The sequence below is a fragment of the Pelagimonas sp. genome, from assembly GCF_050633425.1.
Lineage (GTDB): Bacteria > Pseudomonadota > Alphaproteobacteria > Rhodobacterales > Rhodobacteraceae > Pelagimonas.
This window is the reverse complement of sequence record NZ_JBOEGM010000013.1, coordinates 114,222-170,156: the sequence shown is the minus strand read 5'-3', so window position 1 is coordinate 170,156 and position 55,935 is coordinate 114,222. Positions and strand designations below refer to the sequence as shown.

Annotated in this window: 57 protein-coding genes (2 of these 57 running past the window's edge); 22 read left to right on the top strand and 35 right to left on the bottom strand. The window is 55.0% G+C overall.

What is annotated here, in order from left to right; all coding sequences use genetic code 11:
* Both ACRBB0_RS11960 and ACRBB0_RS11955 read right to left on the bottom strand, forming a co-directional pair.
* Positions 1–340, bottom strand: partial view of a hypothetical protein gene (locus ACRBB0_RS11960; protein ID WP_431374665.1) — the beginning only. Its footprint begins 377 nt before the window's first position; only the first 340 of its 717 coding nucleotides appear in the window; it begins with the start codon at positions 338–340; its stop codon lies beyond the left edge, outside the window.
* A 3-nt stretch (positions 341–343) separates the two neighbouring features.
* Complete coding sequence (locus ACRBB0_RS11955) at positions 344–1,378, bottom strand: zinc-dependent alcohol dehydrogenase family protein (protein WP_431374664.1); 1,035 nt, start codon at positions 1,376–1,378, stop codon at positions 344–346.
* Between the two features lie 140 nt (positions 1,379–1,518).
* Here ACRBB0_RS11955 and ACRBB0_RS11950 point away from each other — a divergent pair, with 140 nt between their 5' ends.
* A complete protein-coding gene (locus ACRBB0_RS11950; RefSeq protein ID WP_431374663.1) occupies positions 1,519–2,001 on the top strand; it encodes an Lrp/AsnC family transcriptional regulator in 483 nt (160 codons plus the stop codon).
* Between the two features lie 137 nt (positions 2,002–2,138).
* On the opposite strand, the gene ACRBB0_RS11945 is transcribed toward ACRBB0_RS11950, so the two are convergent.
* Both ACRBB0_RS11945 and ACRBB0_RS11940 read right to left on the bottom strand, forming a co-directional pair.
* Positions 2,139–3,080 carry a 2-hydroxyacid dehydrogenase gene (locus ACRBB0_RS11945; RefSeq protein ID WP_431374662.1) on the bottom strand — a complete coding sequence of 314 codons (942 nt, stop codon included), beginning with the start codon at positions 3,078–3,080 and terminating at the stop codon, positions 2,139–2,141.
* Positions 3,081–3,089: 9 nt separating this feature from the next.
* Complete coding sequence (locus ACRBB0_RS11940) at positions 3,090–4,259, bottom strand: pyridoxal phosphate-dependent aminotransferase (RefSeq protein WP_431374661.1); 1,170 nt, start codon at positions 4,257–4,259, stop codon at positions 3,090–3,092.
* Between the two features lie 174 nt (positions 4,260–4,433).
* Between ACRBB0_RS11940 and ACRBB0_RS11935 the strand changes: the two genes are divergently transcribed.
* Entirely contained in the window at positions 4,434–5,726 is a 1,293-nt protein-coding gene (locus ACRBB0_RS11935) for a flavin-dependent oxidoreductase (RefSeq protein WP_431374660.1), read from the top strand.
* Here the strand turns inward: ACRBB0_RS11935 and ACRBB0_RS11930 are convergent.
* Positions 5,718–7,043, bottom strand: a complete 1,326-nt coding sequence (locus ACRBB0_RS11930; RefSeq protein ID WP_431374659.1) for an aspartate aminotransferase family protein — start codon at positions 7,041–7,043, stop codon at positions 5,718–5,720. The two genes, ACRBB0_RS11935 and ACRBB0_RS11930, sit on opposite strands and share 9 nt — an antisense overlap.
* Positions 7,044–7,238: 195 nt before the next feature.
* On the opposite strand from ACRBB0_RS11930, the gene ACRBB0_RS11925 reads away from it, so the two are divergent.
* The 5 genes from ACRBB0_RS11925 to ACRBB0_RS11905 all read left to right on the top strand — a co-directional run bounded on the left by ACRBB0_RS11925 (position 7,239) and on the right by ACRBB0_RS11905 (position 13,170).
* A complete protein-coding gene (locus ACRBB0_RS11925; protein ID WP_431374658.1) occupies positions 7,239–8,099 on the top strand; it encodes a MurR/RpiR family transcriptional regulator in 861 nt (286 codons plus the stop codon).
* 49 nt (positions 8,100–8,148) lie between these two features.
* On the top strand, positions 8,149–9,111 hold the full coding sequence (locus tag ACRBB0_RS11920; RefSeq protein WP_431374813.1) for a TAXI family TRAP transporter solute-binding subunit: 963 nt from the start codon (positions 8,149–8,151) through the stop codon (positions 9,109–9,111).
* 196 nt (positions 9,112–9,307) lie between these two features.
* Positions 9,308–11,938, top strand: coding sequence for a TRAP transporter permease (locus ACRBB0_RS11915; RefSeq protein ID WP_431374657.1), 2,631 nt, complete (start codon positions 9,308–9,310; stop codon positions 11,936–11,938).
* A gap of 13 nt (positions 11,939–11,951) precedes the next feature.
* On the top strand, positions 11,952–12,377 hold the full coding sequence (locus tag ACRBB0_RS11910; RefSeq protein WP_431374656.1) for a universal stress protein: 426 nt from the start codon (positions 11,952–11,954) through the stop codon (positions 12,375–12,377).
* Between the two features lie 103 nt (positions 12,378–12,480).
* Positions 12,481–13,170 carry a fumarylacetoacetate hydrolase family protein gene (locus ACRBB0_RS11905; protein WP_431374655.1) on the top strand — a complete coding sequence of 230 codons (690 nt, stop codon included), beginning with the start codon at positions 12,481–12,483 and terminating at the stop codon, positions 13,168–13,170.
* 324 nt (positions 13,171–13,494) lie between these two features.
* Here ACRBB0_RS11905 and ACRBB0_RS11900 read toward each other — a convergent pair whose 3' ends face one another.
* The 11 genes from ACRBB0_RS11900 to ACRBB0_RS11850 all read right to left on the bottom strand — a co-directional run bounded on the left by ACRBB0_RS11900 (position 13,495) and on the right by ACRBB0_RS11850 (position 22,940).
* Positions 13,495–14,745, bottom strand: coding sequence for an NAD(P)/FAD-dependent oxidoreductase (locus tag ACRBB0_RS11900; protein WP_431374654.1), 1,251 nt, complete (start codon positions 14,743–14,745; stop codon positions 13,495–13,497).
* 71 nt (positions 14,746–14,816) lie between these two features.
* Positions 14,817–15,806 (bottom strand): ABC transporter substrate-binding protein, encoded by a 990-nt coding sequence (locus ACRBB0_RS11895; RefSeq protein ID WP_431374653.1) that lies wholly within the window; start codon positions 15,804–15,806, stop codon positions 14,817–14,819.
* A gap of 43 nt (positions 15,807–15,849) precedes the next feature.
* Positions 15,850–16,392, bottom strand: coding sequence for a DUF1993 family protein (locus ACRBB0_RS11890; protein ID WP_431374652.1), 543 nt, complete (start codon positions 16,390–16,392; stop codon positions 15,850–15,852).
* The gene (locus ACRBB0_RS11885; RefSeq protein WP_431374651.1) at positions 16,389–17,231 is read right to left on the bottom strand and encodes an ABC transporter permease; all 843 of its coding nucleotides are present in this window, start codon (positions 17,229–17,231) and stop codon (positions 16,389–16,391) included. Before ACRBB0_RS11885 ends, ACRBB0_RS11890 begins: the two co-directional genes overlap by 4 nt.
* A complete protein-coding gene (locus tag ACRBB0_RS11880) occupies positions 17,228–18,091 on the bottom strand; it encodes an ABC transporter permease (RefSeq protein WP_431374650.1) in 864 nt (287 codons plus the stop codon). Before ACRBB0_RS11880 ends, ACRBB0_RS11885 begins: the two co-directional genes overlap by 4 nt.
* A complete protein-coding gene (locus ACRBB0_RS11875; RefSeq protein WP_431374649.1) occupies positions 18,088–18,423 on the bottom strand; it encodes a hypothetical protein in 336 nt (111 codons plus the stop codon). Before ACRBB0_RS11875 ends, ACRBB0_RS11880 begins: the two co-directional genes overlap by 4 nt.
* A 78-nt stretch (positions 18,424–18,501) precedes the next feature.
* Complete coding sequence (locus ACRBB0_RS11870; RefSeq protein WP_431374648.1) at positions 18,502–19,323, bottom strand: ABC transporter ATP-binding protein; 822 nt, start codon at positions 19,321–19,323, stop codon at positions 18,502–18,504.
* 28 nt (positions 19,324–19,351) lie between these two features.
* Positions 19,352–19,771 (bottom strand): hypothetical protein, encoded by a 420-nt coding sequence (locus ACRBB0_RS11865; RefSeq protein ID WP_431374647.1) that lies wholly within the window; start codon positions 19,769–19,771, stop codon positions 19,352–19,354.
* A gap of 1 nt (position 19,772) precedes the next feature.
* Entirely contained in the window at positions 19,773–21,236 is a 1,464-nt protein-coding gene (hydA, locus tag ACRBB0_RS11860; protein ID WP_431374646.1) for a dihydropyrimidinase, read from the bottom strand.
* Entirely contained in the window at positions 21,233–21,424 is a 192-nt protein-coding gene (locus ACRBB0_RS11855; protein ID WP_431374645.1) for a hypothetical protein, read from the bottom strand. The genes hydA and ACRBB0_RS11855 overlap by 4 nt, the downstream gene beginning before the upstream one ends.
* A gap of 268 nt (positions 21,425–21,692) precedes the next feature.
* Positions 21,693–22,940 carry a Zn-dependent hydrolase gene (locus ACRBB0_RS11850; RefSeq protein ID WP_431374644.1) on the bottom strand — a complete coding sequence of 416 codons (1,248 nt, stop codon included), beginning with the start codon at positions 22,938–22,940 and terminating at the stop codon, positions 21,693–21,695.
* Positions 22,941–23,098: 158 nt separating this feature from the next.
* Here ACRBB0_RS11850 and ACRBB0_RS11845 point away from each other — a divergent pair, with 158 nt between their 5' ends.
* Both ACRBB0_RS11845 and ACRBB0_RS11840 read left to right on the top strand, forming a co-directional pair.
* Positions 23,099–23,746 (top strand): TetR family transcriptional regulator C-terminal domain-containing protein, encoded by a 648-nt coding sequence (locus ACRBB0_RS11845; RefSeq protein WP_431374643.1) that lies wholly within the window; start codon positions 23,099–23,101, stop codon positions 23,744–23,746.
* Entirely contained in the window at positions 23,743–24,357 is a 615-nt protein-coding gene (locus tag ACRBB0_RS11840) for a TetR family transcriptional regulator C-terminal domain-containing protein (RefSeq protein ID WP_431374642.1), read from the top strand. Before ACRBB0_RS11845 ends, ACRBB0_RS11840 begins: the two co-directional genes overlap by 4 nt.
* Here the strand turns inward: ACRBB0_RS11840 and ACRBB0_RS11835 are convergent.
* The 5 genes from ACRBB0_RS11835 to ACRBB0_RS11815 all read right to left on the bottom strand — a co-directional run bounded on the left by ACRBB0_RS11835 (position 24,354) and on the right by ACRBB0_RS11815 (position 29,195).
* Positions 24,354–24,812, bottom strand: a complete 459-nt coding sequence (locus ACRBB0_RS11835) for a carboxymuconolactone decarboxylase family protein (RefSeq protein WP_431374641.1) — start codon at positions 24,810–24,812, stop codon at positions 24,354–24,356. The two genes, ACRBB0_RS11840 and ACRBB0_RS11835, sit on opposite strands and share 4 nt — an antisense overlap.
* Positions 24,813–24,839: 27 nt before the next feature.
* Positions 24,840–25,331, bottom strand: coding sequence for an Rrf2 family transcriptional regulator (locus ACRBB0_RS11830; protein ID WP_431374640.1), 492 nt, complete (start codon positions 25,329–25,331; stop codon positions 24,840–24,842).
* Between the two features lie 98 nt (positions 25,332–25,429).
* Positions 25,430–26,734: an NAD-dependent dihydropyrimidine dehydrogenase subunit PreA gene (gene preA, locus ACRBB0_RS11825; RefSeq protein ID WP_431374639.1), complete on the bottom strand. Its 1,305-nt coding sequence runs from the start codon at positions 26,732–26,734 to the stop codon at positions 25,430–25,432.
* Positions 26,734–28,074 carry an NAD(P)-dependent oxidoreductase gene (locus tag ACRBB0_RS11820; RefSeq protein WP_431374638.1) on the bottom strand — a complete coding sequence of 447 codons (1,341 nt, stop codon included), beginning with the start codon at positions 28,072–28,074 and terminating at the stop codon, positions 26,734–26,736. The genes preA and ACRBB0_RS11820 overlap by 1 nt, the downstream gene beginning before the upstream one ends.
* Positions 28,075–28,214: 140 nt before the next feature.
* Positions 28,215–29,195: a LacI family DNA-binding transcriptional regulator gene (locus ACRBB0_RS11815; protein WP_431374637.1), complete on the bottom strand. Its 981-nt coding sequence runs from the start codon at positions 29,193–29,195 to the stop codon at positions 28,215–28,217.
* Between the two features lie 119 nt (positions 29,196–29,314).
* Between ACRBB0_RS11815 and ltnD the strand changes: the two genes are divergently transcribed.
* The 5 genes from ltnD to ACRBB0_RS11790 are packed head-to-tail and all read left to right on the top strand — an operon-like array spanning position 29,315 to position 33,257.
* Complete coding sequence (gene ltnD, locus ACRBB0_RS11810; RefSeq protein ID WP_431374636.1) at positions 29,315–30,199, top strand: L-threonate dehydrogenase; 885 nt, start codon at positions 29,315–29,317, stop codon at positions 30,197–30,199.
* Position 30,200: 1 nt separating this feature from the next.
* Positions 30,201–30,578: a methylglyoxal synthase gene (locus ACRBB0_RS11805; protein WP_431374635.1), complete on the top strand. Its 378-nt coding sequence runs from the start codon at positions 30,201–30,203 to the stop codon at positions 30,576–30,578.
* Entirely contained in the window at positions 30,575–31,846 is a 1,272-nt protein-coding gene (gene otnK, locus ACRBB0_RS11800; protein ID WP_431374634.1) for a 3-oxo-tetronate kinase, read from the top strand. Before ACRBB0_RS11805 ends, otnK begins: the two co-directional genes overlap by 4 nt.
* Complete coding sequence (locus ACRBB0_RS11795; RefSeq protein ID WP_431374633.1) at positions 31,843–32,493, top strand: aldolase; 651 nt, start codon at positions 31,843–31,845, stop codon at positions 32,491–32,493. Before otnK ends, ACRBB0_RS11795 begins: the two co-directional genes overlap by 4 nt.
* The gene (locus ACRBB0_RS11790; RefSeq protein WP_431374632.1) at positions 32,490–33,257 is read left to right on the top strand and encodes a hydroxypyruvate isomerase family protein; all 768 of its coding nucleotides are present in this window, start codon (positions 32,490–32,492) and stop codon (positions 33,255–33,257) included. The genes ACRBB0_RS11795 and ACRBB0_RS11790 overlap by 4 nt, the downstream gene beginning before the upstream one ends.
* A 203-nt stretch (positions 33,258–33,460) precedes the next feature.
* Here the strand turns inward: ACRBB0_RS11790 and ACRBB0_RS11785 are convergent, their stop codons facing one another.
* From ACRBB0_RS11785 to ACRBB0_RS11770, 4 genes are all read right to left on the bottom strand, one after another.
* Positions 33,461–34,297 carry a PhzF family phenazine biosynthesis protein gene (locus ACRBB0_RS11785; RefSeq protein WP_431374631.1) on the bottom strand — a complete coding sequence of 279 codons (837 nt, stop codon included), beginning with the start codon at positions 34,295–34,297 and terminating at the stop codon, positions 33,461–33,463.
* A gap of 80 nt (positions 34,298–34,377) precedes the next feature.
* Positions 34,378–35,340, bottom strand: coding sequence for an alpha/beta fold hydrolase (locus ACRBB0_RS11780; RefSeq protein ID WP_431374630.1), 963 nt, complete (start codon positions 35,338–35,340; stop codon positions 34,378–34,380).
* Between the two features lie 29 nt (positions 35,341–35,369).
* Positions 35,370–35,990, bottom strand: coding sequence for a pyridoxamine 5'-phosphate oxidase family protein (locus ACRBB0_RS11775; RefSeq protein WP_431374629.1), 621 nt, complete (start codon positions 35,988–35,990; stop codon positions 35,370–35,372).
* An 11-nt stretch (positions 35,991–36,001) separates the two neighbouring features.
* On the bottom strand, positions 36,002–36,475 hold the full coding sequence (locus tag ACRBB0_RS11770) for a DUF1348 family protein (RefSeq protein ID WP_431374628.1): 474 nt from the start codon (positions 36,473–36,475) through the stop codon (positions 36,002–36,004).
* Positions 36,476–36,671: 196 nt separating this feature from the next.
* On the opposite strand from ACRBB0_RS11770, the gene ACRBB0_RS11765 reads away from it, so the two are divergent.
* Complete coding sequence (locus ACRBB0_RS11765) at positions 36,672–37,253, top strand: TetR/AcrR family transcriptional regulator (RefSeq protein WP_431374627.1); 582 nt, start codon at positions 36,672–36,674, stop codon at positions 37,251–37,253.
* 25 nt (positions 37,254–37,278) lie between these two features.
* Here ACRBB0_RS11765 and ACRBB0_RS11760 read toward each other — a convergent pair whose 3' ends face one another.
* Both ACRBB0_RS11760 and ACRBB0_RS11755 read right to left on the bottom strand, forming a co-directional pair.
* On the bottom strand, positions 37,279–39,324 hold the full coding sequence (locus tag ACRBB0_RS11760) for an FAD-dependent oxidoreductase (RefSeq protein ID WP_431374626.1): 2,046 nt from the start codon (positions 39,322–39,324) through the stop codon (positions 37,279–37,281).
* Between the two features lie 12 nt (positions 39,325–39,336).
* The gene (locus ACRBB0_RS11755) at positions 39,337–40,905 is read right to left on the bottom strand and encodes a trimethylamine methyltransferase family protein (protein ID WP_431374625.1); all 1,569 of its coding nucleotides are present in this window, start codon (positions 40,903–40,905) and stop codon (positions 39,337–39,339) included.
* A 106-nt stretch (positions 40,906–41,011) separates the two neighbouring features.
* Between ACRBB0_RS11755 and ACRBB0_RS11750 the strand changes: the two genes are divergently transcribed.
* Together ACRBB0_RS11750 and ACRBB0_RS11745 are read left to right on the top strand one after the other, a co-directional pair.
* Positions 41,012–41,629 (top strand): TetR/AcrR family transcriptional regulator, encoded by a 618-nt coding sequence (locus ACRBB0_RS11750; RefSeq protein ID WP_431374624.1) that lies wholly within the window; start codon positions 41,012–41,014, stop codon positions 41,627–41,629.
* A 103-nt stretch (positions 41,630–41,732) separates the two neighbouring features.
* Positions 41,733–42,410: a GntR family transcriptional regulator gene (locus ACRBB0_RS11745; RefSeq protein ID WP_431374623.1), complete on the top strand. Its 678-nt coding sequence runs from the start codon at positions 41,733–41,735 to the stop codon at positions 42,408–42,410.
* A 1-nt stretch (position 42,411) separates the two neighbouring features.
* Here the strand turns inward: ACRBB0_RS11745 and ACRBB0_RS11740 are convergent, their stop codons facing one another.
* From ACRBB0_RS11740 to ACRBB0_RS11730, 3 genes are all read right to left on the bottom strand, one after another.
* Positions 42,412–43,416 (bottom strand): SLAC1 anion channel family protein, encoded by a 1,005-nt coding sequence (locus tag ACRBB0_RS11740; RefSeq protein ID WP_431374622.1) that lies wholly within the window; start codon positions 43,414–43,416, stop codon positions 42,412–42,414.
* Between the two features lie 551 nt (positions 43,417–43,967).
* Positions 43,968–45,065: a redox-regulated ATPase YchF gene (gene ychF, locus ACRBB0_RS11735; RefSeq protein WP_431374621.1), complete on the bottom strand. Its 1,098-nt coding sequence runs from the start codon at positions 45,063–45,065 to the stop codon at positions 43,968–43,970.
* Between the two features lie 54 nt (positions 45,066–45,119).
* Complete coding sequence (locus ACRBB0_RS11730; protein WP_431374620.1) at positions 45,120–46,481, bottom strand: MATE family efflux transporter; 1,362 nt, start codon at positions 46,479–46,481, stop codon at positions 45,120–45,122.
* Positions 46,482–46,605: 124 nt separating this feature from the next.
* Between ACRBB0_RS11730 and ACRBB0_RS11725 the strand changes: the two genes are divergently transcribed.
* Positions 46,606–47,265, top strand: a complete 660-nt coding sequence (locus ACRBB0_RS11725) for a DUF2461 domain-containing protein (RefSeq protein ID WP_431374619.1) — start codon at positions 46,606–46,608, stop codon at positions 47,263–47,265.
* Position 47,266: 1 nt separating this feature from the next.
* Here the strand turns inward: ACRBB0_RS11725 and ppk2 are convergent, their stop codons facing one another.
* Complete coding sequence (gene ppk2 / locus ACRBB0_RS11720) at positions 47,267–48,283, bottom strand: polyphosphate kinase 2 (RefSeq protein ID WP_431374618.1); 1,017 nt, start codon at positions 48,281–48,283, stop codon at positions 47,267–47,269.
* Positions 48,284–48,465: 182 nt separating this feature from the next.
* Here ppk2 and trpA point away from each other — a divergent pair, with 182 nt between their 5' ends.
* A complete protein-coding gene (trpA, locus tag ACRBB0_RS11715) occupies positions 48,466–49,257 on the top strand; it encodes a tryptophan synthase subunit alpha (RefSeq protein ID WP_431374617.1) in 792 nt (263 codons plus the stop codon).
* Here the strand turns inward: trpA and ACRBB0_RS11710 are convergent.
* Complete coding sequence (locus ACRBB0_RS11710; RefSeq protein ID WP_431374616.1) at positions 49,245–50,594, bottom strand: ATP-binding protein; 1,350 nt, start codon at positions 50,592–50,594, stop codon at positions 49,245–49,247. The genes trpA and ACRBB0_RS11710 overlap by 13 nt on opposite strands.
* A gap of 2 nt (positions 50,595–50,596) precedes the next feature.
* Positions 50,597–51,142 (bottom strand): heme NO-binding domain-containing protein, encoded by a 546-nt coding sequence (locus tag ACRBB0_RS11705; protein WP_431374615.1) that lies wholly within the window; start codon positions 51,140–51,142, stop codon positions 50,597–50,599.
* 159 nt (positions 51,143–51,301) lie between these two features.
* On the opposite strand from ACRBB0_RS11705, the gene ACRBB0_RS11700 reads away from it, so the two are divergent.
* Entirely contained in the window at positions 51,302–52,465 is a 1,164-nt protein-coding gene (locus ACRBB0_RS11700) for an alpha-hydroxy acid oxidase (RefSeq protein ID WP_431374614.1), read from the top strand.
* A 67-nt stretch (positions 52,466–52,532) separates the two neighbouring features.
* On the opposite strand, the gene ACRBB0_RS11695 is transcribed toward ACRBB0_RS11700, so the two are convergent.
* Positions 52,533–53,675 (bottom strand): MFS transporter, encoded by a 1,143-nt coding sequence (locus ACRBB0_RS11695; RefSeq protein ID WP_431374613.1) that lies wholly within the window; start codon positions 53,673–53,675, stop codon positions 52,533–52,535.
* 103 nt (positions 53,676–53,778) lie between these two features.
* The gene (locus tag ACRBB0_RS11690) at positions 53,779–54,369 is read right to left on the bottom strand and encodes a hypothetical protein (RefSeq protein ID WP_431374612.1); all 591 of its coding nucleotides are present in this window, start codon (positions 54,367–54,369) and stop codon (positions 53,779–53,781) included.
* A 227-nt stretch (positions 54,370–54,596) separates the two neighbouring features.
* Here ACRBB0_RS11690 and ACRBB0_RS11685 point away from each other — a divergent pair, with 227 nt between their 5' ends.
* Together ACRBB0_RS11685 and ACRBB0_RS11680 are read left to right on the top strand one after the other, a co-directional pair.
* Positions 54,597–55,229 carry a 50S ribosomal protein L25/general stress protein Ctc gene (locus ACRBB0_RS11685; RefSeq protein ID WP_431374611.1) on the top strand — a complete coding sequence of 211 codons (633 nt, stop codon included), beginning with the start codon at positions 54,597–54,599 and terminating at the stop codon, positions 55,227–55,229.
* 460 nt (positions 55,230–55,689) lie between these two features.
* Positions 55,690–55,935 carry the beginning of a thiamine pyrophosphate-dependent dehydrogenase E1 component subunit alpha gene (locus tag ACRBB0_RS11680; protein WP_431374610.1) on the top strand. 741 nt of this gene lie beyond the right edge of the window, so only the first 246 of its 987 coding nucleotides appear in the window; it begins with the start codon at positions 55,690–55,692; the stop codon falls past the right edge of the window.

Below are 55,935 nucleotides of genomic sequence, written 5' to 3'. Positions count from 1 at the left end.
AATCCGGGTCGTCGATGTCGAAGCCCCCCTGCCCCACCGCGCATTGCGGTTCGGGTGTCCGGTCCGTCACAGAGCCCACCGGCGCAGCCCGCTCCAACAAGGCAGGCGTGGCCCCCAGAAGGCTATTCCTAAGGTCGATCTTCACGCTGTCGCTATTCTGCGGCTTTATCCCCTGCGCCATGGCATCTGCAACCGCATGTTTGGCGAGATCATCCAAGTCGTTCCAGCCAAAGCCTCGGGCATGCTGCGCGCCCGGCGCAGCATAAGGGGCGATAATCACCATATCGAGCGATGTCAGCGCAGGCGTTACCGGTGTGCAGGACCATACAATCTTGGACATGGCTCAGAAGCTTGTGATGACGGTTGCGCCGATGGACTGGAATTTATCCATATTCATCAATGCCTCGGGGGCCGCATCGAGGCTGATCTTGTCGCCGACCAACCGTGCGGGATCAAGCTTGCCGCTTTCCACCATATCAAGCATCGCGCCATAACGATGCGCCTGCATGCCATGCGAGCCGAGCAGTTCGATTTCCTGTCCGACAATTTTGGGCATGGGCACAGTGGGCGCGGCATGCTCGCCTAGCATGAGACCCACTTGGATATGCTTGCCACGCGGGCGCAGGCACAGGATTGAATTGGTCATCGTGATGGGGTGCCCCAAAGCATCAAGCGAAACATGCGCACCGCCTTTTGTGATGTCTTTGATCGCCTCGACCACGTCACCGGAGCCATCAATCACCGCCACCGCGCCGAGATCTTTTGCAAGCGCCAGCTTGGCCGGATCGAGATCCACCCCAATCACATTGGCCCCAGCAGCCGTGGCAATCATCACCGCCGACAGACCCACACCGCCGCAGCCATGCACCACCAGCCATTGGCCTGCGCTGACCTTGCCTTGGTCGATCACGGCCCGAAACGAGGTGGCAAAACGGCAGCCCAGACTGGCTGCGGTGGCGAAATCCATGCTCTCTGGAAGGGCGACGACGTTCAGATCAGCCTGATGGATCGGCACATATTCCGCGAAACTGCCCCAATGGGTGAAACCCGGCTGTTCCTGATGCAGGCAGACTTGCTGATGACCGGCGTGACATTCGCGGCACGCGCCGCAGCCACAGATGAACGGCACTGTCACCCGATCCCCGACGTTCCAGTTTTTGACGTCTTTGCCGACCGCCTCAACCACACCGGCCAGTTCGTGACCGGGGATATGCGGTAATTCGATGTCGCTGTCGTGCCCCATCCACCCATGCCAGTCACTGCGACAGACCCCTGTGGCTTCGACCTTCAGGACAACGCCATGCGCCTCGGGGGTAGGATCAGCAACCGTCCTCACTTTGGGGGCTTCTTGGAACGTCTCGAACAGGACAGCTTTCATGGTGGGGTCTTTCGGATTTGGTCTTGGTCAGGCCGGATTTTACCACATGACGTCGAAATATACTTGTTATTCCACCCGCTTTAGAAGCATTTTAGGGCAGAAAACACGCGTTTCAATCTCATACTGAGGGCATTCCACTCATGTCGGATATAGACACCGTCAACGCACAAATTCTTGAGCTTTTGCAAAGCGACGGGCGGATGACCAATACCAAGTTGGCCGAGCATCTGAATATGAGCGAAACCCCGTGCTGGCGGCGGCTCAAAAAACTCGAAGAGACCGGCATTATCGAGGGCTATCAAGCCAATATAAATAGGCGCAAGCTGGGGCTTGGGGTCATGGCCTTTGTGCAACTCAGCTGCTCGGAACATGATCAAGCCGCCACAGATGAATTCCAACGCATCATAGGCGAAACGCCCAATATCCTGGCCTGTCACAACACCACTGGCGCAGATGATTTCCTGCTTGTTGTTGTCGCCCGCGATCTGGATGACTACAGCGCCTTTGTCGACAGCACATTGAGGCGATTACCGGGAGTGACCAGCATTCGCTCGAACCTGTCACTTAAGGAGATGAAGGCGTCGAGCAAGCTACCGGTTCGTGTGTCATCGCAATCATCCTAGAGAGCAAGACTAAGCGCCTAGAACGTCCCGGCCTTGCGGTATCCGGGTCCGCAAAGTCGTTTTGTCGGGCCAATGAGACATCACAGCCCGACAAACCAACAGACATTCGGGTTCATTCACCCTCTTAATTTACCCTCTTAATTCACCGGCGTAAGCAGATCCTGCCCAGAGAGAAACGCGGCGATGTTATCGTGTTGAAGCACAGCCATCGCAGTGCGGGTTTCAACGGTGCCCGAGCCTTGGTGCGGCTGCAAAACCACGTTCTCCAGCGCGGCAAATCGGGGATCGATGTTGGGTTCGTTGAGGAACACATCCAGCCCGGCCCCGGCAATTGCCCCGCTTTCGAGTGCCTCCAAAAGCGCCGCTTCATCCACCGTCGTCCCGCGCGAGATATTGATCACCACGCCGCGGGGGCCAAGGGCGGCAATGGCTTCGGCCGAGACGTGTTTTTCAGTCTCTTTGCCGCCGACCAAAGCGATGACAAGGAAATCAACAGCCGTCGCCAAGGAGACAACATCAGAATGATAGGTCCAGCCCGGCGTCTGTTTTTCCGACCGTGAGCTGTAATGAATGTCCATTTTGAACGCCGCCAAACGATCGGCGATTTCGCGGCCGATGCGCCCCAACCCGACGATACCAACACTGGAGCCCGAGGCTTTGCGGTTCAACGGCAGCTCGCCCTCGGCAGCCCATAGACCAGAGCGCGCTCGCGCCTCGGCGACGATCATATTGCGCGACTGCGCCAAGAGCATCGCCACAGCCAAATCGGCCACGTCATCATTGAGCACATCCGGCGTGTTGGTGACTTTGATGCCGCGTTCCGAAGCGGCAGTCACATCAATCGCGTCATAGCCGACCCCGAAATTGGCAATCACACCAAGGCCCGGCAATTGATCCATGATGGCAGCCCCGAGCGGCAAATGGCCCTTAAAGGCCACCGCTTTGATCCCGGCGCGTGTGGCGGCATCTATTGCGGCCAGATCGTCGGCCTGAGCCGCCGATACAGTGTCAAATGCACCCGTCAGACGGGCGCGTTCTTGGGCAGTGAACCCTGCCCCCAGTAGCAAAACATTGGTCATAACGCCCCCTCAGAGCAATTTGGAAATGCGCGACAGCGCTTCGGTGATATTTTCGGCGGAATTGGCATAGGAAAAGCGCAGATAGCCTTCGCCCCATGCCCCAAACGAGGTGCCTGCGACAGTGGCGACGCCCGCCTCATCCAAGAACCTGTCTTGGGCCTCTTTGGCGGTGAGGCCCGTCCCTTCGATATTGGGAAAGGCATAAAACGCGCCACCAGCATCGGCGCAGCGCACACCGGGCAATGCGTTGAGACCTTCAACGATGATCTGACGCCGTTTGTCGAACTGGGCAACCATGTCACGCACAGCGTCTTGGGGGCCATTAAGCGCAGCAATTCCAGCAAATTGGGTGGCGGCATTCACGCAGGAATGATCGTTGATGCACAGCCGGGTGACATGATCAACACAGGCATCCGGCCAGACCGCATAGCCCAAACGCCAGCCGGTCATCGCATAGGTTTTGGACCAGCCATCCAGCATGATCAACCGATCCCGAATTTCGGGATATTGCAACAGGCTCACATGTTCGCGCCCGCCATAGAGCATGTTGGAATAGATCTCATCCGACATCAGCGCGACACCGGGATGAGCCGCCAGCCCTTTGACAAGTTTGTCTATTTCACTGCGAGGCGTGACACCTCCTGTGGGATTGGCTGGCGAATTGATGATGATCAGTCGGGTTTTTTCGGTGATCTGCCCAAGAACTTCGTCTGCGGAAAAAGCAAAACCGTTTTCCTCTTTGAGGGCGATTGGCACCGGAGTCGCGCCGGAATAGCGGATCACGCTTTCGTAGATCGGAAAGCCCGGATTGGGGTACATAATTTCTGCGCCCGGCTCGCCAAACATCATCACGGCAAAGAACATGGTCGGCTTGCCACCCGGCACCACAACAACATTGTCAGGGTTCACCTCAACGTTGTGGCGGCGATGCAGGTCCGCAGCGACCGCTTCGCGCAAGGCAGGCAATCCATTGGCGGGCGTGTAGCCATGATGGCCGTCGCGCAGTGCTTTGATACCGGCCTCGACAATGTGCTCTGGTGTTTGGAAATCCGGCTGACCGATGCCCAGGTTAATGATATCCTTACCCTGAGCTGCCAGTTGTTGCGCCCGCGCCAAGACCATAAAGGCCGATTCCGTTCCCAGCCGTGATAGGCTGCTGGCGAATTTCAGCTGTGTCATTCCACTCCCCCGTCTGTCTCGCGCGTCTCGGCGCTTTAGATTTGGTATACCATTCTGCTTTATGATCGCAATTGCGAAAAACAGGTTGCTCCCGGTCCGGTCGCTGCGGCCCGTCGCCCCTGACCACGGTGCCGACCATATCTGAGTGCCCCCCAAATCAGAGAGGAAACCGCGATGACATTGCCACGTGTGCTGATTGCCGGAGGCGGTATTGGTGGATTAGCGTTGGCCCTGGCGTTGAATGAAATCGGTGTTCCGTTCAAAGTCTTTGAAAACTCCCCCAGGCTGAGCCCTTTGGGTGTTGGGATCAATCTCCAACCAAATGCCGTGCGTGAGCTGGATGATATGGGGTTCGGCGACGCGCTTTTGTCTCAGGTGGGCCTGCATCTCAAAGAATGGGCTTTGGTGGGTTTGAATGGCAAAGACATCCATGTTGAACCACGCGGACTGGAGGCCGGATATGACTGGCCGCAATTTTCGGTTCATCGTGGCAAATTTCAAATCGCCCTTCTGAATGAGTTGATCGCACGCGCCGGTTCACATGTTGTGCGGCTTGGCTCTCGGGTCACGGGATACAAGCATAAATCCGATGGCACAGTCAGTGCCACCATTGAAACAAGCGATGGGTTCATCACCGAAGAGCACGGCACATTGTTGATCGGAGCAGACGGGATCCATTCGGCGGTTCGCGCCCAAATGCACCCCGACCAGCCACCGATCCATTGGGGCGGCGTTGTGATGTGGCGAGGGACAACCTTGGCCAAACCCATCCGTACTGGGGCATCCTTTGTTGGGCTTGGCACACATCGCCAACGTATGGTGATGTACCCTATTTCAGCTGCCGACCCAGACACCGGGTTGGCCGAGATAAACTGGATCGCCGAAACAACCACTGACACCGCGTCGGAACGAAAAAGAAACAGTTGGTTCCGATCTGTTGAGATCGACAGTTTCGCACATCACTTCAATCACTTCCGGTATGATTGGTTAGATGTCCCGGCCCTGATCCGCGGTGCAGGCGAAGCATTTGAGAACCCGATGATCGACCGGGACCGTGTTCCAACATGGGTGGACGGCCCGGTTGCTTTGCTCGGGGATGCGGCCCACCCTATGTATCCCACCGGTTCAAATGGGGCCAGTCAGGCCATTATTGATGCGCGCATTATAGCCCGGAAGTTTTTGGACATGGGGCTCAATCCCGGCGCTTTGAAGGCCTATGACGATGACCTGTGCGCACCGATCTCAGAGCTGGTCTTGCGCAATCGTGGCGCGGGCCCCTTTGGTCTTTTACAGATCGTAAACAGTCGCTGCCAAGGTGTTTTTGACGACATCGAAGAGGTGCTCCCAGCCGCTGAGCGGGATGCCTTTATGAAGCGTTACAAAGACGCCGCGGGGTATTCACGCGATAGGCTGAACGCCGCCCCCCGGCGCATTGCCAAGGGGGAGCGTTGGGATGCGTCACGATAGATTGGTTGCCTTTAGGGCCAGATCCAACTTGTCGACCAATTCGTCCAATTGCCCATCCGTGAGGATAAAGGGCGGGGCCAAAAGCACGTGATCACCGGTGCGCCCATCAACGGTGCCGCCCATAGGATAGCAAATGAGCCCATTGGCAAAAGCGGCCTTCTTGAGCTGGGCATTGACTTTGAGAGAGGGATCAAAGGTGGCTTTTGTACTGCGGTCCTGAACCAGTTCCAGCCCCAGAAACAAGCCGCGACCGCGAATGTCACCAATATGGGGATGCTGGCCAAAACGGTCTTTTAACCGTTCCATCAGCGCGGCCCCCAACGGTGCGACCTGCGACAGGACATCTTGGTCAATCAGCCGCTCCAGCACGGCACCGGCGGCGGCGCAGGCTGTGGGATGGCCAATATAGGTGTGGCCATGCTGGAAAAACCCACTTCCTTGCGCAATTGCATCATAAATTTTGCCTGAACAGAGCATCGCGCCAATGGGTTGATACCCGGCACCAAGCCCCTTGGCGACGGTACAGATATCGGGGCTGATGCCGTCTTGTTCACTGGCAAAGAGCGTGCCAGTTCGGCCCATACCGCACATGACTTCGTCGAGGATCAACAAAATACCTTCGCGGTCGCAAATGTCACGGATGCGTTTGTAATAGTTTCGCACAGGCGGCACGCCCCCCAGGGTCGCGCCAACCACCGGTTCGGCGACAAAGGCCATAATGGTGTCGGCCCCGTGTTTGGCAATCTCGGCTTCAAGTTCAGCAATGAGCCGGTCGCAATAATCCCCTTCGCTCTCGCCGTCGTGCTGGCCGCGATAGGCATAGCAGGCGGACACATGGCTAACGTCCATCAAAAGCGGTGAAAACGGTTCGCGTCGCCATGCATTGCCGCCAGTTGCCAATGCGCCAAGCGTGTTGCCGTGGTAACTTTGTCGCCGCGCGATGATGCGGCTGCGCTCTGGCTGGCCGATTTCAAGAAAATACTGCCGGGCCAGTTTGAGCGCGGCTTCGACGGCCTCAGACCCGCCCGACACAAAATACACCCGATCAAGCCCGCTTGGGGCATGACGGATCAATTTTTCGGCCAGTGCCTCGGCCGGGTCCGAGGTGAAAAAACCGGTATGGGCAAAGGCAACCTTGTCGAGCTGGGCACGAATCGCAGCTGTTACATGGGGGTCGGAATGGCCCAGACACGAAACAGCCGCCCCGCCAGATCCATCCAGATAGGCCTTGCCCTGTTTGTCAAAAAGATAGGGCCCATCGCCATGGGACACCAAGGGGGGCTGATTTTGAGTGTGTCGCGAAAAAACGTGGCTCATGCGGTAGTTACCTTATAGCGGCGGGGGGTGGCAGCCATTCGAGTGGTGCCAATAAACTGGATGGGCAAAGGCGAATACATCTTAGGATTGCGATCTGAAGACCTATCGGAAACGAACCGTGAAACAAATGTTTCACTTGTTGACTTGAGGTAAAACAAGTGGAAAGTTCATGTCAAGTGGGAGGGATTCGCGCTTTTGACGAGTCGTATTGAAGATCGTATCGGTGAGAATTACAGCGACCTGAGTGCCAAACTCAGGGACGCCGCTGATTATGTGGCCGCCAATCAACTCGCGGTGGCGACACGGTCTTTGCGCGCCGTATCCGGCGAAAGCGGAGTGTCCCCGGCGACCCTGTCGCGATTGGCTCGGACGCTTGGTTTTAGCGATTACGAAAGCCTGCGCGATCTGTGCCGCACTGCGATGGAAACCCGCAGCACCCCCTTTGCGGAACGCGCCGAGCTTTTGAAGCAAGACCCGCAAGCCAAAGCCACCATCCCAGACCGTCAATTCGCCGCTTGCATCGACAATATTTCGAAATTGGCGGAAACGGTGGATCGAAAACGGCTGCAAAGCGCCGTCGACACGCTGCAAGACGCGCGTCAGGTCATTTTGCTTGGGGCATTTGGATCGACGGGTATCGTCGAATACATGGCGTATTTGGCCGATTACTTTAATTCGAACTGGAAACTTGCCGGCCGCATGGGCGCATCTTTGGGCCCGACACTCAGCGATCTGGGACAGGGCGATGTACTGTTGGCAGTCACCAAATCGCCCTATGCGCGTCGAACGGTTCAAGCGGCTGAATTGGCCCAGGGTGCTGGGGCGCAAACGATCATTGTCACCGACAGCCATGCCTGCCCGGCGAATAAGTTCGCTGATTATTCTTTCATCATTCCTTCCGAGAGCCCGCAATTCTTTTCGTCCTATGCGGCGACACTCTCGTTGTTGGAAACCATGGTGGCTATGCTGGTGGCACAATCTGGCGACAAGGCCAGCCAAAAGATCAAGGATGTTGAACGAAGACATCAACAGCTTGGAGAATTTTGGGGGGCCTAACGCCCTCTGAATAATAAAAATACTCATCAATTAGGGAGCTTATAAAATGATGAACAAACTGAAACTGGCAGGGGCGGCTTTGGTCGCATCCGCAACTTTCACAACAGGCGCAGCCGCTCAGGAATTCATTTCCATCGGCACCGGCGGCGTGACTGGCGTTTACTATCCAACAGGTGGTGCGATCTGCCGTCTGGTCAACAAGTCGCGCAAAGAGCACGGCATTCGCTGCGCCGTGGAATCCACTGGTGGGTCCGTTTACAACATCAACACCATCAAAGCTGGGGAGCTTGAGTTTGGTGTTGCGCAGTCTGATTGGCAGTACCACGCCTATAACGGCACGTCGAAATTTGCCGACAACCCGTTCCCAGAAGTGCGCGCCGTCTTCTCGGTTCACCCTGAGCCCTTCACTCTGATTGTGCGTGCTGACAGCGGCATCACCGATTTCGCAGGTCTTGCGGGCAAGCGTGTGAACGTTGGCAACCCTGGGTCAGGTCAGCGCGCAACCATGGAAGTTGTCATGGACGCCCACGGCATCGCCATGGACGATCTGGCACTGGCGACCGAGTACAAAGGCTCGGAAATGGCCAAGCAGCTCTGTGACGGCAACATCGACGCGATGATTTACACCATTGGTCACCCAGCCGCGGCGATCAAAGAAGCCACCACCACATGTGATGCGGTTCTGGTGTCGGTAACGGGCGAAGCGATCGACAAGCTGGTTGCGGATAACCCATTCTACCGCAAAGCCACCATCCCCGGCGGCATGTATGCGGGCACAGATGGCGACACCGAAACATTCGGCGTTGGCGCGACATTTGTAACGTCGGCAAAGGTGCCTGAAAATGTGGTTTATGTTGTTGCGAAATCCGTGATGGAAAACATCGAAGATTTCCGTCAGCTGCACCCTGCATTCGCCAACCTGAAGGCCGAGGAAATGGTCAAGGATGGCCTGTCTGCACCTCTGCATGATGGCGCGGCCAAAGCCTACAAAGAACTGGGTCTGGTTGACTAATCCGATCTAAACTTACCGCGTCCGGGGCCACGTGCTCCGGGCGTTTAACTAATGGGGCCGGGCAACGTATCCGGGCCTTGGCGTTTTATAAGACCTCACAAGCCGCGCACCGAATTACGTGCACGGAAATTGCGAAATCCATCAATGGATTTGGGGCAAGTCACGCCGTAACAGCATAAATTCGACAGGGGACATTATGACTGACGAAAGCCAAGTTGCCCGCAGCGCGGATGATATGGTTGCCGAAGCCGATACCGGCGCACGCAACCCGTCCATCGCCTGGCAGGCCAAACTGATTATCGGGACCTGCATCGTCTGGTCGCTTTTCCAACTGTATATCGCATCAAAACTGCCCGGTGTGATTGCGCAATCCACCGGGATGAACATCTTTGCCAATATCGTAGCGCAGGCCCGTTTTGTGCATCTTGCCTTTGCTATCATGCTGGCAACGCTGGCCTTTCCGCTGACATCCTCGGCCCCAAAAGACCGTATCCCCGCCTATGATTGGGCGCTGGTGATCCTTGGGGTTGCGTCGTGCCTATACCTTGTGGTGTTCCGCTTTCAGATCGCAGATCGCCCCGGTCTCTGGAGCACATCTGACATCACCATGTCGGCCATCGGCATGTGTGTGTTGATGATTTCGGTCTATCGCTCGCTTGGGTTGCCCTTGGTCATCATCGCTTCATCCTTTGTGCTGTTCGCCTTCTTTGGCGGCTATTCGGAATGGGCCCGCAATATCACCAATTATGGCGGCGCGTCCTTGTCCAAAGCGCTTGGCCATTACTGGATGCAAACCGAAGGCGTGTTCGGCGTCGCGCTGGGTGTGTCGACAACGATGATTTTCTTGTTCGTCCTGTTCGGCGCATTGCTTGATCGCGCTGGCGGCGGCAACTGGTTTATCAAAGTCGCCATTGCCCTATTGGGTGCCTTGCGCGGTGGGCCTGCCAAAGCCTCGGTTTTGTCTTCGATGATGACCGGTATGATCTCAGGGTCCTCCATCGCCAACACCGTAACAACCGGCACATTCACCATTCCGCTGATGAAACGTATCGGCTTCCCAGCCGAAAAAGCGGGCGCGGTTGAAGTCGCCTCTTCCACCAATGGCCAGTTGACCCCCCCCGTTATGGGCGCTGCGGCCTTCTTGATGGTTGAATATGTCAACATTCCCTATATCGACGTTGTAAAACACGCCTTCCTCCCTGCGGTGATCAGCTATATCGCGCTGCTCTATATTGTTCATCTAGAAAGCCTGAAAATGGGTCTTGAGGGGCTCAAAAAAGAAGGCCGCAAGATCGGCGTGATCATGATTATGATCCTGTTCTTGTCGGGCTTCATTTTCCTTGGCATCTGTACCTTCCTGATGATCGGTCTGCGCGCGATCCTTGACCCTGTTATGGGCGACTCGATCTATGCTGCCGTGGCCTTGGTGGCTGTGATGTATGTGTTTTTGGTGGCCGTGGCCGCCAGATACCCTGACCTTGAAATGGATGATCCCAACGCACCGGTTCCAGCCGCTCCGCGTCTGACGCCAACCCTTTTGGGCGGGCTCTACTTTGCGTTGCCGATTTTCATTCTGGTGTGGAACCTGATGGTACGCACCGAGCATCTTGAGCGTCTGTCCCCTGCCCTATCCGCCTTTTGGGCAACGATCTTTATGATCGTCGTGGCGCTCACTCACCGCCCTCTCAAGGCGTTCTTTCGCGGCGAAGGTCATGCCGCTGAAACCGTCGCGGGCTGGGGCGATTTTGTTCAAGGTCTGATCCTTGGCGCGCGCAACATGATCGGGATCGGTGTTGCCACCGGGGCCGCGGGTATCATCGTTGGCACTATCAGCCTGACCGGTGCCCATCAGGTCATCGGGCAGGTCATCGAAACGATCGCGGGCGGCAACCTGATCATCCTGCTGCTGCTGGTGGCGGTTCTGTCACTGATCCTAGGGATGGGTCTGCCGACCACGGCGAACTATATTGTTGTGTCTAGCCTGATGGCCCCGGTCATCGTGTCGGTCGGTGCCCAGTCCGGCCTGATCGTTCCCTTGATCGCAGTCCATATGTTTGTGTTCTATTTCGGGATCTTAGCGGACGATACTCCGCCCGTGGGGCTTGCCGCCTATGCGGCGGCGGCCATTTCACGCGGCGATCCGATCAAGACCGGTATTCAGGGCTTTGGCTATGACATCCGAACAGCCTTGCTTCCGTTTCTCTTCATCTTCAACACTGACCTGTTGTTGATCGACGTCGGCTTTGCCAAGGCGATATTGGTGTTCTTCATCGCACTGATTGCCATGCTGATCTTTGCGGCTGCGACCCAAGGCTACTTCATCGCCAAATCGCGCAAATGGGAAAGCGCGGCCTTGTTGTTCATTGCCTTCATGCTGTTCCGGCCTGACTTCTTCCTGGATCAAGTCAGCGCGAAATATACCGCGGCCGAAGGCCCGGCTGGCATTTCGCTGATGGGTGAGGCTCCAAATGATCAATTGGTGCGCCTGACGGTTGCGGGCCCAGACTTTGACACGGCAATTGTGCGGCCGACCACGATCACCGTTCCAGCGATCAATGGTGATGCGATGGCAGCACTTCAGGCCCAGGGGCTGACGGTCATGGAAGAAGATGGCAAATTGCTGCTCGAAGAGCCGTTCCCCGGCACACCGCATTTCGGCACCATCGGGTCTGAATATGACTATTACGGTGACGATCCTGTGGTTGTGACCATGGTTCAGGTCGAAAATGAGCGGATGCCCAAGGAGCTCTTCTTTATCCCGGCATTGTTGCTTTTGCTGGGTGTTGTGATGATCCAACGCCCACGCGCCACCCAACCTGCATTCTAAACGAGGAAGACCCATGTTTGAGAAAATCCTACTTGCCGTCGACCTCAATCAGAGCAAAGGCAAACGGCGCACAGCAGATGCGGCGATCCAGTTGGCGCAGGCCAATGGTGCCGAGCTGCATGTTCTGACCGTCCTACCCGACACCGGACTGCCGGTGGTCAGCATGTCATTGCCCAAAGATCACACAGATCAAATCAAAACCGAGGCCGCTCAGGCCTTGGCGGTCTGGGGCAAGGACGTGATCCCATCCGATGTGAATGCGGTTTTTCACGTTGGGCAGGGAACGATCTATGATCAGATCATCAAGTTCTCGGATGCCTTGGGCATTGGCGCGATTGTCATTGGTGCCCACCGCCCGGAACTCAAGGATTATCTGGTTGGCCCAAATTCGGCGCGGGTGGTTCGCCATGCGACGCAATCGGTCTTTGTGATCCGCTGACACAGCACCATTGAGCCCGCTTGACCTGCGCGTCAGGAGCGATAAAAATCAAGAGACCCCGGCGAAAACCGGGGTCTTTCTTTTGCGCCAGAAAGGTCCGCCGTTGTCTTTTGTCTTTGATCCCGCCCCCACTCCTTCGCTTGCCATTGCCGGGGCGGACGCCCGCTTTCCAGTGCGCCGTATCTTTTGTGTTGGACGTAATTACGCCGCTCATGCGCGTGAAATGGGCAAGGATCCCGACCGCGAGCCGCCATTCTTTTTCACCAAACCCGCCGATGCCGTGGTGGATTGTGGCCAATCACTCCCCTTCCCCAGCATGACCGAAAACCTGCATTTCGAAGCCGAGTTGGTTGTCTGTCTGGGGCGGGGCGGCAAAGACATCGCTGAGGATCAGGCGCGGTCCCATATCTGGGGATATGCTGCCGGGAATGACCTGACCCGCCGGGATTTACAGGCCGAGGCGAAAAAGATGGGACGTCCATGGGATATGGCCAAGGGGTTTGATCAGTCTGCTGTGATTGGCCCGGTCCACAAGGCTGAGGACAGTGACCCCTTTGAGACCGGTGTCATTACCCTGAGCGTTAACGGAGAAGAACGTCAACGCGGAGATTTGTCTGAGATGATTTGGACCGTCCCCGAAGTGATTTCGATCTTGTCGGGGTATGTTGCGCTACACGCCGGAGACCTGATTATGACCGGGACACCCGCAGGCGTTGGCGCGCTGCAACCGGGCGACACTTGCGTGGTCACGATTGAAGGCCTGCCAGATATGGGGTTCAGTTACGACGGCTGAAACCGGCGAGATATGAGCGCTGTACCTTTGATACCGCGCTGATCGCATTGCTTCCAGGTTCAAGTTAATCAAAGGCCCCCACGGCGGTTCTTTTGACCTATAACCGCCGGGCGACAGGTTTGTTTTGAGGGCTTGGAAACCACCTCTGACGTGACGGGCACTCACTCGTCACTCACTCCTGCGCAGAGGACGTGTGTGGCACCGATGAGTTGCATCTATCCATACGAAACAGGCAGCCTCCGCCTGCTTTCATCAGTTTCAAGAAGGCCGTCGTGGTTTTATCGGAGGCAAGATGAGCGATCTTCTATGCCATTTACACAGGGCTTATTGTTGGGGGCCAAATCGGTGTGGATCAAAGGGGGACATGTCCATATTTGCCGGTTGCCCGGCAATCATGCTGGCGATGATCCGTCCGGTTTTGGGGCCGCCGGTCAGGCCAATATGTTGATGGCCAAACCCTGTATAAACCCCTTTGCGTTGCAGCTCACCTATCATTGGCAAACTGTCCGCCAAGGTCGGGCGATGCCCCATCCACGTGTCTTCCCCCGACCAAGTCACATCCGGCAAAGCTTGTTTCATTTGACGGCGCAACAAGGCAAAGGGGGCCTCAGACGGGCCCGCCTCGATCCCACCAAATTCAACAATACCCGCGCAGCGCAATCCGGCTCGCATCGGGGTGGCGACAAACTTGCCCGAGGAAATCATCGTCGGCACTTTGGGCGCGCCCTGAGCCTCTTTGAACAAGACATGATACCCCCGCTCACTTTCCAAGGGCGGGTTTAGACCCAGCTTGCGCATGATGGGCTTGGACCAGATGCCAGCGGTCAAAACAACGGCGTCACATTCTATCGGGCCTGCATCGGTTTCAATCTGCCGAACCTGACCGCTCTCCAGGGTGATATCGCGCACATCCGCTTGGCGGAACCTGCCGCCCAAATCCTCAAACGCTTTGGCCAACGCCGTGACATACCCGCCCGGATCGCTGATAAAACCGTGCTCTTTCATCACCGCCAAACACGAAATGGACGGCCCATAAGCAGGGTCATATTCCTGCACGGCATTGCCTTCGATCACGCCAGGAACAAAGCCGTTCTCATGCCGCAGCCCCCATCCGTAGGCCTCCTTTTGAAACACTGATTTGTCTGCATAGGCAAAGACGTAATCGGAGGGATGCACATAGGCGCGGGCTCCGGGCAAGCCGTCTGTCAGGCTCAGATGCTGATCCACACTGTCACCGATGAGGCTGGTCAGCGCGCCGGTGATGCGTCGCGTTTGCGCATCTGTGGCATTGCGCAGGAATTTCACCAACCACGGGGCCAATTTCGGCAGATAAGACCACCGCATAAACAGCGGCGAATTCGGATTGAGCAAATAGCCGGGTGCCTTGGGGATCAGACCGGGTTCCGTCACGGGAACCACTGCACAAGACGCCAAAACGCCAGCATTGCCAAAGGAGGTGCCCTGCCCCGGATCGGCCTTATCGACCAATGTTACCTGGGCCCCCATGCGCTGCAACCAAATGCCGGTCGACACACCAACAATCCCAGCGCCGATGACCAAAACATGTTTGTCCAAACCCGTTCCCCCGCCATAAAAAAAGGGCACCCCGATATGGGACGCCCGATTAGACTTACGAAAAACCTGAGTTACTTCAAGGCCGCATCGGTGATCATGTGTGTCCAAGCGCCTTCGGGCGTTGCGGTGATAACCGGATCAGAGCCACCTTTAAGCAAGGTCTGAACGGTGCGCTCATAATCGGCTTCATTCAGCTTGCCTGTGGACCCAGCGGTCAGCTTGGCGATTTCACGCATCATACGCTGTTGATGTTTTTCGGTTTGGGCACCGGTGGCATCGTTTTCGAGAACGATATCCGCGGCCTCATCTGGATTTTCCTCGGCGTATTTCCAGCCCTTCATCGACGCACGTACAAAGCGCACCATTTTGTCTTGGAAGGCCGGATCATCGAGGTTCTCTTGCAGCACATACATGCCGTCTTCCAGCGTCGCGACACCCATTTCTTCGTATTTAAAGGTCACAAGGTCGTCTTCAGTCAGACCCGCATCAATCACCTGCCAGTATTCGTTATAGGTCATGGTTGAGATGCAAGCTGCCTGACCTTGCAACAGAGGATCGACGTTAAAGCCCTGTTTCAAAACGGTAACACCGTCATCGCCGCCATCGGTCGACAGGCCAATTTGGCTCATCCAGCTCAGGAATGGGTATTCATTACCAAAGAACCAAACGCCAAGTGTCTTGCCGGCGAAATCTTCTGGGCCGGTGATGCCCGTGTCCTTACGGCAGGTCAGCATCATGCCCGAAGAGGCAAATGGCTGAGCGATGTTAACAAGGTCGAGACCTTTTTCACGCGACGCAAGCGCCGATGGCATCCAGTCCAATACAACGTCTGCACCGCCACCCGCGATCACCTGAGCCGGAGCCACATCCGGGCCACCGGGCTTGATGGTGACGTTGAGGTCTTCTTCGCCATAAAAGCCTTTGTCCAAGGCCACATAGTAACCCGCGAATTGGGCCTGTGTGACCCACTTGAGCTGAAGCGTTACGTCATCAGCGGCATGGGCCATGCTGGCCCCCATCGCTGCAACGCCGGCTAGGGCTGTTTTCAAAAATGTGTTCATGTCAGTCTCCTTGCTGTCTTTGTTTTCTTTGGTGTTATTGTTTTTATTGGGCGGGTTCAGAGAATGGCCCCTGTTCGCCTGTGTCCTTGGCTGTCACAAAGCTAAACCCCGGCGGATAGATGTGAAATCCGTCGAAATCGCCTTTGCCGACATCTAGCCCCATGCTGCGCAGGATCGCGTAGCCCATATTCATATGGAAGAAGAAATTCGGAGCGCCGTAAAGCGCAATATAGTCGTAAGGGGCCTGTGAAAGCGTGGCTTTTCCCGCAACATGGTGAATGTCACCGACTATTTGAGCATCGGTGCGCGCCAATGTCTCCAGTGTCTTTCGAACAAAATCTCCCCGCGCCCGCAGGCCCTGAGCGGTTGTGACATCGTCCAACTGCGGTACGTCTTTCCCCACAAGCGGACATAGGCTGCGTAGCACGTACCCCTGTGCGGTGGCAAAATTTTCAAGCGCTGACAAACTGTCAGGTGCCAGACGCGCAGCCAGTTGCCCGGTGTCGGCGCGCATCACCAGATGGTCAATCTGGTTTAGGAAATGCCTGAAAACAGGCAGGTAATGCTCAACAAGCCCTCGTGTCATCGCTGCTTCCTTTGCGATGGGTGCCAAAAGGTCATGCGCTTTTCCGTTAACGCGACCACACCGTAAAAGGCCGACCCAAGGATCGCCGCAACTGTGATTTCGGCCCAGACCATATCAAGCGAGAGGCGTCCAACTTCGGTTGAAATCCGAAACCCCATCCCCTTGATCGGAGAGCCAAAGAATTCGGCCACAATTGCCCCGATCAGCGCCAAAGTGGTCGAGATTTTCAAGCCGTTAAAGATGAAAGGCATCGCCGCGGGCAGACGCAGTTTGAGCAAGGATTGCGAATAATCCGCCGCATAGGTGCGCATCAGATCGCGCTGCATATGATCGGTGGCTTGCAAGCCCTGAACAGTGTTGACCAACATGGGAAAGAACACCATTGCCACGACCACGGCCGCCTTAGAGTGCCAATCAAAGCCAAACCACATCACCATAATCGGGGCCAACCCGACAATCGGCAAGGCGGCGATAAAGTTGCCAACGGGCAGCAAGCCGCGCTGCAAAAAGGCCGAGCGATCAATGGCAATCGCGATCAACACCGCTGATCCGCACCCGATAATATAGCCGGTCAAAGCCCCCTTAAAGAAGGTCTGAACCAAGTCTTGCCACAGGATATGGGTTTTGCTGACCAGCGCTACACCGACGGCTGATGGCGGGGGAAGCAACACAGGGCTGATCTCCAACCCGCGCACCATTCCTTCCCAGATGACCAGAATTGTGATGCCAAACAGGATCGGCACCAAAAACGCGGCTCCGGGCGTTTTGTGACGCACCATGTAAACGTTGACGGCGATGGCCACGCCCCAGAACAGGAGGCTTCCGACAATCCAAATCATTGCGCCATCCCCATACGTTTTAACGTGACCTTTTCAATCGCGCTTAGGGCAAATACCATCAGCGCAGCAAGCGTGGCAGCCGCCAAAAGCGCCGACCAAATCTGGATGGTTTGGCCGTAATAGCTCCCCGCTAAAAGACGCGCGCCCAAACCGCCGTTTTGACTGAGCGACAATTCTGCGACCACGGCCCCGATCAGGCTCGCGGCGACGCCAACCTTGAGCGATGCAAACAGATAGGGTGTGGAAGACGGCAAGCGCAGTTTCCAAAATGTCTGGGACGAAGATGCGCTATAGGTCTTCATCTGATCGAGCAACATTGTGTCAGGACTACGCAGCCCTTTGACCATGCCGACAACGACCGGGAAGAAGCTAAGATACATCGAAATGACGCCTTTGGCGACAATGTCATCCACCTGCAAGGCCGCCAGAACCACCACAATCATGGGGGCAATTGCCAGAATGGGCACGGTTTGGCTGGCGATGATCCACGGCATGACGGACATATCCATCACTTTGTAATAGACAATTGCCACAGCCAGAAGCACCCCCAAACCGATGCCAAATGCAAAGCCAAGAGCGGTGGCCTGTAGCGTGATCCAACCATGGTAAACCAGCGACCGTTTCGAGGTCACTTTCTTTTCCACCGTGGTTTTCCAGATCTCGATCCCGACCTGATGCGGGGCTGGCAGGCGCGGTTTCTCTTGCACCATCGTATCGGCGACCATGTCGGAAAAGGACAGCTCAATATCGGCGCGTTCGGCCTTGGAATAGGCCCAAGGCGCATTCAAAACGACGGCAAAAATATACCAAAGCGCAAAGATCGCCGAGACGACCGTCAAAACAGGAAGGACCGATTTCATGCGCTATCTCCCTTTGCCGTCACAATCAGTGCCACCGCCACAAGGCCCAACGCGATCCCGGCCCATTGCTGCATATTCGGCCTTTCGCCAAACAGCGCCACCGCGACAGCGTTGGCCATCACCAATTGGGTGACCGCTGCAACCGACATCGCAACCGCCATGCCCTCGCCGCGCATCAAGGGCACCATCATCAAATTGCCCAATGAATACAAAACCAAGGCGACAGCGATCATCCAGATCGCCGCATGGTCCACATAGGCCCGCAACAGGGATGCTGCGGTCAAAAACGCGATGGTCGCCGCTCCGAGCCAGCCAAGGTTTACGCCACTCACATCGCCCCCTTGGGGCACGTCGCCCGCGCTTGGTTTCGCCGGTTCAACTCACATCCGACACCGGGTCGGGCGATGGGCTCAATCATCATATGCATGCCCTTCGCGCAAACCTTCGCGGACTCGATGCGCCACGTCGAGGAACTCGGGCGTGTCGCGAATATCCAATGGGCGCTCACGCGGCAGCGGGCTGTCGATCACGTCTGTGATGCGGCCCGGACGCGGGCTCATCACCACGATCTTGGTCGATAGATAGACCGCTTCGGGGATCGAATGGGTCACAAAGCCGATGGTTTTGTTGGTCCGCGCCCAAAGTTCCAAAAGCTGTTCGTTCAGGTGGTCGCGGACAATTTCATCAAGCGCGCCAAAGGGTTCGTCCATCAACAAGATGTCCGCGTCAAAGGCCAGCGCGCGGGCAATGCTTGCGCGTTGCTGCATCCCGCCCGACAACTGCCACGGGAACTTCTTTGCAAAACCGTCGAGATGAACAAGTTCCAGCACCTCTTCGACACGTTCGGCCATATCGGATTTGGGATAGCCCATGATCTCAAGCGGCAGACGGATGTTGCCGCCGATCGTGCGCCACGGGTATAGACCAGCCGCCTGAAACACATAGCCATAGGCCCGCGATTGCCGCGCCTGTTCCGGTGTCATGCCATTCACAGTCAAGGTGCCACCCGTGGGTTGTTCCAGATCGGCAATCGCGCGCAAAAACGTGGTTTTCCCACAGCCCGAGGGGCCGATGAAGCTCACAAAATCACCCTTGTTGATGTCCAGATCAACGCCCTTGAGCGCATGCACCGGCCCATCATTGGTCTGATAGGTCAGGTCCAGGTTCTTTGCCTGTATGACGATTTCACTCACTTGAGCCAACTCCTTGGGTCTGAAAACATCGGCGTTCATTCAGTGCCCTACTCTTTCTTTTTCTGTCTCAGCTCTTCGCAAGGTCGAATTCTCCCGAACAGCCCGTTTCACATACCCACCAAAGCACGCCTCCAATCAACCCGGCCAGCGCATGAACGACAGTCAGCCCTAAAGGCGCGGTGTCAAACGAAAGGCCGGGATACATGGCCGGATGAAGCACTGGGATCAGGACCGCACCAATAGAAACACCGCAAATAGCAGCGCCAACAAGAGGCGTTGCTACGACACGAGACACAGCCCATCTCAAGAAAAGCCCCAAAGGTAGGCTGACAACGGCCAAAACCAAAAAAATCAATCCGCCCCCAACCGTCTTGGCTAACCCTGAAACCAAACCCATGGGCCCAAAAAGCAATGCTTCTGTACCCGCCATGATCACGGCAGTTCCTGCCAATACGGCAGCAAGATGTGCTATAATCTGGCGAAGCATTTTAGATCCCCGCCGGAATGTTCTGCGGATCGCGGTCAATTTTGCGGGGGGTGTTGAGGGCCTTCCACTGGCTGAGCGCCTTTTGTGCCGAGCTAAACGCTGGGCGCGGGACGAAACGGCCACGGCCCGGTTGCGGTTGGCTGTTTTGACCCCAGGCCCAGATCACTTCGCCACGGCTTAGGGTGTAGCGGGATTGGGCTTTGACCTCAAAACCTTCGAACACGTTGTAATCCAAAACGGAATGATGGTTGGCCGTGCTGATGGTTTTGGAGATTTTTGGATCCCAAACCACGATATCCGCATCCGCGCCCTCAACAATCGCACCCTTTTTGGGATAGATATTGAGGATTTTCGCCACATTGGTCGAGGTCGCCGCGACAAATTCATTTGGCGTCAAACGACCCGTTTCAACCCCTTCGGTCCAGAGCACGGCAAGCCGTTCTTCAAGCCCGTTCGAGCCATTGGGAATGATCCGAAAATCGTCTTTTCCAGCGCGTTTTTGAGCGGTGGTAAAGGCTGCGTGATCGGTCGCAACCACTTGCAAAGACCCCGCTTGCAACCCGGCCCAAAGGCTTTGTTGATGATCCTTGGAACGGAACGGAGGCGACATAACCCGGCGCGCGGCATGGTCCCAATCCTTGTTGAAATACTCGCTTTCATCCAAGGTCAGGAACTGGATAAGCGGCTCGCCATAAACACGCATGCCCTTTTGACGGGCCCGGCGGATTGCCTCATGTGCTTGCTCACAAGACACATGCACGATGTAGAGCGGCACCCCCGCCGCATCAGCAATGGTGATCGCGCGGTTGGCGGCCTCGCCCTCCAATTCCGGTGGACGGCTATAGGCGTGCCCCTCGGGTCCAGTGATGCCTTCGTTGAAGTATTTGGTCTGCAGCTCGGCCACCAGATCGCCGTTTTCCGCATGAACCATCGGCAGCGCGCCCAGTTCGGCACAGCGTTGAAACGACGCGAACATTTCATCGTCTTCGACCATCAACGCGCCTTTGTAGGCCATGAAATGCTTGAAACTGTTAACGCCCATATCCACGGCGTCTTTCATCTCGTCAAAGACGTTTTCGTTCCAACCAGTGATCGCCATGTGATAGCCGATATCGGAACAAATCTGTGGTGCGCTTTTGCGGTGCCATTCATTGATGGCATTTTTGATCGAGCCATCCGCGCCGGGCAGGCAGAAATCAACGATCATCGTGGTGCCACCGGTGGCCGCCGCCCAAGTGCCGGATTCAAATGTTTCGGCGGCGGTGGTGCCCATGAATGGCATTTCCAAATGCGTGTGCGGATCGATCCCGCCGGGGATCACATAGGCCCCTTCGGCGTCGAAATATTCATCACCAACAAGATCTTCACCGATCTGTTTGATCACCTCGCCTTCGATCAGCACATCCGCCTTGTAGGTGCGGTCCGCCGTGCAGACCATGCCGCCTTTGATTACCTTAGTGGTCATGACGTTTCCTCTTCTGTCGGCAGCGCCTGAACGCGCCATTGATTTTGATCATCCAGTTCAGCTTCGAAACCAAGCGCCAGTCTCAGCTGCCCAATACGCGAGTTCCGGTCCAGCTTGAGACCAAAACCTTCTACCTTGATGTTTCCAGCGTCGCAGACATGCATCTCTTTATTCCATAGACGGCGCATGTCCCATTATGCCTCAACATGGTCGCACACAAAGGACCGCATGTGCCTTGAAAGCGGGCCAAGAAAAACGCGGCTCATATATTCATCCCCCAGTAGATCATAACGGAAAACCAAGCGACGACCGGCAGGATCGCAGCAAATAGCACCCCGAGCGCCAGCGCATTGCCAAGACGTCTCTTTGGCGTATGCCTGCGCCTATTCCAAAGCCAACCAACGATCGCCCCCAACACAAACCCAATGAATACGACACCAAAAACGAGCACAGGCTTTACTCCACCACCTGTGCGGTCTTCAGCACCGCATGCATCAAGACATTTGCCCCGGCGGCGGCCCAGTCTTTGGAAATGTCTTCCGCTTCATTGTGCGACAGCCCATCAACACAGGGGCACATGACCATGGCCGTCGGCGCAACATCGTTGATCCAGCAAGCGTCATGCCCGGCACCCGAAATGATGTCGCGATGGGAATAGCCCATCACTTCGGCCCCTTCGCGGATCGCCGCGACACAGGTTTCGTCAAAGGCGGGCGGATCAAACTGACCCACGATTTCGGCCGAGAATTCCACGCCAATCTCCTCACAGAGCTTGGGGGCTTTCTCCATAAGCTCATCCACCATCCCATTGAGTTTATCGAGCAGATGCGTACGCATATCGACGGTAAAGACCACCTTGCCGGGGATGATATTGCGTGAGTTCGGGTAGACATCAATATGGCCGATGGCCCCTACCGCATTGGGCTGGTTTTTCATCGCGATCTCATGCACCAGCTCGGTGATCAGCGCCAACCCCCGTCCGGCGTTTTTGCGCATATGCATGGGGGTTGACCCGGTGTGGCTTTCTTTGCCGGTCACGGTGATTTCGATCCAACGCAAGCCCTGCCCGTGGGTCACAACGCCAATGTCCTTGCCCTCCGCCTCCAAAATCGGGCCCTGTTCGATATGCAACTCAAACATCGCGTGCATTTTGCGGGTTCCGACTTCTTCGTCGCCCTTCCAACCAATGCGCTCCAGCTCATCACCAAAACGCTTGCCCTCGGCATCAACGCGGTCATAGGCCCAGTCTTGGGTGTGCTTGCCCGCAAAAACCCCCGATGACAGCATCGCTGGGGCATAGCGCGTGCCTTCTTCGTTGGTCCAGTTTGTGACAACGATTGGGTGTTTCGTCTTGATGCCTTGGTCATGCATGGTGCGGATCACTTCGAGGCCGCCCAAAACGCCAAGCACGCCATCATATTTGCCGCCCGTCGGTTGGGTATCGAGATGTGAGCCAACATAGACCGGCAGCAGATCGGGCTCTGTTCCCTCGTATCGGGCAAACATATTGCCCATCTGATCAAGGCCCATGGTGCAACCGACAGCTTCGCACCAGCTTTGGAATAGGGCGCGTCCTTCGGCGTCTTCGTCAGTTAGTGTTTGGCGATTGTTGCCGCCCGCAATGCCCGGCCCGATTTTGGCCATCTCCATCAAGCTGTCCCACAGCCGATCTGCGTCAATCCGAGTGTTGGAGATGTTTGACATGGCGAGCCCCTTTGCTTTGTCTTTGGTCACGTCCTGATGACAGCGCACAGTACAGGCCCCTCCAAGCTTGCACCGGCCGCACCCTGACCATATGGTCAACTATCGACACTACTTGACCATTTGGTCAAGAAATTTCTGAAAAAGGATGTGTTTGCGCTATGTCCAATAGCAATGGCTCAAAATTGAGGCGCCAAGAAAAGGAAAAGCAAATCCTTTTGGCAGCGGAAAAAGTGTTTGCTGAGGCGGGTTTCGGTGGTGCGACGATGCAACTGATCGCTGATGTGTCGGGCCTGCCAAAAGCAAATATTCACTATTACTTTTCGACCAAAGAAGATCTGTACCGCCGCGTCGTGTCGAATATTTTCGACATCTGGCTCCAGGCGGCCGAAGCATTCGACGAATCATCGGGCCCCGCCGAAGGCATTGGCGGCTATATTGACGCCAAAATGGAGATCTCACGACGCCACCCGATGGGGTCCAAAGTCTGGGCCTCTGAAGTCATGCACGGTGCGCCTGTGATCCAGGATTATCTTGAGGACGTCCTGGTCGCTTGGACCGACGACCGCATTAGCGTCATCCAAAACTGGATTGACGAGGGGAAAATGGTGCAAACCAACCCCCGGCATCTACTCTATATGATTTGGTCGACGACGCAGCATTATGCTGATTTTCAACATCAGATTGAAACTTTGAATGGCGGCGCGCCGCTAGATGACGCACAATGGCAGGCAGCCAAACAGAATGTTCGCGGGATCATCCTTCGCGGTTTGGGGATTGACGACACGAGCAGCGAGACCAAGAAATGAACAATCCGCGCCCCATGGGCACCACCCGTATTCAACGCGAAAAGCGTCAAGCAATTTTTGATGCTGCGCTGGATGTCTTCTCGGAAAACGGGTTGCGTGGTGCCACATTGGATCAAATCGCGGCGCGGGCCGGACTGTCAAAACCCAATGTCATTTACTATTTTGAAGGCAAAGAAGCGATCTACAAAGAGCTTCTCGAAGGGCTGTTGGACATCTGGATTGCTCCGCTGAAGGAGTTATCTGAGAGCGACGACCCCGTCGAAGAACTGTTGGCTTATGTGCGCCGCAAACTGGATATGAGCCGCGACATGCCGCGCGAAAGCCGGTTGTTTGCCACCGAAATGATCCAGACCGCTCCGCGTATTCGCGACGTGCTCGCCGGGCCGCTCAAAGCGTTGATGGATGAAAAAGCCGCTCTTATTCAAGGGTGGATGGATAAAGGAAAGTTAGCGAAATCAGACCCTTACCATCTTATTTTTGCGATTTGGGCCACCACACAACACTATGCTGATTTTGATGTGCAGGTGCGCGCGGTGCTGGCCGGACAAGATCCATTCGACACCGCGCCTGAGTTTGTCGAAACGTTGTTTCGGCGGATGTTGACGCCCTAAGCAGCCATGTTCGTCGGAGCGGAATGCACCGCGCGAAAGGCAATCGACACCCTGTTCCAGACGTTGATCATGCCTATGAGGCTGGTCAATTTCATCATCTCGGCTTCGTCGAAATGCGCCCGCGTTGCCTCGTACAACTCATCCGTCGGGCCCTTATCGCTAAGGAGCGTCAACGCTTCGGTCCAGGCAAACGCGGCGCGTTCACGCTCGGTAAACAGAAAACTGTCATGCCATGCAGACGTCAGAAAGAGGCGTTGCTCGGTCTCGCCATCATTGCGGGCCTCGCGGGTGTGCATGTCCACGCAAAACGCGCAGCCATTGATTTGTGACGCGCGAAGTTTCAATAAATGCCGCAGACTGGCCTCCAGTCCACTCTCTTCTAGTGCTGTGTTAAGCGTCTGCAGTGCTTTGACAATATCTGGCGCAGCCGCCCAGAAGTTCATTCGGGGTTCCATGGGTCTCTCCTTGTTACATCGGGGGGGTTAAGGTCGTTGGTTTAGGGCAACAAACGCGCATCCCCGCTGGTTCAGGCGCGGATCGGACGTGGCCAAATGTTGTGAAATCAGATCGGAAATCAGCGTTTCGCGCAGCGCAGCACGATAAACGCGTTCGGCCCCAAGCATGGCAGCGCTGATCCCGCAGGGTGCAGGAAACGCATTGTCTGGCAAAGGGTTGGGGCCATTGCGTCGGATTTCCTTGCAGCGAAATGCCGGCTCCGGCCCCTCAACCGCCAAGACCACATCCAACAATGTGATCTCATGGGGTGGTTTGCCCAGCCGATAGCCCCCCGTTGGGCCGGGAACGGATTTAAGCACGCCAGAGCGGGACAAAGCCTTGAGATGTTTCAGTAAATAGCTCGCGGAAACACCATGAAATTCCGCCAGTGCCGCGCCTGACAGCACTCTCTCTTCGTCCAAAACAGCCAGCATTGTCACACAATGAATCGCCGCTTCAACACCATCACTCAGTTTCATCTCGCACCTCCGATTCGTGGATAGTTTATATCCCGGATATTTCATATGCACAATAAGGTCGAAAAAACGCCCGGCACAAAGGCCGGGCATAGAGAGAATTATTCCGCCGCAGTCGCGGACGGGTTGTTGGGATGTGTTGTCCAGTTTGCATAGTCTTTTTCGACGGGCTTGCCTGTCCGTTCATCCATCGCGCCGGGTTCCAAAACCTCCATCGTGATGCAGTTTTCGACCGGGCACACGTTGACACAGAGGTTGCAGGCCACGCATTCGTCATCTTTGACGTCAAACACCCGGTCTTCGGTCATCGAAATCGCCTGATGCGAGGTGTCTTCGCAGGCGGCATAACAGCGACCACATTTGATACAGGCATCCTGATCAATGCGGGCTTTGGTGATGTGGTTGAGGTTGAGATACTGCCAATCGGTGACATTTGGCACGGCTTTTCCGATGAAATCTGAGGTGCTGTTATAGCCTTGCTCATCCATCCATTGCGACAGGCCAGAGATCATTTCCTGAACAATCTTAAAGCCGTAGGTCATCGCGGCAGTACAAACTTGAACGTTGCCTGCACCCAGAACCATAAATTCTGCCGCGTCCCGCCATGTTGTGATGCCGCCAATCCCGGAAATCGGCAAACCATGTGTTTCAGGATCACGGGCGATTTCGGCAACCATGTTCATGGCAATCGGCTTCACCGCTGGTCCGCAATAGCCGCCATGGGTGCCCTTGCCATCAATCATCGGCTCGGGGGACATGGCATCAAGATTCACGGATGTGATCGAGTTAATCGTGTTGATCAGGCTCACCGCATCGGCCCCCCCCGCTTTGGCGGCACGGGCCGGAAAGCGGACATCGGTGATATTTGGGGTTAGCTTTACGATCACTGGCTTGTCGTAGTACTTTTTGCACCACTCTGTAACCATCTGAATATATTCTGGAACCTGCCCCACGGCCGAGCCCATGCCACGTTCGGCCATTCCATGTGGACAGCCAAAGTTAAGCTCAATCCCGTCACAGCCGGTTTCCATGACCCGTGGCAGAATGGCTTTCCAGGCAGCTTCTTCACAAGGCACCATGATCGAGGCAATCAGCGCGCGATCCGGGTAATCCTTTTTGACCCGCGTCATCTCTTCGAGGTTGGTTTCGAGCGAACGATCCGTGATCAGCTCGATGTTATTCAAGCCCAACAAACGCCGATCGGCCCCATGAATCGCGCCATAGCGCGGGCCATTGACGTTGACAACGGGCGGCCCTTCGGACCCTAAGGTTTTCCAAACCACCCCACCCCATCCGGCCTCAAAAGCGCGGCGCACGTTGTATTCTTTGTCGGTGGGAGGCGCAGAGGCGAGCCAAAAGGGATTGGGGCTTTTGATGCCAAGAAAGTCTGTCGTCAGATCAGCCATTATGCCTCTCCTACCAATGTTGCATGGATATCCATCGCGGCGTCGCGGCCTTCGGCCACAGCCGTAACCGTCAGATCATCTCCGCCCGAAGCGCAATCGCCCCCGGCCCAAACACCCGACACTGAGCTGCGCCCAAGGCCATCAACCTTGATCTTTCCGCCTTCCAGAGTCAGCGCATCAGGTGCCCCTGACAAGGATTGACCAATGGCCGTGAACAACTGGTCGGCCGGCAAGGTAAAGCCGTCGTCCAATGTCACCAGTTTGCCGTTTTGAGTTTCCGTATAGGCAAAGCGAACACCTGTTAGGCTGCCATTGCCTTCGACGCCGATTGGGGCTGCGTTGTGAATGATCCGCACGCCTTTTTGCGCCGCGAGATCTTGTTCAAACTCCGACGCAGCCATGGCGTCTTGTCCGCGACGATAGACAATCGTGACGTCCTGTGCGCCGAGCAAACGTGCCTGTGCGCCGGCGTCGATCGCGGTCATGCCGCCGCCAATCACCACGACGCGACGGCCGATTTTCATTCCCGACAGATCACTGGCCTGGCGCAACTCTTCGATGAATTCGGTCGCGGGCTGAACGCCAGCTTTGTCTTCCCCCTCAAGGCGCAGCGCGTTCACACCGCCAAGGCCCATCCCAAGGAACACCGCATCAAAGTCGGCCTGCAAGCTTTCGAGCGTAAGGGTATCGCCCAAACCCGCGTCATAGCGGATTTCGATCCCGCCGATTTGCAGGAGCCAGTCCACTTCGGACTGTGCAAAATCGTTGGTGGATTTATAGGCTGCGATGCCAAATTCGTTGAGACCACCGCCCTTTTGACGCGCTTCAAAGATCACCGCATTGTGGCCATTCATGGCCAGACGGTGCGCACAGGCCAAACCGGCAGGCCCCGCCCCGACAATGGCAACCTTTTTGCCGGTCTCGGCAGCGCGCGTAAAGGGATGGGTGCCCGTGGCCATCACTGTATCGGTCGCAAAGCGCTGCAAACGGCCAATTTCAACCGGCTTACCCTCGGCGGTTTCACGCACGCAAACCTCTTCGCAGAGCGTTTCAGTTGGGCATACGCGGGCGCACATGCCACCAAGGATATTTTCCTCAAGGATCGTCCGCGCGGCAGCTTCGGGCGTTCCCGTCGCGATCTGGCGGATAAACAATGGAATGTCGATGGATGTCGGACAGGCGACCTGGCATGGCGCGTCGTGACAAAAATAGCAACGATCTGCAGCGACCAGTGCCTCATGTGGATCATAGGCAGGATGCAGATCCGAGAAATTGGCATCCAGCGCAGCAGCGTCAAGACGCCCGGCGGTGATCCCGTCCTCGAATTGTTTGGAACTCATGGCTAACCCCTGTTGTCGGTTTTGCTTAGGGGTAGCCTCCCATAATTCTGAAATTTATCAAACGATTATTTTACCAAACGGTCCACTTTGGCTGCAATGCATTGTAAATATTCAATAAAAAGTTTCTGTACCTTGCCTATTCAGCGGGGAAACAGGACTTCCGATCCGAGAACCGTTGTGCGCCCGGCATCCCGATCCAAAACCATCTTGGCCGCCAACTGGCCAATCTCGCGGCGTGGTGTGCGTGTTGTGGCCATCGGAACCGGCAGGGCCTCGACAAAGTCCAGACCGTTGAAACCGGCCAGTTGCAGCCGATCAGGGATAGGTATCCCCTCGGCAAGACAATGGAATTGCCCCCCGGCGGCCAAGTCATCGTTGGAATAATAGATCGCATCCAAATCCGGGGCTTCGGTCAACAATTGCCGCGTCAACTCCCGCCCAGCAGGCACGGAAGACGGGGCATTTGTGCGTTTCATTGCAGCAATGTCGCACCCATGGAGATGCAGCGCCTCTTCAAAGCCTTCACGGCGTTTGCGCGCCCGAATGTCGTAGGATTGGGTGCAACATATATAGCCAATCTTGCGCCGTCCGGCCGCATATAAGGCATTTGCCATATCCGCCCCTGCCTGGCGATGCGAAATCCCGACACAATTGTCGATTGCGTCGCCGTCGACATCCATCACTTGCACCAATGGCTCGGTGGTTTGCGAAAGCAAGGCATGCGCCGTGTCGGGATGATCGACCCCGGTAACAATCAGGCCCGCCGGGCGCCAGCTTAGCATATTGCGTAGCACGTCAACTTCGGTGTCCGCGTTGTAATTTGTCACGCCGAAGACCGGCTGCAACCCGCTACCCTCAATGGTTTCTGCGATCCCCGTTACCATTTCCGCAAAGACCGTATTGGTCAAACTGGGCACAACAACGCCGACCAGCTGCGTGCGCTGCGTCGACAAGGACGCCGCCAACGGGTTGGCGACATAGCCAAGCTGGTCAGCGGCTTTTTGAACTTTGCCCAGACTGCTTTTGGAGACATCCGCCGCGCCCCTCAACGCCCGCGACGCTGTCATTTTGCTGACCCCCGCAGTGGCAGCTACATCTGCCAATGTCACTTTGCGCGCCATTCAGTCCCCCTGACCTACCCAAATCCTACCCAAATTTCACCATACATGACCCTAGAAGATTGACAAACCGGTATCGATACCGTTACCGATACCAGAAATTCAGCTAGAGAGGACTCACCATGTCACAAAACGTTGCAGTCATCGGTCTCGGTTCGATGGGGTATGGCATGGCTTTGTCAGCACTTCGCGAGGGAAACCGCGTTTGGGGACAAGACATTTCCCCCAAGCGCAAGGCAGAGTTTGTCGTCGAGGGTGGTGAAACAACGCCTTTGCCGGACTCGTTGGATGTTGTGATGGTCGTTGTTCTCAACAGCGCCCAAACCGAAGAGGTCCTGTTTGGCGAAGACGGGATTGCCGCGAAACTGCGCAAAGGGGCCGTAGTGCTGGGATGTGCCACGGTCGCGCCAGAATTTGCCAAGGACATGGAAGCGCGCTGTAATGCAATGGGCATCTTGTATCTCGACGCCCCGATTTCGGGAGGGGCCGGAAAAGCAGCTCTCGGGCAGCTTTCCGTGATGGCCTCGGGCAGTCAAGACGCTTTTGATGCTGCGCGCCCCATTTTGGCAAGCGTGTCGGAAACTGTTTTTGAACTCGGAGATCACGCGGGCCCCGGCAGCGCCATGAAAGCCGTTAATCAGCTTTTGGCAGGCGTTCACATCGCGGCCATGGCCGAGGCGCTCACCTTTGGGATGACGCAAGGTGTGCAGCCAAACCAATTCGTTGATGTGATCAGCAAATGCGCCGGAAGCAGTTGGATGCTAGAAAACCGCGCGCCGCATATTGTAGATGGCGATTACAGCCCACGCAGCCAAGTTGCGATCTGGCCAAAAGATCTTGGAATTGTGCTGGATATTGCCAAAACGACAGGCTTTGATGCCCCCATCACGCAAAGCGCTCTCGCTCAGTTCAAGGCCGCCGCAGATATGGGCCTATCGGGTGAAGACGATGCCGCTGTTGCAAAAACCTATGCCCGTCAAGCCGGGCTAACCCTTCCGGGAGAGTAAGATGGCCAAGATCGCCCTTGTTGCACATGACGCTAAAAAGGACCTCATTGTTGAGTGGGCAACCCGAAATAAAACGGCACTGAGCCAGCACTATATCTATGCAACCGGCACCACCGGTGGGCGACTTCACGTCGACGCCGGGCTGGAGGTTGACCGTTTATTGAGCGGCCCCTTGGGGGGTGACGCTCAGCTTGGGGCGATGATTGCCGAAGAGCGGTTGGATGCGTTGATCTTCTTCATCGACCCGCTCTCGGCGCTCCCGCATGACGTTGATGTTAAATCACTTTTGCGGCTGGCCATCCTGTACAACACACCGCTGGCGATCAATCGAAGCACTGCGGATGCGGTGCTATTCAATATGACTGAGGGCGAAAAATGACGACGATTTTTGGGGCCATTGCCGACGATTTCACCGGGGCGACCGATTTGGCGGGCTTGCTTGCCCGCTCTGGCGTGCGTGTCAGCCTGCGCATGGGGGTGCCTGACCAGCCCGCCAAAGACCCCGCAGCCTTTGAAGTAATCGCTCTGAAATCAAGAACCGCCCCGGTGGCCGAAGCCGTGGCCGAGACCCGCAAAGCTCTTGCCTGGTTGCAAAACGCGGGGGCCAGGCGGTTCTTTTGGAAGTATTGCTCAACTTTTGACAGCACTGCCGAGGGCAATATCGGCCCGGTGGCCGAAGCATTGATGGCGGATTTGGGTGTCGACCAAACCATCTATTGCCCGGCTTTCCCCGAAAATGGCCGATCCATATTCATGGGGAATCTGTTTGTCGGGCAACAGCCCCTTGCCGAAAGCCCGATGAAGGACCACCCATTGACCCCGATGCAAGACAGCAACCTTATGCGGCTTTTGCGCCCTCAGGTGACCAAGCCCGTTGGTCTCGCAGATCGGTTGACTGTCGCACGCGGGGCCGCTGCATTGCGCGCTGCTTTGGATGACCATAAACGCCAGGGAACAGCGCATGTGGTTGTCGACGCTGTCGCGAATTCAGACTTGGAAATTATCGCCGAGGCCTGCCGCGATATGGTGTTGATGACAGGCGGATCTGCGGTCGCGATGCCGTTGCCTGCGTTGTATTTGGCAGACGGAACCCTTTCGGCAGACGCCCCCAAGGCGCAAACACCCAAATTAGGCACGGGCGGCATTGTATTGTCGGGCAGTTGTTCGTCCATGACCAACAAGCAGGTTGCTGATTATCTGGCACGCGGAACAGCGGCTTACCAGCTCGACCCGTTACAATTGGCTGAACAGGGAATACAGCCCGTCTTGGACTGGCTCAAATCACAGGATTTAAACGCTTTCCCAATGATTTATGCAACCGCCTCCCCCGCGTCCGTTAAGGCGGCGCAGGCCAAGCTAGGCGTCGCCACAGCTGGCGAAATGATTGAGAACGTGTTGGCGACATGTGCGCTCACCGCACGCGAAATGGGCGCGCGCCGCTTCATCGCAGCCGGGGGCGAGACCTCAGGCGCAATCACCAAGGCGTTGGATGTCGCGCAGCTTGATATTGGCGCTGAAATCGCGCCCGGTGTCCCCTGGTGTTTCGCGACATCGGACCGCAAACAGATTGCTTTGACCTTGAAATCCGGCAATTTTGGTACCGAGACATTCTTTGCCGATGCATTGCGGATTTTGGAGGCATCATGAGCACCGAGGCACACCTGCGGGAACAGATTTGCCTCTTGGCCAAGTCGATGTTTGATCGCGGTCTGACGGGCGGATCGACCGGCAATATTTCTGCCCGAACCGAGGATGGTGGGCTGTTGGTCAGCCCGACCGGCACCAGTTTTGGCCGCCTTGATCCGGGGCGGTTGAGCCGCTTTGATGCCGCGGGTTTGCACATTGAGGGTGACAAACCGACCAAGGAAATGCCGCTGCATTCTGCCTTTTATGACACCAGAAGCACAGCCGGCGCTGTGGTCCACCTGCATTCATGTCATTCGGTCGCTTTGTCGATGATGCCTGATGTCGACCCGGACAATTTCCTGCCGCCCCTGACCCCCTACGGTATTATGAAACTGGGCAAAGTTCAGCTCCTGCCGTTTTTCATGCCCGGCGATCCTGCGATGGGTGATGCGGTGCGCGGTTTGGCAGGCAAACGCAGTGCTGTCATGTTGGCAAATCATGGGCCGGTGGTTGCGGGAAAAGATATCGAAGCCGCCTGCAATGCGATTGAAGAACTCGAAGACACTGCACGACTGGCGATGATGACGCGCGGGATGACGCCACGCGGGCTGTCCCCGGAACAGGTGCAAAACCTGGTGACGAAATTTGATGTGGAATGGGACGGATGAAATTTTCAGCGAACCTTGGATTTTTATGGTCTGACAGGGGCTTACCCGATGCCATTCGCGCGGCCCATGCCGCAGGCTTTGACGCTGTGGAATGCCATTGGCCCTATGAATACGACGCCCAATCGGTAAAGATCGCCCTTGATGAAACAGGTCTGCCGATGCTGGGATTAAACACGTCGCGCGGCGACCTGAGCGCCGGTGAAAATGGTCTCTCCGCCTTGCCCGGGCGCGAAGAAGACGCCCGCGCCGCCATTGACGAAGCCATAACCTATGCCGCCGCTATCGGGGCGCAAAACATCCATGTCATGGCCGGATTTTCCAGCGGACCCGACGCACACCAGACGTTTGTGACCAACCTGCGCTATGCCTGCGCTCAGGCCGCCAAACTTGGGTTGACCATATTGATTGAGCCGCTCAATCGGCATGATGCGCCGGGCTATTTTCTAACAACCACCGACCAAGCACGCGCCTTGATCGAAGAGATCGCTGTCTTCAATCTCAAATTGATGTTTGACTGTTACCATGTGCAGTTGATGGAAGGGGACCTAAGCCATCGTCTGCCTGATCTGCTGCCGATCATCGGCCATATCCAGTTTGCCTCGGTTCCTGATCGCGGCCCGCCTGATCGCGGCGAGCTGAACTACACCCACGTTTTTCGGGTCATCCGGGAGCTTGGATATGAGAAGCCTTTGGGTGCCGAGTACAAACAGGTTGGCAACGCAGATTGGACGCTGGGCTGGCTCCATGATGCCCGAGACCTGTAGCGCCCCGTCATAGGAATTCGCTGGTTGTCCGAGCATCATGGACACCGGCGATCTACATTGCCATGTGTCCAAGAGGCAAAACGATATCGGACATCTCCTTTAATGGCACCACCAAACGAGACGTCGTGGTCAGGATCAAGTGTCAGCGCAGAACGCGCTAAACATTTGTGATCCTGACGCATGAGTGCGGCGTTCGGTCGTGATCAGATTTCCCGAACCTCCCCCGACACAAATACCGGCGCTCCTGGCTCTGATGGAATTTGCACCTTCAATCGCGACGGGCTGCCCATGTCTTCACCTTGGATAATTTCAATTGCACCCTCATGTGGCCACCCCATATCGCGCAAATACCCCGCCAAAGCCGCTGCAGCAGCCCCTGTCGCGGGGTCCTCAAGCACGCCCCCAATGGCAAAGGCATTTCTGCTGTCAAATTGGCGTGGGGTCTGCGCATGAATGAGGCTTATGGTCGTCAAGCCAAAGCGTTTCATTAACGCGGCCCCTTCCTCCAGATCATAATCCATCGCGGCCAAAGCCCCCCGGTCCGACAAGCCCAAAATCAAGTGATCATTGCCTGCATTGGCAATCGCTGGCGGCACGGCTGGATCCAGATCGCGCACATCCATCCCGAAAAGGGCCAGTGCGCTCGCGACGATTTCCTGCCCTGCGGGGCGGCTATGGGTTGCCGGAGAAGATAAAACAGCGCGCAATCCGGCATCTGTTTTCACTCCAGAAACTTCGATTGCACCGTCATTGAGCATCAAGGGGTAACGCCCTTCTCCATGTGCGCGCGTCAAGGCCGCGCCAAGCGCAATTGTCGCGTGCCCACAAAAGGCGACTTCACATTCGGGCGCAAAATAGCGCACGCGCCAGCCATCCTGAATCGGCGCTGCAAAGGCGGTTTCTGAAAGCCCAAGTTCCGCAGCCAGGCTTTGCATTTCACCGTCTGGCGGCATTTGATTGGCCAGCACGACTCCGGCTGGGTTCCCACCTTCGCCGCCCTTCGAGAAGGCGGCATATCGTCGAACTGTCATGGTTGTCATTGTCACTTGCTCCAGCTGATTTGGGGAGGAAGGCGCAGCACTCTCCACTGCTACGCCTATCGTTTTAAAGCGCTTTCGGACTAGCGCACAGAGCGCGCCAGAAAATCCAGCATTTCAGCGGCAATCACGTCGCCGTATTCCTCAAGGGCAAAATGCCCCGTATCCAGCAAGTGAAACTCAACATTAGTGAGGTCCTGCTTGTAAGGATGCGCCCCTTCCGCCGGGAAAATCATGTCGTTTTGCCCCCAAACGATCAATGCTGGCGGCTGATGCTCCCGAAACTGGGCCTGCCACTTGGCATATTCACCAACATTTGTGCCGTAGTCGAGAAACATCTCAAGTTGCACCTCCTGATTGCCTGGCCGATCCAAAAGATACTGAACATGCCAAAAATTATCAGGGTTAATGGTTGAGACATCGCCGACGCCATGCGTGAACTGCCATTTGGTGGCGTCCATGGTCAAAAATCCGCGCAACGCATCTCCGTTTTCCTTGGACGGATCCGCCCAATAGGCTTTGATCGGATCCCAAAAGTCACGCAGACCTTCTTCATAGGCATTGCCGTTTTGAATGATGAAACTGCTGACACGCTCAGGGTTATGAGAGAACATCCGATAGCCAACCGGCGCGCCGTAATCCATTAGATAGACAGAATATTTGCCGACATTCTTGCGATCGAGAAGCTCAGTCATAATTTCGGCGGTGTTGGCAAAACTATACTCGTAGCTGTCGGCATCAGGCATGTCAGACGCCCCAAAACCGGGATAGTCGGGGGCTATCACATGATAATCGCTTGCCAATTCGGGGATCAGCTCACGGAACATATGAGAGGATGTTGGGAACCCGTGCAAAAGCAAAACCGTCGGATTATTTGGATCACCGGCTTCACGATAAGCAATTTTCATACCGTCAATTTCCATCGTGGTCATATGGACCGCAAATGGGCTTTCAGCCGCCCGACCTTGGCCGGGCATCGTGATCGGCAGCAACAGGCTCCCTGCTAACAGGGCGGCAACGCTTGAATGCAAAATTTCGAGTTTCATGGCAGTACTCCTAATAAAATTGGAAAAGGTTAGGTCGTTGGTATCGCTGCTTTGCGAAGGGCATTGATTTCAGCGCGCAAAGTCGCATTCGTCTCTCGCAAGGCGTCGATTTCGTTTCCGGCTTCTTGCGAGGTCAATCGCTGCGGAATATGGCGTGGGCAGTTCCAGTCAAACGCTTCGACTTTGATCGAAACAATGCGTTCGGCGGGCGTGTGTTGTAGTAGAGGTGCCAAAGCATCTTGGGTGCCATGACTTACATCCGTGAGAATGGCGCGCCCCCAAATTTTGAGCCGCCGCGCATTCGGGTAATCCATCAAAATCAACGAGATGCGATCGTTTTCCCGTAGGTTTCCGGTACTGAGATATTGCCGGTTTCCTCGTAAATCTGCGTAAGCAATCGTGGTGTCATCAACGGCCTTTAGAAAGCCCGGCGCACCACCACGAAATTGAACATAGGGCCAGCCGGTCTCAGAAACTGTCGCTTGATAAAACCCGTCTCGTGCTTCGATAAATGAACGTTCTTCGGCCCCCAAAACATCACCGCCGCTGCGATCTGCTTCTAAAAATCGGGCATATTGGCCAGCGCCATTTCGTTTCTGTTCGTCCAGAACATTTGGCGTAAAGGCAATTTTTGCAAATGCATATGGCATAGGTTTTCTCCTTAAAGACCAAGCTCTTCTAGATTTGGGTGGTCATCGGGCCGCCGCCCCAGAGGCCAGTCAAACAACCGGTCGGCCCTATCGATGGGCTGATCATTGATGCTGGCAATTCGGCGACGCATGCGGCCATCAGCAGCAAATTCCCAATTCTCATTCCCAAACGAACGCCACCATTGGCCGCCCACGTCATGCCACTCATAGGCGAACCGAACAGCAATCCGATGATCCGCAAAGGTCCATAAGTGCTTGATCAAACGATAACTGAGTTCGCGTTGCCATTTTTGGGTCAAAAACTCGTGGATTTGATCATGTCCAGTCAGGAAGACGGACCGGTTCCGCCATATGCTTGTGACACTATAGGCCGGAGTAACGATATCCGGATCACGACTGTTCCAGGCATCTTCTGCGGCCCGCACCTTTTGACGGGCAAGCGCCAGAGTAAAGGGGGGCAAAGGTAGGCGATTATCAGGCGACATTTCCATCTCTTCCAACATGTACCGATCAGTAAACTTATGACAGATACATGCACCGATCAGTGCACCTTGGCAAATCATTTTTCATGATGAAGGAGATCACAAACAGAGAAGACCCCCGTAATAACCTAAATTTATTGATGATATTGACTGTCGGAAAATTTCAGCAGATAAACAGATCAGTAAATATGAGGGCGAAATGAGCCACAACAAACGCGCTGAGTTGATTCGGAAATCATTGGATTTGTTTTACCGCAACGGGTTTCATGCCACCGGAATGGACCTGGTGGCCAAGGAAACCGGCGTTTCGAAAACTTCGATTTACAAGCATTTCCGGACAAAAGAAGAGCTCATCCTTGCGGTTCTGCGGCTCCGAGATGAAAATTTCCGAAACCGATTGTTCCGCCGCATGGAAGAGATATCGGACACGGCAGAGGGGCAGCTTTTTGCGCTGTTTGACGCCTTGGAAGAGTGGTTCCAACAGGACGGATTCCAAGGCTGCATGTTTATAAAGGCCAGCGCTGAGTATCAGGAAAGGGAACATCCGATCAACGCCCAAGCCTTGGAACACAAACGGCTTTTACTAGAACACTTCACTCAGCTGGCCACAGCGGCCGAGTACGAAAACCCGCGCGCGCTTGCCTGTCAGATTTTGGTTCTCAAAGAAGGGGCAATCGTTTTGGCGGCCATGTCACACAGCTGCGACCCCGCGAATGATGCCCGCAAGGCCGCCAAGGTTTTACTGTCTCATTACCCAAAGACGAATGAAGATCGCAGTTGACCGATCAGTTCATAAACTTGCACACTTAGATGTCTTTGACCAAGCGCAGCGCATCGTAAATCGCCGCGTGGGTATTACGGGCGCTCACGGCATCACCGATCCGAAACAGTTGAAATGCGCCGTCTCGGTTGTGTAAAACCGCTTGTTTTTGGCCGGAGATCAGGGCGTCATGATCCACCGCACCGTTATTCGTTGAGAACGGTTTCAGATCAAAATAGAGTTCCGCAAGGGGGAGCGTACCGTAGTTGATCACGATTTGATCATATTTTTTGACCTTAGTAAAATCACTATAATCGGTGCCAATTTTGGCCTCAAGTAAGTTGCCTGTGCGGGTCACGTCCAACAATCTTTGCGTGACTGTAAAGGTCACATCTTTGTCCTGCAAATTACGCATATAGGGGACAAGGTTCATGCCCATAATGTCCGAGGCAAAGACGCGGTCCGGTGTCATCACGTCAACTTTGGCCCCCGCATTGGCGATGACTTCGGCTGCCATCAGGCCTGGGTGATCACCGCTTTCGTCATAAATCAAAACGTCGTTGCCCGGTTTGACATCGCCTGAAATGATGTCCCAGCTGGTCGCGACCAGATCCTGTTCCTTTCCACTCTCGAACAGCATTGTGTTGGGCAACCCACCGGTCGCGATTAGAACGACGTCGGGGGATAAGGCCGTCACATCAGACACCTCGGCCCATGTGTTAAAGTGAAACTCAACTCCACGGGCCGCGCATTGCACCATGCGCCAATCAATGATGCTGATCATTTCGCGCCGTCTCTCGTTCCGGGCTGTCAAGCGAACTTGCCCGCCGGGATCGGGTTGGGCCTCGAATACAGTCACCTGATGCCCGCGCTCAGCTGCGACACGCGCCGCCTCTAATCCGCCGGGACCAGCGCCCACCACAACAACCTTTTTGGCCACGTCGGCAACAGGCACGACATGAGGCATGCTCAACTCTCGCCCGGTGGCTGCGTTATGCATGCACAACGCATCGCCGGCCTCATAAATCCTGTCAAGACAATAGGTTGCGCCAACGCATGGGCGGATATCCTCCTCTCGCCCTTCAACAATCTTGCGGACAATATGCGGGTCGGCCATGTGGGCCCGCGTCATTCCGACCATGTCCAGCAAACCTGCTGACACCGCATGGCGGGCCGTGGCGACATCCGGGATTTTGGAAGCATGGAAGGTCGGCATTCCGGTTGCCGCACGCACCGAGCCAGCAAAATCGAGATGAGGGGCGTTTTTCATTCCCTGAACCGGGATCACATCGGTCATGGCCGGGTCCGTGTGAATGCGGCCGCGGATCACATTGAGAAAATCGACCTGCCCAGTGTCTTTGAGCATCTGGGCAATCTGCAGCCCCTCTTTTGGCGTCGTACCGCCAGGCTGAGCTTCGTCAGCGGTAAAACGGACCCCGACAATAAAGTCAGGCCCAACGCGCTTGCGAATGGCAGACAGCACATCCATCGAGAACCGAAGACGATTTTCCATGGTGTCCGCGCCATAAGGCCCATCGAGTTGATTGCTAAGCGGCGACCAGAATTGTTCCAGCAAATGGCCATAGGCCTGAAGTTCAATTCCATCCATACCGCCCGCTTGCATCCGCTCAGCCGCATCGGCGAAATCGGTTATGATACGGTCGATATCCCAATCTTCAATCACTTTGGGAAAGCTACGATGTGCCGGTTCCCGGTGCGGTCCCGGTGCCACCGAGGGCAACCAATCACCCTTGGCCCAACCGGTTCTACGCCCCAGATGTGTCAACTGGATCATCACCGCACAGCCATGGTCATGGCAGGCATCGGTGAGATCCTTGATCCATGGCACCACCTCGTCCTTGTAGGCGAGGATATTGTTAAAAACCGGCGGGCTGTCTTTGCTGACCGCAGCCGACCCCGCCGTCATGGCAAGAGCCACCCCAGCCTTGGCACGTTCGGCATGATACGCGGCATACCGCTGTTTGGGCATGCCGTCTTCGGGATAGGCCGGTTCATGACTGGTCGTCATAATACGATTGCGCAAAGTGAGATGTTTGAGCTGATAGGGCTGCAAAAGCGGGTCGGTCGACATCTGTTTTGTTCCTTAGTACCACATATCGGTCATGCTGGCCTTTTTACGCGCCATAAAATCCTTGAGCGCCTCGTCGGTCGCGATATCCAACGGCGGTGCCTCATATGTTTGCAAGGTCGCTTTCCAACGTTGGTTCGACCGGCTCGCCGCGTCAATCCCCCCCTGTTCGTCCCATGTTTCAAAGGGTTGATCATCGTTCAAACCGCTATCCCAATAGGCGGTTTCATAGTGGCGCAGGGTGTGGTCGGTTCCGAACAAATGCTCGCCCGGACCATTCTGCGCGAGGGCTTCCACACCCAAACTGTCCTGATTGACCTCAAAACCGTTCAGATAGGCATGCAGGGCCCCGCACATATCTGTATCCATGACGAATTTCTCATAGGACATCGACAGCAAGCCATCCAAAAACCCCGCCGAATGCAAAATGTAATGCCCGCCGCTTTGAATGGCGGACATCATCGACATCATGCTTTGCTGCATGGCTTGGGCATCGGGGAGCTTGGAGGTGCTAAAGCTGCCTGCGCATCGTAGCGGCATGTCCAAACGACGGGCCAATTGCCCCATGACAAGCGACCCCAGCGCAGGTTCAGGTGTGCCAAACGTCGGAGACCCCGAGCGCAGCGACATAGAACTGAGAAATGCCGCCAAAATCGCAGGCGCACCGGGGCGAACGAGTTGCGTCAATGCACAAGACACCATGCTTTCAGCCAAGGATTGTGCGCAAGCGCCTGCCATTGTCAAAGGTGAGACGGCCCCGCCAAGCAAGAAGGGCAAATGGATGCTCCCCTGCCCGGCTGCCGCGTATTCACGAATGCCTTTTGTGGTGACACCATCAAGAACCAACGGCGACGTGGTGTTGAAGTTTCCCATGATCACGCAGTTTTGGTCAACGACGCTTTCGCCAAATAAAACGCGGCACATTTCGATACTGTCAGCTGCACGTTCTGGGGCGGTGATAGACCCCAAAAATGGCCGGTCAGAATAGCGCATATGGGCATAGACCATGTCCAAATGCCGCTTGTTCACCGGGATGTCCGTTGGCTCGCAAATTGTACCGCCTGAGTGATGTAGCCAAGGTGAAGATTGCGCCAGTTTCACAAAATTCTCGAAATCCTGGATCGTGCCATATCGCCGCCCCTGATCGAGATCCATCACAAACGGAGAGCCGTAGGACGGTGCAAAAACTGTGGCGTCACCTCCTATTTCCACCGACTTTTCAGGGTTACGAGCAAGTTGGGTAAACCGCGCCGGCGCAGTTTTCAGAAGATCGCGCACCATGCCCGGCTCAAAGCGCAAGTTCCATGCGTTTTGCGCAACCGGGGTGACATCTGCCCCAGCCTTGCGGAACAGATCGACCGCCTCGGGATCATCGCGAAACTCCATGCCGATATCCGACAAAATCCGATCACAGGCCGCTTCGATTTGGCTCAGCCCTTCGTCTCCCAGCAGGTCATATGGCGGAATTTTCCGAGTGATATAAGGCACATAAAGGTGCGGATTTTGGCCGGGCGCGGAACTGCGCTGGGGCTTGGAGCCCGATCTGCGTCGGCGCCGAACTTTTTCCTGGGTCTCTAGTTGCATGTCGGGCCCTCCCTCGGCTGAGTCTCTCATGACATGAGCGTCCTTCAAACTTGACACATGTGTCAAGAAACTTGTGAATACGCGATGTCACTGATAAAAAGAGATCATGACCGAACATCCCCGACAAAAAGGCAGTGAAGCTGTCTGGCTCGACGCTGCGTATGAGTTGCTCACGCAAAACGGAGTTGATGCGGTCAAAGTCATGCCGCTTGCCAAAAAGCTCGGCTTGGCACGCACCGGTTTCTATTGGCATTTCAAAGATCGAGATGCGCTTTTGGATGCCATTGTCAGCCGGTGGGAAGAGAAAAACACCGGTAATTTGATATCCAGAGCAGAGGCTTATGCGGAAAGCATAACCGAGGCGATGTTCAATCTGTTTGACTGTTGGCTGGATGAGACCCTCTTTGATGCCAAGCTTGATTTGGCGATCCGCAACTGGGCGCGCAATGATTTCGGCCTGCAAAAGCGTTTGGATGACGCGGATGCCGCCCGCGGCAAGGCTATTCAGCAGATGTTTGAACGGTTTGGGTATTCAGCGGCTCAGGCCAAGGTCAGGGCGATGACAATCGTCTACACCCAGATCGGATACATTTCGATGCAGGTTTACGAAGACCGCTCTGAGCGCATCAATGCCATGCCGGATTATATTGAGGTCTATACAGGGCGTCCTGTGGAAGACACCGACAAACATAGGTTTTTTGCGCGACACAATCACAGCGGATAGCTGATGCTTGTTGGCTCAACCCGTTAACCATTCTTAACGGTTAGAATTGTAACAATTCTTTTCGGCAATATACTGTCACAAATTGTGTCAGGTCTGCCAACCTATGAAAACCAAAATTATGCGCCCCGCGCGATCAATCACCGACCGAGTGTTTGACAACCTTTTCCAAGCCATCACCAAATTGGATTTGCGACCAGGGGAACGGCTTTCTGAAGCTGATATCGCAGAGCAGCTTGGCGTCTCGCGCCAGCCCGTACGCGACGCCTTTTTCCGGCTGTCGCAACGTGGCTACGTCGAAATCCTACCACAAAGAGGCACTCTGGTGTCTCGAATTTCTGAAGAGCAAGTGTTAAACGCGATGTTCATTCGGAGGGCTTTGGAATGCGCCTGCCTCCAAGAGCTACCGCCCCTGAGCGCGGATCGTCTCAAATCTTTGGCAGATATACTCGACCGTCAAGAACAAGCCATGCTTGAAAATAATGGTACTGAATTCAATGCTCTGGACGAGTCATTTCACCACAAGCTGTGCGATCTGGCTGGCCGTGGGCATATTTGGTCGCTGATATTGGAGCAAAAGGGCCACTTGGATCGTGTGCGCTGGCTGACCCAAGCGTTCCACCGAAAAGACTCTCTGAAGGAACATCATGATATCCTTGACGCATTGAGCTCTGGCCAGACTGATTGCGCGAAATCACTGCTCAAAACGCATCTGAGCAAGGCACAACAGGTCCTTCCGCAGATACGTCATGACAATCCTGCGCTCTTCTCTCAGTCTGAGTAATTCACTCAGGCTGACAGATTTCCCCACGCAGTACAGCAAGGCCTGTTCGCCAGATCAAACCTAAGACGACCAAGACCAAGACGATCAAGAACGCAACGGCAAGGATTGAATGGGGTTGTGATGAGCTTAGGTCAGCGTAGCGAAAGGTGGCAAGTGATAGGGCCGCAATTGGAAAGCTAAGTGCCCAGAATGACAGGGCAAAGGGCAGTTTCAAAAACCCGCGAGCCTGAACAGACACAATCGCAAAAAACGTGATCGCCGCATAAAACAGAATGCGGGCGAAGGGATCGAGCACGCCACCATTAAGCTGGAGCCACGCCAAAAATCCGACGGCTGGTGGGGCAATTAGGATAGCCAATGTCGGCAAGAGCCGACCAGGCAAGGGATCGTGAAAGATGAGGCGGTTCATCACGAGGGTCAAAAGCACCACCCAAAATATCATCCCGGTCGCGAAAAACAGCCAGCTGAGTTCGACAAAGCCCAGTGGAATACCTGCAATCGGGGCGACCACATTGCCTACCGCAGGAATAAACCAAGCAGGTGAAATATGCATGGGTTGGAAAGGCCGCCGACCTATCCAACCAGAAATCACGGCCAATGTCAGCCCAGCTTGCAACGCCGCACCAAGGCACCAAAGCCCACGTGCAACAAGGGGCGCATCGCCGCGCATGGCAGTTGCCAGAAGCAAAAGCGATATCGAAATCGCAGGAAAAAACGCAAGCTTGACCGGGTGGAGCCATTCTTCGGTGATCGTTTTGGGGAACCGGATTGCTTTCAGCCCATAAAACGCCAAGATCACAGCGAAATCGAGCACCGTCATCCAGAGGAGACTGCGCGACATCGCATGACCAAACCCCATCTGGGTCTCGGCCATGTGCAGCGCCAAAGATGTACCAGCAAGGCCCATGACCGTAGCAAACAAAGTCACCGGAAGATGTTGTAATTTGCTCTCGTGAGGCGCGTCATTTTTGGCCGTCATAGCAATGCCCGATCCATATCTTTTCATATATTAATTTCAGAATATTTCTTTACCCTTCCTAGCATGTCTGGTCAAAGCAAAAAGCCCCCCGTTGCCACGGGGTCAGACTGGTTCAGACGTCTCTAGGGACTCGGAACATGCTCTCGTATTGGAGGCCGACAACTATGTGGGGGTTGGTCCTATAGTTCACCAGTCCCCTCGCTTAGTTGGACAAGATCAGACGTAGAGCCGGCAAAAAAGTATCCTGACATATACTCGAAGAAGGCATCATCTAGGTCAGTGTCGAGCCCTGTGAAGCTGTCATTGGGACTTTATTCCGCCCGTAACATCGTCATCACCGCCGCGCCAGGTTAGGGTGTCGTCCCCTGCCCGCCTTGAAGAGAATTGTCTTGAAGACTGCCATCGGTTGAAATGTCAGCTGACGTTTTGACTCTCCTCAACTGCGCTCAGGCGAACCTCTTACAGGTTGAGTTCACTTGAACCGCACCCGCGAATCTCTTGAAACGGCAAGGTCGTCACATCCAACAAAAAAGCCGCATGACTAATCATGCGGCTTGGTCTGCTTTATTTGGTCTGGCTTAGGTGTTGAACAGAAAGTGCAACACATCGCCATCTTTAACCAGATAGCCTTTGCCTTCTGCCCGCATTTTGCCAGCATCCTTGGCACCGTTTTCACCGTTGCATGACAAATAATCGTCATAAGCAATTGTTTCGGCGCGGATAAACCCGCGCTCAAAATCACCGTGGATGACACCAGCGGCCTGCGGGGCAAGGGTGCCTTGCTTGATCGTCCAAGCGCGCGCCTCTTTGGGGCCGACGGTAAAGTAGGTTTCAAGGTGCAAAAGCTCATAACCCGCCTTGATAAGCCGATCCAGGCCAGCTTCCTCAAGACCAAGTTCGCTCAGGAACATCTCGGCTTCGTCGTCCTCAAGCTGGCTAATCTCTTCTTCGATCTTGGCCGAAATCACCACATGAGTGTTGCCCTGTTCAGCCGCCATTTCAGCCACCTTTTCAGACAGATGATTTCCGGTTGATGCTTCGCCTTCGTCCACGTTGCACACATAGAGAACCGGCTTGGTCGACAGCAATTGCAGCATTTTCCAGGCCTTCATGTCCTCTTCGTCGACCTCAACCAAACGTGCTGGCTTGCCTTGTTCAAGCATCGCCATCGCATCTTTCATCAGGCGTTCTTGTTGGACCGCTTCTTTGTCGCCACCACGTACTTTGCGGGTGATGGTCTGAAGTCGTTTTTCCAGCGATTCCATATCCGCAATGATCAGCTCTGTTTCGATGGTTTCCGCATCTGCAACAGGATCAACGCGACCATCCACATGGGTCACATCCTCATCTTCAAAACACCGCAGCACATGTGCAATCGCATCGGTTTCGCGGATATTTGCCAAGAACTGGTTGCCCAGCCCCTCGCCCTTGGACGCGCCTTTGACCAGACCAGCGATGTCCACAAAGGTCATGCGTGTCGGAATGATCTGTTTTGAACCGGCAATTGCCGCCAGTTTATCAAGACGCGCATCCGGTACGGCTACGTCGCCGACGTTCGGCTCGATCGTACAAAACGGAAAGTTCGCAGCCTGAGCGGCGGCGGTTTTGGTCAGCGCATTGAACAAGGTCGACTTACCCACATTGGGCAGACCCACGATTCCCATCCGAAAGCCCATGCTGGCAGCTCCTTTGTTATGACGGGCTGCTTCTAGGGCCTATCTGTCGGCAACTCAAGCGGTTCCGAAGCGTGGCACCGCATGGGTCCAAAAACGCCACGCCAAAAGCACCGCCGCAAGGCCCAAACCAACCACCAACCCGATCCAGATTCCAACCGCCCCCCAGCCGACAACAAAGCCGAAAACATAGGCGGACGGCAAGCCGATGATCCAATAAGCAAAAGCCGCCATAACCATCGGAACCTTGGTATCCATCAATCCGCGCAACAAACCCAAATGGATAACCTGCATTGCATCAACCAATTGAAACAGCGCCGCCAAAGCCAATAAGATGGTACCGATCCGCAGCAATTCGTCCAAATGCGCCTCGTTTGGATCAAAGAAAATTCCCAAGAGGGCTTCGGGAAAGATCAAAAAAGCCGCCGTGGCAATCGCCACAAGGCACAGGGACATAAATATCACCACCTTTGATCCCCTCACCAGATGAGGCGGATCACCGCGCCCTTTCGCATTGCCTGCTCGGATCGTGGCGACATTCGACAAACCGACATGCATCATGAAAGTCGCGCTTGCGATCTGTAACGCGGCACCATGCGCCGCAAGCGGCACTTCACCAAGCCAGCCCATCAACACAGCCGAAAAGGCGAAAAGCGCGACCTCGGCCAACGTGGTAAGCCCAATGGGAAAACCAAGTTTAAAGACCCGCATAAACATATCAGTATCCGGCTTCCAAAACCTGACAAACAATTGATGATGCGGAAGTTTTCTAATGGCATAGAGGATCGTCAAGGCCACCCCGGCCAAAGTCGACAAAACCGACGCAATCGCTGCGCCCTGGAGGCCAAGCTCAGGGGCCCCCCAATTACCAAAAATCAAGGCATAATTGGCGATTATGTTGACGACAGCCGAAGCCAAAGTGATCCAGAGCACAATCCGAGTATGCTCCAACCCTGCCAGATAGCTCTTCAAAACCATCACGCCCAGCGCCGGCAACATCCCCCAACCAGCAATACGCAAATAGATTTGGGCATTTGCCGCCACATCAGGTTCCTGCCCCATTGCTCCTAGAATCGTGCCTGAAAACCACATCAGCGGCATGACCGACGCAAAAAACAACAGCGACCACCACAGAGCCATACGCGTCGAGCGCCGAATTTGCTGATCATCGTCTTGCGTCGCAAATTCAGCGACCATCGGCATAACCGCAAAAGCAAAGCCCGAGCCAAACAAAAGCAACGAAAAGAAAAACGACCCGGCCAAGGTCATGGCCGCCAGCTCAGACACTCCGTACCAGCCCATCATGATCGTGTCGGTCAAACCGATCGCAAACTGCGCCAAATGACCGCCCACAAGCGGCAAGCCCAGCACCAGCACGGAACGTCCGTGCTGCACATATGTCATCTCTGTTTTTGTCATTCTCAGCACCTAAGCCTGTGCCCTGAGTTGCGCAAGGATTCTCCTGATGACGCAAGAGCAACCAGGCAGACATCCATAAGATGTGCTATGCAGAGGAAAGTATTTCGAGCATGTGAGGTGTAAAATGTCTGCGACTGTTGAGACCAAAAATTTATTCGATGACAGCCGAGCATTCCTCGCGGAGCTAGAAGCAAACAACAATCGGGATTGGTTTCATGAACACAAGTCGCGGTGTGACGCGCTTTTGAAACGGCCTGCGGAAAAATTATCCCACGATATGGGGGCATGGTTCGACGAAACCAAAGGTGTCACACCAAAGGCCAAGGTGTTTCGTCCGCATCGCGATGTGCGGTTTTCCAAAGATAAGACTCCGTATCACACTCATTTGCATGTGCTTTGGTCTTTGCCCGATGGACGCAGTTGGATGCTTGGACTGTCGACGAGCTATGCAACTGTGGGCGGAGGGGTGATGTCTTTTGAGAAATCTCAGCTAGATCGATACCGATCAGCCGTTGATGCGGATAAGGACAAAGAACTTTCAACACTTTTGCAAGCCGGTGGATGGCGCTTGGATGAACCGGCGCTCAAACGCGTCCCGGCACCCTACCCGTCCAACCATCCACACGAAACGCTTTTGCGCTGTAAGGGCTTGGTTGCTTGGCGGGATGATCTGGAGGAGGCCCTAGCCGCTGATCCGATGCAGGCTTTGCAGACGGCCTTTCGCGAAATGAACCCTCTGCACGACTGGCTGGGCCGCGCCCTAAACGAGGCACGGCCCGACTGAGTTAAGAACTCGATTTGCGCGTATCAGGATGAAGCGCTGTCCCGAGGATGTGATCCGAGCGATGGATCACATGGCTTGCACCGCCCACAATCAATGGATCAGCAGGCTGAGCGATCGAGAGATCCTTGCCCGGATAATCAATCGTCGACAGGAAATGACGCATGCAATTCAATCGGGCGCGTTTCTTGTCGTTCGACTTGATCACAGTCCACGGCGCATCGGCCGTATCTGTATAGAAGAACATCGCCTCTTTGGCTTCGGTGTAATCATCCCATTTGCCAAGCGACGCCTTATCAATCGGGCTCAGCTTCCACTGTTTGAGCGGATCCATTTCACGGCTGTCAAAACGCGCTTTCTGCTCCTCTTGGGTGACCGAGAACCAGTATTTATACAGCTTGATCCCAGACCGTACCAACATCCGTTCCAGATCGGGTGTTTGGCGCATAAACTCAAGGTAATCATTGGGTTCACAGAACCCCATAACCCGCTCAACGCCGGCCCGGTTATACCATGACCGATCATATAAGACGATTTCTCCGGCCGTTGGCAGATGATCAATATACCGCTGGAAGTACCACTGGCCGCGTTCTTCGTCCGTCGGCTTATTGAGAGCGACAACGCGAGCATTCCGAGGGTTGAGGTGTTCGGTAAAACGTTTGATTGTGCCGCCTTTACCGGCCGCGTCACGACCCTCGAACAGCAACACAAATTTTTCGCCGGTTTCTTGCGCCCATAGCTGAACCTTCAAAAGTTCGGCCTGCAGCATGGCTTTTTCTTTTTCATAGCTTTTGCGCGACAGCTTGTCGGAATAAGGGTATTTCCCAGATTCAAAGGCTTGGCGAATAGCTTCTGGCGACGGTTGCTTACTAACATTTGCCGCAGAACTAGGGGCCCCAACAACCGGTGTCTGCGCTGTGGCGGCAGGCTCCGCAGCCCCGTTGGGCTTTTGCGACGGTTGGGCTGACGTCTTGGCGACAACGGGTTTGGTGGCGTTGGTTGAGGTCCGTACTGTGGTCATAGAGAATCCTTTCACTGTCTTTGCGCCTAAGTTAGCGACCTCTCGACCACCCCGCCTTGACCCCTGTCAAAAAACTGTCACAAACCCACATCTATTGTGTTCGCCCCGGTCTATTTTCCAGATGGCATTGATTTTCTGCTCTGCTTCCGGCAACACGGCCTGACCATCCTGCGGAGAGCCCCATGACTCGTATCGACACCAAATTTGCCCAGCTCGCTGAACAAGGGAAAAAAGCCTTTGTCGCCTACATCATGGCCGGTGACCCCAATGTTGAGCGGTCCCTTGAACTGATGAAGGGGATGCCAGAGGCGGGTGTGGATATCATCGAGCTTGGCTTGCCGTTCACGGACCCTATGGCCGACGGTGAAACCATCCAATTGGCAGGTCAACGTGCGCTTGATGGCGGCATGACGCTCAGCAAGACATTGGACATGGTTCGCGAATTTCGCAAAGGCGATAATTCAACCCCGATCGTTTTGATGGGATATTACAACCCCATTTACTCGCGCGGGGTCGATACCTTTCTAGCTGACGCCAAAGAGGTGGGGATTGACGGCCTGATTATTGTCGACCTCCCCCCGGAAGAAGACGAAGAGTTGTGTATTCCAGCCCAAAAGGCCGGGTTAAACTTCATTCGTTTGGCAACGCCGACAACAGATGACAAGAGGCTACCAAAGGTGCTCCAAAACACCTCCGGTTTTGTCTATTATGTGTCCATCACAGGAATTACCGGTGCCGCAGCCGCCCAAGCAGGGGATGTTTCGCCAGAGGTGAAACGCATCAAAGCCAAAACCGATCTGCCGGTGATCGTTGGGTTTGGCATTCGCACGCCCGAAACATCGCGCGATATCGCCTCTGTTGCAGATGGCTGTGTGGTCGGCTCAGCAATTGTAAGTGAGATGGCGTCGGGCAAGCCTGTGAGTGACGTACTCTCCTTTGTGAAATCCCTAGCGGATGGTGCTCACTCGGCGTGATTGTCTAACAAGCGCGCCATACAATCAGCAAGTTCTTCCCGTCGTATCGGCTTGGACACATGCGCGTCCATTCCCCGTCTTAAGTAATCGGAAACTTGATGTGTCATAGCGTTGGCTGTGAGCGCAATTATCGGCACGGGCTGCATGCGCTTGGCGCGCTCATACACGCGAATTCTGGCCGCCGCTTCGAGGCCACACAGGATAGGCATGTTAACATCCATTAGGATAATGTCGGCTGGGTCTGCCTGAAAGGCTTTGACCAGCTGAGCGCCATCATCAACGATCCGAAGGTCGAAATTGTACCGTTTGAGAAGCAGTTCCAAAACTTTTCGGTTTGTTTTATTGTCCTCTGCCGCCAAGACACGCCAAGTGCGCCGGGCAAGGATCGCGTCGCTTCCAATTTCAGTGGTACTTTGGCCGGTTTCGCTCTTCTCACTTGGGGTGACGTGCATCGTCGCAGTAAAAACGGAACCACGCGTCTTGTTCGGCGCATAGGTCAAGTCGCCCCCCATCAGGATGCACATCTGACGAGAAATCTCCAATCCTAATCCTGTCCCGCCAAACTTCCGCGTGATCGACGTATCAGCCTGCTTAAAAGCCTGAAACAACTGATCTTGCCCAACGTCGGAAATACCAACCCCGGTATCAGTTACGGTCATGGTCAAAACGTCCTCTTCAACCGATGTATCAACGCTTATCCCCCCGGCTTCTGTAAACTTCACTGCATTGGACAACAGGTTGGATAGGACTTGCCGGACCCGTGTCGGATCGCCCCGGACATGACCGCGCATACCAGCGCCAAATTCGAGGTCAAATTGCAGGCCTTTCTGCGAAGCCTTTGACCCAAACAGTTTATGCGCCTCTCGGATGACTTTAGATAAATTGAAGCTGACATCCTCAAGCTCCATCTGGCGAGCTTCGATTTTGGATAGGTCCAACAAGTCATTCAGCAAATCCAACAGCGCGTCAGCAGAAGACTGGATCACACCAACCATATCCGCACTTGTGTCATCCAATCCGGCTTCCTGCAGAGCAGTCGACATTCCAAGAATACCATTCAAAGGCGTCCGAATTTCATGGCTGATCATTGCTAGAAACGCGCTTTTGGCGTCATTTGCGTCTTCTGCCCGTGACTTTGCATCTTCAAGATCGGACGTCCGGGACCGAACGGTTGTTTCCAAACCCTGAGCCTGCGCCTTCAACTCTTGGTAAGCGTCATAAAGCTCTCGGCTTTTGTCTTCCAAGAGCTTTTCTGCCTGCTCTCGTGCTTTTCGCTCTCTCAGGTACCTTTGGCGCGAAACGCGGTCGTCCGAGGCCTGAGAATCAACCATTGTCATGATTATGCAGCCATTCGCACCAAGAACACCGCTTGCCCTGCGTTATTTTCGCTTTGGTCATCGACGATCACATCCGCAGCATGGCCAAAATGGGTGACACATTCCTCGATGAGACCACGGCAAAACGAGACAAGTGGCCGACTGGACTTATAAGTCATTTCCAAACTTCTCTCATCTGGGCGACGGGTTTCAAATTGTGGCAGCTCAGCATCTGGGTAGAGCTTACGAACCTCAACGTGGACTTCGTTTTCAATCGAATCAAGCATATCTAACACGTTGCTTTTGGACGAGAAAAAGTCCGGATAGCCTTGAGAAAATCGCCGCAGCATCCAAGCCCCAAATTGGCGCTGTAACTCCTCCACCGAGGCACCGCTATAATCGCTGACCGCACCAACGATCTGCATTAGTTCCTTACATGGATAGTTGCCGACAGCTGTATAGGCCGCGTCACTTTCAAGATTGAGTGCCGCTAAAATTTGATCCATCGCCTCTTCGCCCAAGGCGTTTTCGGCCATCTCTAACAATTCTGTAAAAACCATGCCCTTCATAAAGAAGTTCCCAATTGCCACTTTGTCCTATCGGTAACGCAAAGCAATGAACGCCTCCTTAAAACTGCCGTGGTGACGCAGGCATGAACTGTTCTATTGCAAGTTTTTCGCCGCATTGGTAACCGTTCCTTACCAATTCGACCAATTCGTGAGAGCGCCATGCCTGTCATTACCGAAATCGAAGACCTCAAACGCATCTATCGACGCCGTGTCCCCAAGATGTTTTATGACTATTGCGAGTCCGGGAGTTGGACTGAGCAAACCTTTCGCGAAAACAGCTCGGATTTTGACAAACTCTATCTGCGCCAACGTGTTGCTGTCGACATGGCCGGCCGCACGACCCAAACCAAAATGATTGACCAAGATGTGTCGATGCCGGTGGCTCTGGCCCCAGTCGGCCTGACAGGAATGCAGCATTTTGACGGAGAAATCAAAGCCGCCAAGGCCGCAGGCGATTTCGGCGTTCCCTATTGCTTGTCGACAATGTCAATTTGTTCCATCGAAGATGTGGCTGACAACACCGACAAGCCGTTTTGGATGCAGGTATATACACTGAAAGACGATGATTTTATGCAGCGTCTGTTCGATCGTGCCAAGGCTGCCAAATGTTCAGCAGCGGTGATCACTGTAGACTTGCAGATGTTAGGCCAGCGGCACAAGGATTTGAAAAACGGTCTCTCGGCCCCGCCAAAATTGACCCCAAAATCCGTGGCCAACATGATGACCAAAGTCCAATGGGGCCTTGGAATGTTGCAAACCAAAAGGCGGTTCTTTGGCAATATTGTTGGGCATGCCACTGGCGTAGAAGACGCCTCTTCGCTGTCGTCCTGGACGGCTGAAGCCTTTGATCAATCGCTGAACTGGGACCGTATTCGCGAGTTTCGCAAAATGTGGGATGGCCCGTTGATCATCAAAGGCATCATTGATCCGCGCGACGCTCTGGAAGCCTGCAACGTTGGGGCGGATGCGATTATTGTATCCAACCATGGCGGTCGCCAGCTCGATGGCGCGTTGAGTTCGATCAGAGCCCTTGAACAGATTATGGATGCGGTTGGCGACAGAATCGAAGTGCATCTTGATAGTGGTGTGCGCTCTGGTCAGGACGTGCTTAAGGCCGTCGCGATGGGGGCCAAGGGGTGCTGGATTGGTCGGGCCTATGTGTATGGGCTTGGTGCCATGGGACAGGCGGGCGTAACGAAGGCGTTGGAGGTTATCCACAAGGAACTGGACGTGTCCATGGCGCTGACCGGTCACACCGACATCAAAAACGTCGGGAAAGATATCCTCATGATCCCCAAGGACTTTTCAGACAACTGGAAATAAAGAGAAGGCCGGGTAACACCCCGGCCTTTTACATTTGCGATAGCGTATGGCGATTAAGCTCAGGCCCTTAGGGACGATACCGAGACACCATTGGGACAAGCACCAAAGGGACCAGCAATAGCAGGATGGAAATCGCGGTAAACGACACGGGCAACCCAAAATTTTCAGCCAAGAAGCCCATCATAGGAGGCCCAATAAAGAAGCCTGCGTACCCCAACACAGCAATGCGCGAAATTGCCAAGGCTTTCTTTTCTGACGAGACCATCCGTCCGACCCAGGCAAACGCCATTGGTGCGACCACCGACACCCCCATGCCAAGCAGGCCAAAGCCTAAATAGGCCACCGCCAAATTAGGAGCCCAGGCGGCCACGACTGATCCGATCGCCGCCAAAACAGTCGCGGCACGGATCACCACGGCCTCAGACCAGTAATGCACGATCACTTGCCCGGACAAGCGTCCAATCGCCATGGTGATCCCTAATATTGCCGGGCCAAGTGCGCCTTCTGCCGCCCCTGCTCCCAATCCGCGTTCAAGATGCAAAGCCGACCAGCCTTCGGTGGCCTGCTCAGACATAAAGGCAAGCAAAACAATCAACCCCGCAGGGACGAGTAAGACCCAAGACAGACGACGCGGTGCGAGATCTTCTTCGCTTTGCTCTGGATCGGGCACCGGGGCCGCGATCATTTGGACGATCAGGAGCAAACAAACTCCGACGAGGGCTGTGAAAATCATGGCAGGCGACCAGCCCGCTTCGCGTCCGAACCCGCCGGCCAAAGCGGACATCGCATATGAGACCGAGAAAATGCCATGGGCAAGGTTCATCAACGGGCGCCCTGAGGTCCCTTCCAGCACAGAAATACGCGCGTTCATGGCCACATCCAGCGAACCGGATCCAATGGTTGCCGCCATCATCGCAATCGCCAGAAACGCTCCGGTGTTGGCATGACCCGGAAACAGGAATGCAGTGGCCATAAAGGCTGCCAGCACCGGCAATGTCCAACGGCCAAGCTTCTGTTCCGCCTTAGGCGCGAGCCACATCGCGCAAACGGCCCCAAGGGCGGCAATAAGCATGACAACGCCAAATTCACCATCGCTCAGCCCAACCTGAGATTTAATGACCGGTACCAAAGAGGCGAAGCTACCCCAGAACAGACCTTCGGCGGCAAAAGCGGCCAGAGGTCCGCGAGAAATATAAATATCACGTAGCATGGGGCGAGTGGTGACACGGCTATTCGTTAGCGTCCAAACACGATTTGCAACGCTCTGTGTCAAAGCGCTTTGAGCATTCCCCGCAAAGAGCCGATTTAGAAGGTTACAAAGCCCCTCGTTCCGCGCAACCTGTTAGGTTGAGCGGATTGAAAAGGAACACCGCAAACCTAATGTTGCCGGGAATCGGCGTGTCTTTGGGCAGTATAATATCTGGATCTTCGGGGATCATGCTGACGACAAAGGCGCTCACCGCTGGTTTCCCTCTGGCGCAGCGCTTAAGTTCAAAGAAGCCACGCCGGTTGTCCCCACCCAAAAAGCCGTCTTGGTCTAATTTCTGAGCAAACCAGTTTTCCAAAACACCCTTCGCTTCCTCAAAACCGATCAAATTTTTCCCATCCGGCTCAGGGTATGTCAGCATAGAGCAGTCAAACAATACCCCCTCTCGAACCAAGGCTTTCAACTCGATTTCTCCATATTCGGTGAGCTGTGTTCCTGTCCAAATTGTATTGACGGCCCCGTCTTCAAGAACGTCCTCTTTCTGGAACTCCAGATCAAGCCAGGCGAAGACGTCTGGATCCTGCTCGGACACAACAGCCCAACACGCTTCCAACACGGACGCTAAGCTTTTCTTTTGCTGCGATGATGCGGGCTGCGCCAGACTCAGCGCCAGTATTGTGAGGGCAAGATAACCCATCTTTTTCCAAATCGAGACCATTCAGAGCACACCTAATAATTTTAAACGCAAACTCTTTCGGAAAAGATTTTTGCGAACTGCGATTAAGCCCCACCGCCAAACCAAGTAGCAAGATGCTTTCTGGCAAGGAAACATCTTGCAATCCCACCCAATCCAGTCTACGCGCACAGCTTCAACGCGGGGTGACAGCCTTGGAGGCACCCTGCCCTATCTTATGGAGAATACAAATGGCTAAAGAGATTCCTAATCTCACAGCTACGGAACGCACGGGGACAGGCAAGGGCGCCGCTCGTCAGGCACGTCGTGACGGCCAGGTTCCGGGCATCGTTTTTGGTGGTGACGCGGAGCCACTTCCGATCAACGTCCCATTCAACGTTTTGCTGAAAAACCTGAAAGCCGGTCGCTTCAAGTCCACACTTTGGAACCTGCAAGTTGAAGGCCAAGAAGACGTCCGCGTCATCTGCCGCGACGTTCAGCGCGATGTTGTCAAAGACTTGCCAACGCACGTTGATTTCATGCGCCTGCGCCGCACATCCAAAGTGGCTCTGTTCATTCCAGTTGAAGTCATCAACGAAGAAACAGCACCTGGCATCAAAAAAGGCGGCGTTCTGACACTGGTTCGCCCCGAAGTTGAGCTGGTTGTAACCGCGGGTGACATCCCTGAGAAACTGGTTGTTGACCTGACCGGCCGCGAAATCGGTGATGTGATCCACATTTCTGATGTGACACTGCCCGAAGGCGCAAAAGCAACCATCGACCGCGACTTCGTCATCGCCAACCTGTCAGCCCCATCTGGTCTGAAATCGTCCGATAGCGACGACGAAGGTGAAGCAGAAGAAGCGGCAGCCGCCGAAGAATAAGCCGCAACACTTGTTGCGCCAAAAGCCCCGCTCATTCGAGCGGGGCTTTTTTGTTTTTCCCAGAGGTCACACTCTCGGAAAACAGATGTGAGCTTGAAGATTTACTCGCCAGTATCGAAAATTAGCGAAATCGGCAGTGAGCCCAAAATTTCGGATGCTGCGCAGTGCATCGATGAGCATAGTGCGTTCCGAAGCAGGCACGATTGTAGGCGCGGGAACACAAACTATGGTTGTGCGCATTTCGCTGAATGTGGGATGGTTTCGACTCACGGAGCAGTCGTGCTGTTGCAGCGACGAACACGCTCGGCCTCTATGTCGAGTGGCGCAAATCTGTCTAATTGAGTGTCTCAACTTAGACGAGATGAGACAGTTTTTCCGACTCGGCCCGCTGCCCTGGGAAAACACTACTCTCCTTGCAAAGAGTCCATCAGCCTTTCCTTCGTTAAGGAGGAGAGAAACAATGCAGCCAGACAAACAAACATTGGCGTGGATGTACGAAAAGATGGTCACAAGCCGTCGCTTCGAAAATGCCATCGAGAAAATCTACATGGAAGGGAAGACGCCCGTGTTCAACATGGCGGACGGGCCCATTCCCGGCGAGATGCATCTGTCGGACGGGCAGGAACCCGTTGCAGTCGGCGTTTGCGCCCATCTCGAAGCGGAGGATATCGTTACTGCGACACACCGTCCTCACCATCAGGCGATT

Bases quoted from the DNA above. Each gene is read 5' to 3' on its own strand.
- ACRBB0_RS11755 (WP_431374625.1), bottom strand. From the start codon at position 40,905: ATGCAACTAGAGACCCAGGAAAAAGTTCGGCGCCGACGCAGATCGGGC.
- ACRBB0_RS11745 (WP_431374623.1), top strand. From the start codon at position 41,733: ATGAAAACCAAAATTATGCGCCCCGCGCGATCAATCACCGACCGAGTG.
- ACRBB0_RS11880 (WP_431374650.1), bottom strand. From the start codon at position 18,091: ATGAAATCGGTCCTTCCTGTTTTGACGGTCGTCTCGGCGATCTTTGCG.
- ACRBB0_RS11700 (WP_431374614.1), top strand. From the start codon at position 51,302: ATGCCTGTCATTACCGAAATCGAAGACCTCAAACGCATCTATCGACGC.
- ACRBB0_RS11930 (WP_431374659.1), bottom strand. From the start codon at position 7,043: ATGAGCCACGTTTTTTCGCGACACACTCAAAATCAGCCCCCCTTGGTG.
- ACRBB0_RS11845 (WP_431374643.1), top strand. From the start codon at position 23,099: ATGTCCAATAGCAATGGCTCAAAATTGAGGCGCCAAGAAAAGGAAAAG.
- ACRBB0_RS11815 (WP_431374637.1), bottom strand. From the start codon at position 29,195: ATGGCGCGCAAAGTGACATTGGCAGATGTAGCTGCCACTGCGGGGGTC.
- ltnD (WP_431374636.1), top strand. From the start codon at position 29,315: ATGTCACAAAACGTTGCAGTCATCGGTCTCGGTTCGATGGGGTATGGC.
- ACRBB0_RS11775 (WP_431374629.1), bottom strand. From the start codon at position 35,990: ATGCCATATGCATTTGCAAAAATTGCCTTTACGCCAAATGTTCTGGAC.
- trpA (WP_431374617.1), top strand. From the start codon at position 48,466: ATGACTCGTATCGACACCAAATTTGCCCAGCTCGCTGAACAAGGGAAA.
- ACRBB0_RS11750 (WP_431374624.1), top strand. From the start codon at position 41,012: ATGACCGAACATCCCCGACAAAAAGGCAGTGAAGCTGTCTGGCTCGAC.
- preA (WP_431374639.1), bottom strand. From the start codon at position 26,734: ATGGCTGATCTGACGACAGACTTTCTTGGCATCAAAAGCCCCAATCCC.
- ACRBB0_RS11785 (WP_431374631.1), bottom strand. From the start codon at position 34,297: ATGACAACCATGACAGTTCGACGATATGCCGCCTTCTCGAAGGGCGGC.
- ychF (WP_431374621.1), bottom strand. From the start codon at position 45,065: ATGGGCTTTCGGATGGGAATCGTGGGTCTGCCCAATGTGGGTAAGTCG.
- ppk2 (WP_431374618.1), bottom strand. From the start codon at position 48,283: ATGACCACAGTACGGACCTCAACCAACGCCACCAAACCCGTTGTCGCC.
- ACRBB0_RS11915 (WP_431374657.1), top strand. From the start codon at position 9,308: ATGACTGACGAAAGCCAAGTTGCCCGCAGCGCGGATGATATGGTTGCC.
- hydA (WP_431374646.1), bottom strand. From the start codon at position 21,236: ATGACCACTAAGGTAATCAAAGGCGGCATGGTCTGCACGGCGGACCGC.
- ACRBB0_RS11805 (WP_431374635.1), top strand. From the start codon at position 30,201: ATGGCCAAGATCGCCCTTGTTGCACATGACGCTAAAAAGGACCTCATT.
- ACRBB0_RS11885 (WP_431374651.1), bottom strand. From the start codon at position 17,231: ATGATTTGGATTGTCGGAAGCCTCCTGTTCTGGGGCGTGGCCATCGCC.
- ACRBB0_RS11920 (WP_431374813.1), top strand. From the start codon at position 8,149: ATGAACAAACTGAAACTGGCAGGGGCGGCTTTGGTCGCATCCGCAACT.
- ACRBB0_RS11795 (WP_431374633.1), top strand. From the start codon at position 31,843: ATGAGCACCGAGGCACACCTGCGGGAACAGATTTGCCTCTTGGCCAAG.
- ACRBB0_RS11890 (WP_431374652.1), bottom strand. From the start codon at position 16,392: ATGACACGAGGGCTTGTTGAGCATTACCTGCCTGTTTTCAGGCATTTC.
- ACRBB0_RS11830 (WP_431374640.1), bottom strand. From the start codon at position 25,331: ATGAAACTGAGTGATGGTGTTGAAGCGGCGATTCATTGTGTGACAATG.
- ACRBB0_RS11820 (WP_431374638.1), bottom strand. From the start codon at position 28,074: ATGAGTTCCAAACAATTCGAGGACGGGATCACCGCCGGGCGTCTTGAC.
- ACRBB0_RS11695 (WP_431374613.1), bottom strand. From the start codon at position 53,675: ATGCTACGTGATATTTATATTTCTCGCGGACCTCTGGCCGCTTTTGCC.
- ACRBB0_RS11840 (WP_431374642.1), top strand. From the start codon at position 23,743: ATGAACAATCCGCGCCCCATGGGCACCACCCGTATTCAACGCGAAAAG.
- ACRBB0_RS11855 (WP_431374645.1), bottom strand. From the start codon at position 21,424: ATGCGCCGTCTATGGAATAAAGAGATGCATGTCTGCGACGCTGGAAAC.
- ACRBB0_RS11730 (WP_431374620.1), bottom strand. From the start codon at position 46,481: ATGACAAAAACAGAGATGACATATGTGCAGCACGGACGTTCCGTGCTG.
- ACRBB0_RS11870 (WP_431374648.1), bottom strand. From the start codon at position 19,323: ATGAACGCCGATGTTTTCAGACCCAAGGAGTTGGCTCAAGTGAGTGAA.
- ACRBB0_RS11765 (WP_431374627.1), top strand. From the start codon at position 36,672: ATGAGCCACAACAAACGCGCTGAGTTGATTCGGAAATCATTGGATTTG.
- ACRBB0_RS11940 (WP_431374661.1), bottom strand. From the start codon at position 4,259: ATGACACAGCTGAAATTCGCCAGCAGCCTATCACGGCTGGGAACGGAA.
- ACRBB0_RS11935 (WP_431374660.1), top strand. From the start codon at position 4,434: ATGACATTGCCACGTGTGCTGATTGCCGGAGGCGGTATTGGTGGATTA.
- ACRBB0_RS11910 (WP_431374656.1), top strand. From the start codon at position 11,952: ATGTTTGAGAAAATCCTACTTGCCGTCGACCTCAATCAGAGCAAAGGC.
- otnK (WP_431374634.1), top strand. From the start codon at position 30,575: ATGACGACGATTTTTGGGGCCATTGCCGACGATTTCACCGGGGCGACC.
- ACRBB0_RS11740 (WP_431374622.1), bottom strand. From the start codon at position 43,416: ATGAAAAGATATGGATCGGGCATTGCTATGACGGCCAAAAATGACGCG.
- ACRBB0_RS11705 (WP_431374615.1), bottom strand. From the start codon at position 51,142: ATGAAGGGCATGGTTTTTACAGAATTGTTAGAGATGGCCGAAAACGCC.
- ACRBB0_RS11770 (WP_431374628.1), bottom strand. From the start codon at position 36,475: ATGTCGCCTGATAATCGCCTACCTTTGCCCCCCTTTACTCTGGCGCTT.
- ACRBB0_RS11685 (WP_431374611.1), top strand. From the start codon at position 54,597: ATGGCTAAAGAGATTCCTAATCTCACAGCTACGGAACGCACGGGGACA.
- ACRBB0_RS11725 (WP_431374619.1), top strand. From the start codon at position 46,606: ATGTCTGCGACTGTTGAGACCAAAAATTTATTCGATGACAGCCGAGCA.
- ACRBB0_RS11835 (WP_431374641.1), bottom strand. From the start codon at position 24,812: ATGGAACCCCGAATGAACTTCTGGGCGGCTGCGCCAGATATTGTCAAA.
- ACRBB0_RS11955 (WP_431374664.1), bottom strand. From the start codon at position 1,378: ATGAAAGCTGTCCTGTTCGAGACGTTCCAAGAAGCCCCCAAAGTGAGG.
- ACRBB0_RS11895 (WP_431374653.1), bottom strand. From the start codon at position 15,806: ATGAACACATTTTTGAAAACAGCCCTAGCCGGCGTTGCAGCGATGGGG.
- ACRBB0_RS11760 (WP_431374626.1), bottom strand. From the start codon at position 39,324: ATGTCGACCGACCCGCTTTTGCAGCCCTATCAGCTCAAACATCTCACT.
- ACRBB0_RS11790 (WP_431374632.1), top strand. From the start codon at position 32,490: ATGAAATTTTCAGCGAACCTTGGATTTTTATGGTCTGACAGGGGCTTA.
- ACRBB0_RS11865 (WP_431374647.1), bottom strand. From the start codon at position 19,771: ATGCTTCGCCAGATTATAGCACATCTTGCTGCCGTATTGGCAGGAACT.
- ACRBB0_RS11780 (WP_431374630.1), bottom strand. From the start codon at position 35,340: ATGAAACTCGAAATTTTGCATTCAAGCGTTGCCGCCCTGTTAGCAGGG.
- ACRBB0_RS11945 (WP_431374662.1), bottom strand. From the start codon at position 3,080: ATGACCAATGTTTTGCTACTGGGGGCAGGGTTCACTGCCCAAGAACGC.
- ACRBB0_RS11710 (WP_431374616.1), bottom strand. From the start codon at position 50,594: ATGACAATGGTTGATTCTCAGGCCTCGGACGACCGCGTTTCGCGCCAA.
- ACRBB0_RS11850 (WP_431374644.1), bottom strand. From the start codon at position 22,940: ATGTCAAACATCTCCAACACTCGGATTGACGCAGATCGGCTGTGGGAC.
- ACRBB0_RS11950 (WP_431374663.1), top strand. From the start codon at position 1,519: ATGTCGGATATAGACACCGTCAACGCACAAATTCTTGAGCTTTTGCAA.
- ACRBB0_RS11690 (WP_431374612.1), bottom strand. From the start codon at position 54,369: ATGGGTTATCTTGCCCTCACAATACTGGCGCTGAGTCTGGCGCAGCCC.